This window comes from Robertmurraya mangrovi (assembly GCF_034427655.1).
GTDB classification, from domain to species: domain Bacteria; phylum Bacillota; class Bacilli; order Bacillales; family Cytobacillaceae; genus Robertmurraya_A; species Robertmurraya_A mangrovi.
The window spans coordinates 57,672-115,342 of record NZ_JAXOFX010000005.1; the positions used below are offsets into that span (position 1 = coordinate 57,672).

Consider the following 57,671-nt stretch of genomic DNA (forward strand, 5'->3'; position numbering starts at 1 on the left):
AAATGAAAAAGTCAAAATTATATCTTATGAAAAGTATTCCTTAGTAAATCACTCTATTTTTCATTTCCCAATCGTTATAAGTGATGCACTTTATCAAAAACTAAGTACACAATTAGAATCAAAAGAGTTACAGCTATACAACATAACAAATGAAAAACAGGCTAAAGAACTGACAAGTAAAATTCAATTAACTCTTTATGACTCTGTAAGAGATCCTGATTTTATCCAGGACAACATATTTTCAAGTTATTATGATCAATATCAAAAAGGTCTAGAAACATACGGAATTCTAATCTTTATAAGTGGCTTCTTAGGTTGCATATTTTTATTGGCGACAGGCAGTATGCTTTACTATAAACAATTGACCGAGGCTGTTCAAGATCAACAACGTTATCAAATCCTTCAAAAAATAGGGATGAATCAAAAGCAAATACGGCTTTCAATCGCCAAGCAATTAGTTTTAGTATTTTTACTTCCTCTGTTAGTGGCTATCTCACATAGTACCGTTATTATTCAAGCCATTTCTAACTTTATTCAAATAAACATGGCTTTACCTTTTGCAATTACAATCGGATTGTATATCGTTATGTATTTTGTCTATTACTTATTAACTTTGAGTAAGTATCACTCACTGGTTAATAAATAAAAATACGGCTTTTCGGCCGTATTTTTATTTTACATAGTAATCATCATTTAATTCAGGAAAATAAACAACCGCTTCAGTATAGTCTCCTTCTTTAGATGATATCATGATTTGATGTCCTAACTTTTCACTTGTTCTTTTAGCTAAGTAGAGACCCATACCGGTTGATGCATGGTTTTGGCGACCATTTTTACCCGTAAAACCCCTTTCAAAAACACGAGGCAAGTCTTCCTCTGCAATACCAATACCGTTATCTAGAATAAATAATTTTCTGTCTTGGAGTAGAATTTGAATTTCTCCGTTCGAAGGAGTGTATTTTAAGGAATTTAATAATAGCTGATTAATAATAAATAATAATCCTTTTTTATCCGATAGAACTTCTAAAGGCTCAAGGGATAACTTCAAACTGATTTTTTTAGCAATAAACTGCTTGGAATTTACTTTAATTACCTCTTTCACTAACCTTTCAACATTCACTTCCTGTATTAAATAATCCTTACTAAAATCATTTAGACGAGAATAATATAGAGCCTGTTCAATGAAGTGTTCTATTTTATCCATTTCCTCTTTTAAACTTTCTACATTCCCATCCGTTTCAAAGATCATTTTACTCACTGAGATGGGGGTTTTGATTTCATGGACCCAAGAAGTCATAAATTCAATCCATTCTTTTTTCTCGTGAGTCAACTTATCCAGACGACTTTCATATCTAGCTTGTTGGGATTTAATGATTTCTAGGATTATTTTTTGTTCGAACGTTTTCACCTTTGGTAGAATTAAGTTTTCCCCACTTGAAGATATTTTTTTATAAAAAGACACCTTTTGTAAATACTGCAAAAACAAATAGATCAGAAATATAATGAATGTAATTAGCCAAATATACTGGAAGCTACTTACATGAACATTAAAATGTGGATCTAAATAAATGACAGATGAAATAAAAAACATAATCATAAAATAGGTAATGATAAGCCAACGTTGATCAGTCAAATAATTAATAAATTTCATCCAGAATGTATCCTTGTCTCTTTTTTGTTACAATCGTTTCCTGTAATCCAATTGACTCAAGCTTTTTTCTTAGTCTATTTACATTCACGGTTAGGGTATTATCATCAATAAATTCCTCGTCTTCCCACAATGCTCTCATGATTTCATCTCTAGATACAATCCAACCTACATTTTTAATTAATAGATACATGATTTGATATTCATTTTTAGTCAAAGTTAATTCATGGGTTTTATATGTAATGGTTGCTCTTCCAACATGGAGTACTAATTCGCCAGCTCTCAGCGTCTCTATTTCTTCTATTTGACGATTACTTCTACGTAATACTGCCTGAATTTTTGCCACTAATACCTCAAGAGCAAATGGTTTTTGGATAAAATCATCCCCACCTAAATTCATTGCCATTATAATGTCCATTGTTTCCGTTCTAGATGAAATGAAGATAATCGGAGTATCAGCTTTTTGTCTAATTTTATTGCACCAATAATACCCATCGAAACTAGGGAGATTGATGTCTAACAGAACTAAATCAGGTTTCTCATTTGTAAATTGATCGTCAATACTTTCAAAATGTTCAACCATAACCGTTTGGAATCCCCACTTTTTAAGATAATCATTCACTAGTGTACGGATCTTTGGATCATCTTCAATTATCATTACTTTTTTCATATTCATTCTCCGGACTTGTTTTCCTTTATTATACAAAAGAATTTGAAAACCCGGGCGAAAATTGCTTTTAATAAACACATTTTTCCTTAAATGTTCATCGTTATTTGAAACATACTAATAAGGCAAGAGACCACCCGAAAGGATTGCTTGCTAATGTTATCGAAACAACAATTAAATGAGTTTAAATTACAATTGCAAAGCTTAAAAGGCGATTTAAAAGAGAGATATGAAACGAATGATCATTTTGATTTAATGACAGGTCACTTCCATGAGTCAATGGGTGAGCTTTCTAGTTATGATAATCACCCTGGCGACGAAGGAACGGAACTGTATGAGAGAGAAAAAGATATTGCCTTAAACGAACATTATCGAAATGAGTATAAAAATATAAACAAAGCTCTAGAAGCAATCGACAATGGGACTTACGGCAAGTGCGAAGTTTGCGGGAAAGAGATTCCCCTTGAACGTTTAGAGGCACTTCCTACGACTACTTATTGTATTGACCATACTCCTGACCAGGTAACTTCACACGAGCGTCCACTAGAGGAAGGGGTTTTAATGCCTCCATTCGGTAAGTTTGACATGGACGAGACAGATGAAAATGTTGCCTTTGATGCTGAAGATTCTTGGCAAGTTGTTCAGAGCTGGGGTACATCTGAAACTCCATCAGACTTCGCCATTCCAGAATATGATCATTACAACGATGTCGGAAATGAAAGCAATGAAAATGACGGCTACGTGGAAGACTATGAAAATTTTGTTGGTGTTGATATGGAAGGGAATATCACCGTCTATCCAAGCAAACAGCATGAACGATATGAGGCTTCCTTAGATGAAGAAGACATCATGACTCCTTTTGGAGACTTACCTGCCTTTGAACATGATCCTTATGTGGATGACGATAGGGATGGAAAATAATAGAGGCAACCTTACAATAGGTTAGCCTCCCTAGACATCTTATGGTTAGTCTAGGGAGGCTATTTTTTATCCTATAAAGAGGCTAAAATAGTTGCTCAAATACTTCATTTAAATTATGAGCCCTTGTTTCATCATTTTCTTCTTTAGCATGGTTAATTTCATCTGGCAGAATCTTATCTAAAAAGTTAATTTCTTCTTCAGATAAGTCTCTAACAAAAAGTTCTTCTGAATCATATTCTTTATTCTCAATTCTCGCATAAATATTTTTTGCTGTAGAAGACCGGTCTGTATAGTTTGAAATAATTTCTCTTAAATATCCTAAAGGCTTGTTCAAAACACTTCACTCCCAAAAATTAATCTACACATACACATTTAGATTGTGCTTTTCCGTATTTAAAATATGTACGAAGATTAACAACTCTTTTTCATGTTATTCCCATCACTAATTAAATGAATTCGATACAACCTAATAAATAAATAGTAGAACATACTAGAGGTGTTTAATATGAGAACAAGAAACTCATTTGTCGTATTAATTATTGCTTTTGTGCTTATATTAGGCATTGGCTTATATCGTATCGTGCCTAATCGAGATGATGACCAGCCCCAACAATACAGGATGACAAAGACAGATACTGAAAATGAGCCACAAAAATATTTAGATTTAAATCACTTATACACCAATGAATCCAGAACAAGAAAGCTTAACGAAGATAAGGAAGTTCACATTATCCATCATAATAAAAAAGATAAAAGTCACTACTATGAGCATGACGTTGCAGTAAAATTTAAAGAGGTACCCGATGAAAAACATCTTAATGAAATTTCTAAAATTAATGATGGGGAGTTTATCAAAAAATTAGGTCCAATCTATGTATTTCGTTCAAAAAGTCTAGAAACACCAGACTTATTAAATTACTTCCGAAAAAACGAATCCATTGAATATGCTGAACCTAATTTTATTCTCTTACAAAATAACGTCGACCCTCCAAACGATACTTTTTATAAAGAAAGATATCAATGGAATTTCCGTGCCATACGCGCGGAAGATGGCTGGAACACATCAAAGGGTCATCGAAATATTACGATAGCAGTAGTTGATACAGGAGTAGATTTAGATCATCCTGACTTAAAAAAGAAACTAATTAGAGGATATAACGCAATAAAAGATAATGGTGATGCAAATGATGAAAACGGACATGGAACGCATGTAGCCGGTGTAATCGCTTCTCAAACGAACAATCGTGAGGGAGTGGCCGGTCTAAACTGGTATGGTAAAATAATGCCCATTAAAGTGTTGGGTACGGATGGATTTGGTTACACTTTTGACATTGCAAAAGGGATCATTTGGGCAACTGATCACGGTGCCGATGTCATCAACCTTAGCTTAGGGAATTATCAACCTTCTGTCCTTTTAGAAGAAGCGGTACGCTATGCATATGATAAAGGGGTCGTACTAATCGCAGCAGCAGGTAACGATAGTACAGATCAACCTAGCTTCCCTGCAGCTTATAAAGAGGTATTAAGCGTATCTGCCTTAAGCTATACAGGAGACTTAGCCTTCTTTTCAAACTACGGAAATTATATTGATGTAACCGCACCAGGCTTAGATATTCCAAGCACCTATTTTCAAGAACAATACGCATCATTATCCGGGACTTCAATGGCCTCTCCACACGTGGCAGGTTTAGCAGGATTAATTAGAGCCACCAATCCAGAGTTGAGTAATAAAGAAGTCATGGAAGTGATTAAACGCTCAGCCTATGATATCGGAAAACGCGGTAAAGACAGCTATTACGGTTACGGCTTAATCGACGTAGACGAAGCACTAAAAATGGCAAATAACTTATAACTTATAGAGTAGCTTAACCGCTGCTCTTTTTTGTGTATAAAACCCTATTCAAAAATCCCCTCATATAGGAAATAAAAGAAAAAATAACAATTTTAGCTAAATTCTATTTCCTTTCGACACATTTCTGTTTAAACTAGAATTACAGAATGATATAGACAGAGGGGAATTAAATGAATAAGATTACTAGGATTCTTTTATCGTTGACTGTACTTCTCGGTCTCTTTTTCCTACCGACTTTAGGAGTGGCAAAAGACGATCAGACAGTTAAAGATGAGGAAACAGCAACAGAGGGAGAAACAAGTAAAGAAGAAGAAACTTCTAAAGAAGAGGAAAAGCCTGAGGACAAGGACACTCAAGAAGAGGAAAAGCCAAAGGAAGACGAAAAACCTAAGGAAGACAATCCTCAAGGAGAAAAACCTGAAGAGGACAAACCGAAAGAAGAAAAACCTAAAGAGGAAAAGCCAAAGGAAGTAAAAAAACCTAAGAAAAAAGTAAAAAAGAAAAACCCACAAAAAATGGTCTATTTGACGTTTGATGATGGACCTAATCAATATACTCCAAAAATTTTAGATACCCTTAAAAAGAAGAAAGTAAAAGCTACTTTTTTTATGATAGAAGGTAACATAAAGAGAAATCCTAAAACTGTTAACAGAATGGTGAAAGAAGGGCACTACCCAGCATTACATAGTGTAACTCATGATAAATATAAATTATATATGGGTAGTCCACTCAATGTAATGAGAGAAATGGAGAAAACTAGAAAGACCTTAAAATCAGTTTCAAAGTTTGATAGTAAACTGACACGAGTACCTTATGGCAGTAAACCATATATGAATAAATCATTCCGAGATCCATTAGCACAAAAAGGGTACAAAATGTGGGATTGGAATATAGATACATTAGATTGGAAATATGAAAGAAGCAATCCAAATCAAATTCTCACTAACGTAAAAGCAGGACTTAAAGGTAAAAAGGGGCCATTTATCATTTTATTTCATGATCGAAAAGGTACTGCCGAGAAATTACCTGAAATCATTGATTATCTTAAAAAAAATGGATACACCATTGAAGCCTACAATCCAAAAGAACATGTTATGATGAATTTTTGGAAAGACAAGAGATTATGATAAAAACGTGATTCCTACTCGGAATCACGTTTTTTGTCTTGCTATTTTTTTGATTATATTAAGTTCTATATGTCCATAATGTAAACAACTGAGCTGTACCGAGGTGAAACATTTGCCACACCATTTCTATAGAAATTTCATTAGACTTCCTTTGATAACCCGAATACTTCTTATGGCTTTAATTTTTGTGTTCTCTTTTGGCATAATCATCTTTTGGATTGAGCCACAAACATTCCCTACTGTTTTTGAAGGTGTCTGGTGGGCAATCATAACGACTTCAACTGTAGGCTATGGAGATTATGCACCAGTCACTATTTTAGGAAGAATAGTGGGAATCACGTTGATTTTATTAGGTGCAGGTTTTGTATCTACTTACTTTATTACTTTAGCAACAGCAACTGTAACAAAACAAAACAATTTTATAGAAGGAAAAGTTATGTATAAAGGAAAAAATCATTTTATTATCATTGGCTGGAATGAACGATCGAGGGAAATCATTAATAGGGTTCAAAATGAAGATAAATATCGTTCTATTATTCTAATTGATGAGACTTTAGAAAAGAATCCCCTCCTGAATCACTCTGTTCATTTTATTAGGGGAAGATCTAACCGGGATGATGTCTTAATAAAAGCCAATATCCTTAGCGCTGACAAAGTGCTTATAACAGCTGATCAGAATAAGGATGAACTTCAAGCTGATATGTTTACCATATTAACTCTACTCGCCATAAAAGGGTTAAATTCAAAGGTTCATTGCATTGCCGAAATTCTTACAACTGAACAAATTTCCAATGCTAAAAGGGCCGGTGCAGATGAAGTCATTCAATCCAATATTTTAACAAGTTTTGTCATGGTAAATAGTCTAACGGATGAAGGCATTGCTGAATCCATATTTCCCTTGTTAGATCATTTGAATGGAAATAAATTATCTTTTTCAGAAGCTGACCCTTTTGTAGGGAAAAGTTTTCTTGATGCTAACTCTGTACTATTACACCAAGGAACACTGTTACTAGGTATAAAAAGAGGAGAAAACACGATCGTGAATCCTCCTAATGACTATACAATTGAAACTAATGATCAACTATTGCTTATAGAGAAATATTTAATTGAATAAGTTATTCAACTTGCAAGGTTGTTTCTAGCTCAGAAACTAACGACTTTCCTAGGTCTACATATTTATCAGGAAAGCTTGCATCTTTATCAACTGGTTCAGAGAATTGATTAAAAGTAGCAGAAGTGTTATCTGTATGCGCGTGGTCATCTAAGCCTCGTTGGTATTTATGTGATAGTAAGAACGGTCTATCTAATGCAACTGTACAACCATTTGAGTCTAACTGACCATCAATTGCATGAAATGGTAACCTTAAAAATTGATAGCCCACCTCATCATCTATTTTATAATCAAAATAGCCGTGGTCATAATCCCAGTTACCGCCAATGGTATATCCAAGTGGTTTCAGTAACTGCTCAAGCTTATATAAATCAAAGTGTGCTCCTTCTACACGTGAAGGTATCTCAATCATTACAAGTTCCCCCTTCAAAGCTTTTTTTTAGTTTCTCCAAAAAAAAGAGTGTTAATCAACATTTGACTAACACTCAAGGGGAATTGTGTATTATTTCAGTCTCTTTTCTAACTCTGCTTTGATTTCTTCAAAACCAGGCTTCCCTAATAAAGCAAACATATTTACTTTATAAGCTTCTACTCCCGGTTGGTCAAATGGATTCACTCCTAATAAGTATCCACTCATTGCACAAGCTTTTTCAAAGAAATAAACTAGATAACCAAATGTGTACTCATCCATTTGTGGAATCGAAACGATTAAGTTTGGAACTCCACCATCTGTATGTGCTAGCATCGTACCCTCAAATGCCTTGTTATTTACAAAGTCAATGGTTTGACCGGCTAAATAGTTTAAGCCATCTAAATCGTTATCTGCTTCTTCAATAGTCAGCTCATGACGAGGTTTTTCAACTTTGATAATGGTTTCAAACAAGTCACGACGACCTTCTTGAACATACTGACCTAGTGAATGTAAATCTGTAGAGAAATTTGCTGAGGAAGGGAAAATTCCTTTTTGGTCTTTACCTTCACTTTCACCGAATAATTGCTTCCACCACTCAGAAAAGTATTGTAAACCTGGCTCGTAGTTAATTAACATCTCAATCGTTTTACCTTTGTTATAAAGAACATTTCGAACAGCTGCATATTGATATGCTAAGTTATCATCTAATTCAGAATGACTAAAATCTTCACGAGCCTGAGCTGCTCCATTCATCATCTCTTCAATGTTCGCTCCGCTCACAGCAATTGGTAAAAGTCCAACGGCAGTTAAAACAGAATAACGGCCTCCAACATCATCAGGAATAATAAATGACTCGTAGCCTTCTTCTGTAGCTAGAGTTTTTAACGCACCTTTTGCTTGATCCGTTGTAGCATAAATACGTTTACGCGCTTCTTCTACACCGTATTTTTCTTCTAACAGCTTACGGAATAAACGGAAAGCGATAGCTGGTTCAGTTGTTGTACCAGATTTAGAAATAACGTTAATAGAGAAATCTTTTCCTTCTAATAAGTCCATTACGTCTTTCATATAGGTTGAACTAATGTTGTTCCCTACAAATAAAATTTGTGGAGTTGTACGTTTTTCTTTTGGTAATGCATTGTAAAAGCTATGTTGTAACATATCGATAGCAGCACGAGCTCCTAAGTATGAACCACCAATACCGATTACTAGTAAAACATCCGAATCGCTTTTAATTTTTTCGGCTGATTTTTGAATGCGACTAAACTCTTCTTTATCGTACTCAACAGGAAGGTCAATCCATCCTAAAAAGTCACTTCCAGCTCCTGTTTTTTCATGTAAAGAATGATGAGCAACTTTTACAAAGTCACGTAAATATGTAATTTCATGTTCTCCAAAAAATTGAAGTGCTTTTGAGTAATCAAAGCTAACGTGAGTCATGTTTGGTCCTCCATTAATATGTATTCTGGGCTAATACCTTGTTGTGTTTATCAAAGAACTATGTAAAACAGCCTCCCTTATCACTTTACCCGAAAGCTGTGATAGTTATCAAGAATAGTTCTATTATGTAAGCGTGTCCAATTATGAAATATTTTTAGACATTGTTCAAACAGTCTTAATATATTACGATTTGCTGGTTTTTAGTCTGTTTTTATAAAAAAGCTTCTTGAATGTTGCCCGTTGATTTCCGCTCCAGGCACTTGCTTTCCGCAGGGAGATTAAAGAATCATGAAAAAATCCAAAAGCCGATTTTTTCAAAGAGCAGATTCTTTCTGGATGTGAGCCTCCTCGGCGTGCCGCCTGTGGGGTCTCCCATTCCCTCTATCCCTGCAGGAGTCAAGTGCCTTCCGCTCCAATCAACTAAGACTTTTAAAAATGAAAACACATATAACCTAAAAAAAGATGCGTAAACATAACAGTCTACACATCTCTCTAATCTTATAGTGATGCTTTGTAAATAGCTAGAACGTCGTCATGGTTTAATTTTTTGAAGTTACCGAATTCTCCGTTTGCCATTGCTTTGTCAGCCATTACGTCTAGTTTGCTGTCGTCGATGTCGTAATCAGCTAAGCGAGCAGGAGCACCAATGCTATTCCAGAACTCACGCAGTTTATCGATACCTTCTAGGGCAATTTCTTCGTCTGACTTCGCTTGTGGATCTACTCCAAATACACGAATAGCTAACTGTTTGAAGCGTTCAACGTTAACTTGTAAATTATGTTTCATCCAGTTAGGGAATAGGATTGCTAACCCTCCGCCGTGCGGGATATCATAAACAGCTGAGACAGCGTGCTCGATATTATGTGTTGCCCAATCTCCGCGGTAGCCCATTGAAAGCATTCCATTAAGAGCCATTGTGCCGTTATATAAAATGGTTGCACGATGCTCATAATTTTCTAGGTCTTCTAATAATTTTGGTGCTGTTTCCATAACAGTGATTAGAAGAGACTCACACATACGATCTTGTAATATTGTATTTCCTTCTGGATGGAAATAATGTTCGAATACGTGAGACATCATATCCACGATACCGTAAACCGTTTGGTCTCTAGGTACTGTGAATGTATTTACAGGATCAAGAATAGAGAACTTTGGAAAAACAGCCGGACTACCCCATCCGTATTTCTCGTTCGTTTCCCAGTTTGTGATAACAGAACCAGAATTCATTTCTGAACCAGTAGCAGCCAGTGTTAAAACTGTTCCAAATGGTAGAGCTTCATGGGCAAAGGCTTTTTTCGTTACTAAATCCCATGCATCTCCATCATACTTAGCACCTGCAGCAATTAGTTTTGTACAGTCAATAACACTTCCCCCACCAACCGCTAAAAGGAAGTCTACTTGATTTGTTTTACAAATTTCAACACCTTTATGTACAGTAGATAAACGCGGATTGGGTTCTACACCAGGTAGTTCATATACTTCAGCGTGCATTTCATCTAATAGGTCAATGACCTTATCATACAATCCGTTACGCTTGATACTTCCCCCACCATAAACAACTAAAACTTTATTACCGTATTTAGGTATTTCATTCTTTAATTCAATAAGCTGATCTTTACCAAAAATTAATTTTGTGGGATTCCAAAAAGTAAAATTTTGCAATGAAATCTCCTCCTTTTCAATACATATTATCAATCAAAAATATTTCGAATGCAAAAATAAAGATTGGGGAATGGCCATAAAAGTGACTAGACCTAACTTGCATTTTAGCTTTCCAAATTATCTCTCATTTTAAACTGTATTCCTATTTCATTGCCTGAACGTAATAAGTTTTTTCTGACTAAATATTTTTTAGTAAACCGGGTTAAAATCATGCATAAATTTATGGGTTCCGTATCACTATACTAAATGAATCCATTTTAAAGGAGGAAATAACAGATGAGTACTATACAACGTATTGCACTAGTTCTTACCATTATTGGAGCAATCAACTGGGGATTAGTTGGATTTTTCCAATTTGATCTTGTAGCAGCTATTTTCGGCGGCCAAGATTCTGCTTTAGCTAGAATCGTTTATGGCTTAGTTGGTATCGCTGGTCTAATCAACATAGGTTTATTATTTGTAACAAATGATGCAAGAGAAACGGAACCAGAGGCTAGGCCTACTCGATAATTTAAAGTTGGCTTCATGCCAAAAAAGGCATTTATCCTTTATTAAGGATAGATGCCTTTTCTTTGTATGGTTATACCCAACCTCTAAATCTTGAAGCCTCAGACATTTTTCTTGCTCCAACCATGTAAGCTGCTAGTCGCATATTTACTCTGCGTTGTTGTGCTGTTTCATAAACATTATTGAATGCCTGAACAAGGACTTTATGAAGCTTTTCATTTACTTCTTCTTCGCTCCAATAATATCCTTGATTGTTTTGAACCCACTCAAAGTATGAAACCGTTACACCACCGGAACTAGCTAGTACATCAGGAACTAATAAAATTCCACGGTCCGTTAATATTTTCGTACCTTCAATCGTTGTTGGACCATTTGCTGCTTCAACAACAATGGAAGCTTTGATATTCGCAGCATTTTTAGCTGTAATTTGGTTTGATATTGCTGCTGGAACAAGAATATCGCAATCTAGTTCTAGTAGCTCTTCATTTGAAATTTTATTTTCAAAAAGAGTAGTAACGGTACCAAAGCTATCACGACGGTCTAATAAATAATCAATATCTAATCCATTAGGATCGTAAAGAGCACCATATGCATCGGAAATGCCAATTACTTTTGCACCTGCATCATATAAAAACTTAGCTAAGAAGCTACCAGCGTTCCCAAAACCTTGGATGACCACACGAGCCCCTGCAATAGAAATTCCACGTTTCTTTGCTGCTTCCTCAATACAGATGGTTACCCCTTGTGCTGTCGCTTTTTCACGGCCTTGTGAACCACCAAGCACAAGTGGCTTACCTGTGATGAAGCCAGGTGAATCGTATTCACGAAGACGGCTATATTCATCCATCATCCAAGCCATAATTTGTGAATTCGTATAAACATCAGGTGCTGGAATATCTTTTGTTGGGCCAACAATCTGACTAATAGCACGGACGTAACCGCGACTTAAGCGCTCAAGCTCACCCATTGACATGGTTCTTGGATCACAGATAATTCCACCTTTTCCTCCGCCGTAAGGTAAATCAACAATTCCACACTTTAAACTCATCCACATTGATAATGCTTTTACCTCGTCTTCGTTCACTTCAGGGTGGAAGCGTACTCCACCTTTTGTTGGTCCTACTGCATCATTGTGCTGTGAACGATAACCAGTAAAAATCTTAACTGACCCATCATCCATTCGAACTGGAATACGCACGGTTAACATTCTTAAAGGTTCTTTTAAAAGCTCATACATATCTTCGTTATAACCAAGTTTCATTAAAGCTTCTTTGATTACAACCTGTGTTGAAGTAAAAAGATTTAGTGATTCTTCCATCTGTTGATTCTTCTCTTCTACTACCTTTGTAGCTCCCATCGTGGCACCTCTTCAATTTGAAAAATAAAATTTATGAACATTAACTTAGGCTCCTTTTACAAGGCAAAAAGAGCCTAAACATGTTTTAGCTTAATACTTTTTTAATACGCTCGATTGCCCAGTCTAAATCTTCTTCACTGATTACTAAAGGAGGAGCAAAGCGAATAACCGTATCATGAGTTTCTTTACATAATAGACCTTCTTCTTTTAACTCTTCACAATACTTACGAGCTGGTTCGGTTAATTCAACACCAATAAATAAACCGCGTCCGCGTACTTCTTTAATAATTGGGTTGTTAATTTCTTTAAGCTTGCTGATAAAATATTCTCCTAGCTTAAGTGAGCGCTCAGCAAGGTTTTCTTCTACTAATACATTCATAGATGCTACTGATACTGCACAAGCCATCGGATTCCCACCAAATGTTGACCCGTGTGAACCAGGATTGAAAACGCCTAATACATCTTTATTCGCAACTACACATGAAATTGGGAATACTCCCCCTCCCAGTGCTTTACCTAAAATGTACATATCAGGATTCACATCTTCCCACTCACAAGCAAACATTTTTCCAGAGCGAGCTAAACCAGCTTGAATTTCGTCTGCAATGAATAGGACGTTATTTTCTTTACATACTTCAAAAGCTTGCTTCATGAAGCCTTGTGGCGGAATCACAATACCAGCTTCCCCTTGGATTGGCTCAATTAAGAATGCAGCCGTGTTTGGAGTAATAGCTGCTTTAAGAGCTTCTAAATCTCCATAAGGGATTAGCTTGATTCCTGGAAGCATTGGACCAAATCCACGCTTATATTCTTCTTCAGATGATAAAGATACAGCAGTCATTGTACGACCGTGGAAGTTACCGATACATGCAATGATTTCAGCTTGGTTATCTTCCACACCTTTTACATCATAAGCCCAACGACGAGCTGCTTTAACTGCAGTTTCTACCGCTTCTGCACCCGTGTTCATTGGTAGGGCCATTTCTTTACCAGTTAGCTTACTAATTAATTCATACCATGGTCCAAGTTGATCATTATGGAACGCACGAGAAGTTAATGTAACACGGTCCGCTTGATCTTTTAACGCTTGGATAATCTTTGGATGTCTGTGCCCTTGGTTAACCGCTGAATAAGCACTTAACATATCCATGTACTTGTTGCCTTCCGGATCCTCAACCCAAACTCCTTCTGCTTTTGAAATTACGATTGGTAGTGGATGGTAGTTATTCGCACCATACTTTTCTGTTTGTTCAATAATCGAGCTTGATTTAGTTGCTTCTGTCATAAACAATGTCACTCCTTTTAATTGATTACATGAATGTGGATGCTTCCTCATGTAGTGTCCCTTGTTCTAGGTGAATTTACCGCTAATTTTAACACGACCAGAATAAGGGTGTTAACAATTTGCGGTAAACTGCTGTAATTGAATGAAGAGGGAGCTAATTTTAGTTTGTTTAGCTCCCTCTATACTGCGTTAATTTTAATAGTAACGTGGGGAATTTTCATTTATCCGCGAACTTTTCAATATATCCGCGTTTTTTTTGATTTATCCGCGAAAATTTGAATATATCCGCGCTTATTTTGATTTATCCGCGAAAAATTTAATATATCCGCGTTTATTGATTTATCCGCGAAAATTTGAGTATATCCGCGCTTATTTTGATTTATCCGCGAAAAATTTAATATATCCGCGCTCATCCTGATTTATCAGCGAAACCAAGATCCACCCGCACTTCCTAAATTAGTACATCTCAGAAGTAGTCTTCGCTTGCATGTGCAGTAATAAGTAGTCAGGGCCACCTGCTTTAGAATCTGTACCTGACATGTTAAATCCACCAAATGGTTGGTAACCAACAATCGCACCTGTACAGCTGCGGTTGAAGTATAGGTTTCCAACGTGGAAATCTTCACGAGCTTGCTCGATGTGTGCACGGTTTCTTGTAATAACCGCACCTGTTAAGCCGTACTCTGTGTTGTTTGCGATTTCGATTGCTTCTGTGAAATCTTTTGCTTTCGTGAAACCAACCACTGGCCCGAAAATTTCTTCTTGCATTAAGCGGTCGTTTGGCTGAAGGTCTGCAATAACTGTTGGTTTAATGAAGAAACCTTTAGAGCTGTCTCCTTCTCCACCTGTCATTAGCTTGCCTTCTTGTTTCCCAATTTCCACATAGCTCATAATTTTATCAAATGCGCTTTGATCGATAACAGGACCCATGAATGTGCTTTGCTCTTCAGGGTTTCCTAACGTTAATTCGTTAGTTAATTCAACGACACGATTTAACACTTGATCATACACATCTTCAACGATTACCGCACGTGAGCAAGCAGAACATTTTTGTCCAGAGAATCCGAACGCACCCGCAACGATCGATTGTGCTGCTAGTTCTAAATCTGCCTCGCTATCCACTACGATTGTATCTTTACCGCCCATTTCAGCGATCACACGTTTTAACCAAATTTGGCCTTCGTTTAATTTAGAAGAACGTTCGAAAATACGTAATCCCACATCACGAGAACCTGTGAATGAGATGAAACGTGTATCTTTATGGTCTACTAAGTAGTCTCCCACTTCTGCACCGCTACCTGGTACGAAGTTTAGAACACCTGCAGGAAGACCCGCTTCTTCCATTACTTCAACAAACTTAGCCGCTACAATTGGAGTAGTAGAAGCTGGTTTTAAAAGAACTGTGTTACCTGTAACAATCGCCGCTACAGTTGTACCTGCCATGATTGCTAAAGGGAAGTTCCAAGGAGAAATGATGACACCTACTCCTAGAGGAATATATCCATAACGGTTAAATTCATTCGGACGGCTGTTTACTGGAACACCATCTTTAATTGCTAGCATTTGACGAGCATAGTATTCTAAGAAGTCGATTGCTTCTGCTGTATCTGCATCCGCTTCTTTCCAAGGCTTTCCTGCTTCTTTTGTTAAAAGAGCAGAAAACTCATGTTTACGACGACGGATAATCGCTGCTGCTTTGAAAAGCACATCCGCACGAGTTTCCGACTTCACTTTTTTCCAAGTTTTAAATGCTTCCACAGCTGATTGCATCGCTTTTTCAGCAAGCTCACGGTTCGCTTTTGATACGCGACCGATCACTTCTTCTTTATTAGACGGATTATTAGAAACAATTTTATCTTCAGTAGAAATGCGCTTTCCGCCGATTAATAGATCATAATCTTGGCCAAGATAGCTCTCTACTGTTTTTAACCCTTGTAAATAACCTTCACGTTCTGTTTCATTTGTAAAATCAGTAAACGGTTCATGTTTGTAAGGCTGTACCATTCTATCCATCCCCTTAAAAATATTTTAATTTTACAGATCATCTTTAAATCATCTCTGCAAAAGATTTAGTATGTCTTACACGCGTTACACGCATTAAAGCTCATCTAATCTTAATGCAAGTTCCGTGCCAACTATACCAACCATTGTTATAGTACTATTCTTATTAAAGAAAGCAAAAATAGTTTGCACTATGTAACCGGTTTATGCAGAATTAATGCAAAAAAATATTGCACCCATGTGCACACACCTATACAATAATATCAACCACACACAAAGGAGTACAACCAGCATGTCAAAAAGATTGATGGAAGAAGTTCAACAGAAGAATCGAATCTATCAAAAGATATTAGATGAAATAGACGTTGGCGTTCACGTCGTTAATTCCGATGGTAAGACTATTATTTATAATAAAAAAATGCGTGAAATTGAAGGAATGAACATTGAGGATGTTCTTGATAAAAACTTATTAGATGTATTTTCTTTTAACAAGAACGAAGACAGTACCCTCCTAGAAGCTCTACACAAAGGAACTGTCATTAAAAATGCCAAACAAACTTATTTCAATAATAAAAGACAAGAAATCACAACCATTAATCATACCTCTCCTATAATAGAAAACCATACTCGGATTGGCGCAATGGAAATTGCCCGTGATGTTACTAAGCTTGAGAAAATTATTCGTGAAAATATCCTTAACAAAGGAGATACTAGATACACCTTTGATAGCATTATCGGGAACAGTTCACAAATTAAAGAGGTTATTACATTAAGTAAAAGAGCGACTCGTACCCATTCCTCTGTTCTTATTGTTGGAGAGACTGGAACTGGTAAAGAATTATTTGCTCAAAGTATACACAACGGGAGCAATCGATCGTCAAAACCGTTCATTTCTCAGAACTGTGCAGCCTTACCTGATAGTTTGATAGAGGGACTTCTTTTTGGAACAAAAAAAGGGGCATTTACAGGCTCGGTAGAACGCCCTGGGTTATTTGAACAAGCAGAAGGGGGAACCTTGCTCTTAGATGAAATTAACTCTTTAAACCCAGCATTACAAGCTAAGCTTTTACGGGTGATTCAAGAAAAAACGGTTAGAAGAGTAGGAGATACGAAGGACAGACAAGTGGATGTCCGTATTATCGCAACCATCAACGAAGATCCCATTGAAGCGATATCTAATGATCGACTTCGAAAAGATTTATATTATAGACTTAGCGTGGTATCTCTATTTATCCCCCCACTTAGGGAAAGGAAAAATGATATTAGTGACTTATTACAATTTTTCATAGATAAATATAACCAATTGTTCAGTATGAATGTAAAAGAAATAGACGAAGAGGTTCTTGAAAGATTTTTACAGTACGACTGGCCAGGAAATGTCCGTGAATTAGAACATATAGTTGAAGGGACCATGAATTTGATGGATCAAGAAGAAACCATCACCTATTCACATTTGCCGATTCAATTTAGAAGGAAGCCACAATTCCAAACAGGCGTAAACCAAACAACTGAACTAGATGATCTTCTTTTACAAAAAGGAAAGCAAATTAAACCGCTTGATCAATATATGGAAGAAGTAGAAACCTATTATTTGAATAAAGCCCTTCAACAACATGAATACAACATAACAAAAACGGCAAAAGCCCTAGGAATCAGCAGGCAAAATCTTCAATACCGAATTAAGAAACACAATCTAGAAATAGTTAGATAATATAGATGAGGCTAGTCCCAGAAAAATTTTGGCTAGCCCTTTTTGTCTCCAGTTTACATATTTTATTATCTTTGAATGAAGCTAATTTACTAGCTGTTATAACCAAACAACAAATAATTAAAAACGCAAATAGTTTTTGCACTAAAATAAATTACGAAAAAAGACCGAGCTAGGCTCGATCTTTTTCCAATTTATCATTTGATTATTAACGTTGAGATTGCTCAATCCACTCTTGTAATTTATCTTTAAGAGTATTGAAGCCTTGTGGTGTTTCAGTATCTTGTTTGATTGCTGCCGCTGCTTGGCGTTTACGAGGTTGCTTTTTTGCCTTCGGTGCTGCAGCAGGAACCTCTGGAGCTTCTTCAGTTGCACGAATGGATAGACCAATTTTTCCAGCCGCTTCATCAACTGAAAGAACTTTAACGTTTACTTCATCGCCCACTTTTAAATGCTCGTTGATGTCTTTAACGAATCCGTGAGTAACTTCTGAGATATGAACTAATCCTTGAGTATTTTCATCTAGTGCAACGAATGCACCGTATGGTTGAATTCCTGTAACTTTACCTTTAATAACACTGCCTACTTCGATTTTCTCTGACATATAAACACTCCTAAGTTTTTATTTAAATTCCTATACACATGAAGCCAAAACGAAATCACGTTTTGGTTCAACAGCTCTCGGTAAATGTATTCAAAAAAGTGGCTTTAATCCACTATATCTACACCCGTTCAATGTTTAAAACCAACCGAGAAAGTTTCACTTTATACGCAATTAAAGATTATATCATAAAGACAGCTATTTATCAAAAAGGACCCTTTACCCACTTTTGTAATAAGCATACTTTACTATTCAGACAATAATATTTTGTCCATCACTAAATTTAACAATCCTTATAATTAATCATACCTTTTATATGCGCTTTTTATGGAAATAATAATTTTGTCCTTAATTTTATCATGTAAACGCTTCATACATAAAACTACCCTATTCTTTTCTAAGGAAACATAGTAAGATTGAAAAATATATTTTTTAACGAAGGAGTATTGGGGCATGAAAAAGCATGAACAGTGGACATCGAAACTTGGTTTTATTCTAGCTGCAGCTGGTTCTGCGATTGGGCTAGGTGCCATTTGGAAATTCCCTTATATGGCCGGAACGAACGGTGGAGGGTTATTCTTTATTATCTTTCTTTTACTGACTATTTTCATAGGTGCTCCCATTTTAATCGCTGAATTTATCATTGGACGTTCTACACAAAAGGACGCAGTTTCAGCCTATCGGACAATTGCACCAGGTTCCGCATGGCCACTTTTAGGGTATTTAGGAGTCATTGTCTCGTTTATCATCCTTTCTTTTTATAGTGTTGTTGGTGGATGGATTCTCTCTTACTTATGGAGAAGTTTGACTGGGGCCTTATCTGGTTTATCACAAGAACAGTACGGGGAATTATTTGGCAACACCATTGGTAATCCTATTGAATCCGTTTTGGCTCAGTTTTTATTTATGATATTAACGATTATAGTTGTACAAGGTGGGATTCAACAGGGGATTGAAAAAGCTAGTAAATATATGATGCCAGCTTTATTTATCCTTTTTATCGTATTAGTTTTACGCTCTTTAACTTTAGAAGGGGCTTCACAAGGGGTAGAGTTTTTCCTTAAACCAAATCTTAATGAAATTAGTGCTGAAACGATTCTTCTGGCACTTGGACAATCTTTCTTTGCCCTTAGTGTTGGTATTTCAGTCATGGTCACCTATTCATCCTATTTATCTAAAGAAGAAAGTATTGTAAAATCTGCTTTTTCTGTAGTTGGATTAAACATTTTTATCTCCCTTCTGGCAGGATTAGTCATATTTCCAGCCGTATTTGCTTTAGGATTTGAACCAGGAGAAGGACCTGGATTAGTGTTTGTTGTCCTACCAGCTGTTTTTAACGAAATCGCATTTGGGGGCGTATTTCTAACAATCTTCTTAATTTTATTATTATTTGCAACACTAACTTCAGCGTTTTCTATTTTAGAAATCATTGTAGCTGTTATGGCTAAAGATGAGACGAATAGACGAAAGAAAACTGCTTGGGTAGCAGGCCTATTGATTTTTGTATTTGGTATCCCTAGTGCTTTATCGTTTGGCATTATGTCCGATTTTCTTATTTTCAATAAAACATTCTTTGACGCTGCAGACTATCTAACCAGTAATATTAGTCTTCCGTTAGGAGCTTTATTAATCTCCTTGTTTGTTGGCTATAGAATGCCTAGAACATTGGTGAAAAAGGAATTAGAACTAGGTACTTCAGGATTAGGTGTGTTATTTGATATTTGGTATGTAAGTATCCGTTTTATTGTACCGGTAGCCATTATACTCGTCTTCTTGAATTCAATAGGGTTAATGTAGATATGTAACGAAATGTTCAAGAAGGGGAGTCAAGAAACAACTTTTGTGATGTTAAAATAATAGTAAATTAACAGCTAATTGTTTACGAAAGGATGACGGTCCATGAGTACTATCGGAAACAATATAAAATTTTATCGTGAACGACGAGGGATGTCTCTACAAGAGTTAGCACTCAAAACGAGGGTTGGTACAGGGACAATTGAAAAGTATGAATCTGGCGAACAAATTCCTGAAACTCAAACGATATTAAAAATTTCGACCGTTCTTGATGTTCCTGCATCTGACATCCTTGAGCAGGAGGTTCAAACGAATCAAGTAGGAATTGATTTAGAATTAGAACAGCTCATTCAAGAAATAGGGACAAAAAAAGCGAAGTTAATATTACGCAAAGCAAAAGAGATTAGTGAAGAAGACTTTTTAAGAGTGATGCAATTACTTTATGAAATTAAATATCAATGAATGTATAAAATTTGGGGATAGTGGTAATCATATTTGTATAAAGCTTTCTAGTATTCCCCCCCTTTTTTGAAGTGACAGCCTTCTGGTTGTCCTTCTTTTTTTTGATTTCAAAAAATAAGAGGCAAGCCTATTAGCCTGCCTCATGCCTATACATTCTCTAAAAACTTTTTTAATCGATTTATGGATTCTTGGAGTTGCTCCATAGACGAAGCATAAGAACAACGAATATGTCCTTCCCCACTTTCACCGAACACATTTCCAGGGACAACGGCTAATCTTTCTTTTAATAGTAATTTTTCTGCAAATTGCTCAGATGATAAACCGGTTCTTCTTATAGAAGGAAAGGCATAAAACGCTCCGCCCGGTTGATGGCAGTCCAATCCTAGATCATTTAGTGATTGTACAAAGTAGTTTCTTCTACGTCTGTAGCTTTTTCTCATTTCATTTACATCTTCTCTACCATTTCTTAATGCTTCAAGAGCTGCAAATTGAGCCATCGTAGGTGCACACATCATGGTATACTGATGAATTTTTAACATTGCTTGAGATATTTCTTCCGGGGCACATACAAAACCTAAACGCCAGCCGGTCATAGCAAACCCTTTTGAAAATCCTGAAATCAAAATGGTTCTTTCCCTCATCCCTTTTAACTCAGCAAAACTTACATACTCTTCGTCATAAACTAACTCAGCATATATTTCGTCCGATAATACAAGCAAATCATGCTTCTCTGCTATTGAGGCTATTCCAATAAGCTCTTCTCTATTAAGCATGGCACCCGTTGGATTATTTGGAGAGCATAGCATAATGGCCTTCGTTTTTTTCGTTATAACCTGTTCCAGCTCAGAAGGTAAAATTTTAAAGTCATTTTCCTTTTTTGTTTGTACAGTTACAGCCGTTCCGCCAGCTAAATTCACAATTGGAACATAAGAAACGAAACTAGGTTCAATCACAATAACCTCATCCCCAGGATTAACAATCGCCCTTAAAGCTATATCAATCGCCTGGCTAGCACCAACTGTTACAATAATCTCCGTGTTGGGTGAATAAGACACATTGAAGCTTCTGTTCATATAAGACGATATTTCTTGTCTTAATTCTAGTAATCCTGCATTCGCCGTATAGGAGGTGTAGCCTTCCTCTAGTGATAAAATGGCGGCTTCTCGAACAGACCATGAGGTAACAAAATCAGGCTCCCCTACCCCTAATGAAATAACTCCTTCCATACTAGCGGCTAAATCAAAGAATCGTCTAATTCCAGAAGGTTTTAAATCTTCAACTGTTTTAGATAAGTAACTTTTTGTCGTTTTCATTAAGGAGACACCAACATTCGTTTATCATCATCTGTTTGTTCAAAAATGGTCCCGTCATGTTTATATTTTTTCAATATAAAATGGGTGGTTGTTGATATAACGGAGTCAAGGGTAGATAATTTCTCAGAGACAAATCTTGCTACTTCATTCATTGACTTTCCTTCAACAATAACCGATAAATCAAAAGCCCCTGACATTAAATATACAGACTTCACTTCTTTAAATCGGTATATTCTTTGGGCCACTTCGTCAAAACCTACTCCTCTTTTCGGAGTAACTTTAACGTCAATCATGGCTGTAACGCCTTCATGTCCTTCAACCTTCGACCAATCAATAACAGAAGTATGACGGACAATGATTTTTGAATTCTCTAGTTTTTTTATCATTTCTTCTGTTTCTTGTATACTTAAATTAATCATTTTGCCTAAATGATCCATAGGGATTCGAGAATCTGTTTCCAAAATCTCAAGTAGCTCAATCTCTTGATTAGACAACTTCATTTGTTACCCCTCCATTTAAAATAGTTCAATTATAGCAAAAAATAACGCAGTTACAATATACATTTTTTATACTTATTGGCTACTAGTCCAAATGACTTTGCTTTGTACATAACCCGTTGATTTCCGCTCCGGGCACTTGCTTTCCGCAGGGAGGAATGGGAGCCTCCTCGGCGTTCCGCCTGTGGGGTCTCCCATTTCCTCTATTCCTGCAGGAGTCAAGTACCCTCCGCTCCAATCAACTCAGGCTTTTAAAGTAAATTAACCTCTAAGTAAAAACTTTAAAACAACCTAATTTAAATCGGAGAATGTGTTATAAATAAAAAGGAAAGAATAAGCAAAATCAATTGATAAGGAGTATAGGTGAGATGAAGCAAACCTTGATTACGGGTACGAAATTGATAAATGGAAATGACTTATACTATGAGTATTATAAGCATTCTTCTCAAAAGGAAACACTTTTATTAATACATGGGTTTCTTTCTTCTACCTTTAGTTTTCGACGCCTAATTCCGTTTTTAAAAGAGGAATACAATGTCATTTCTGTTGACTTCCCTCCTTTTGGAAAAAGTGGGAAATCGACTAAATTCATCTATTCCTATGATAATATCGCAAAGTCCATTGTTCAGTTAATTCAAGTCTTAAATATTAATAAAATAACGGTTATTGGGCATTCAATGGGTGGGCAAATCTCCTTGAAAATTAGTCATTTGAGGCCTGATATAGTTGAAAATGCGGTGTTACTTTGTAGCTCAGGTTATTTAAAGCGCTCTAAGCTTCCATTAGTCTTTTCGAGTTACATCCCTTACTTCCATTTATATGTAAAGTTTTGGTTATCCCGTTCGGGTGTTAAGCAAAATTTAAAAAATGTGGTTCATGATCACTCTTTAATTGATGACGAGATGCTCTATGGGTACACCCTTCCCTTTTTAGAGAACGATATTTTTAAAGGATTAACAAGAATGATTCGCCACCGTGAGGAAGAGCTATCAGAAAATGAGCTTGGTGAAATCAAAACCCCTTGCTTATTAATTTGGGGAGAACATGACAGGGTTGTTCCCTTATCTGTTGGGAAACGACTAAATCAAGATTTAAAAAATTCTGACCTAATTGTTTTAAAGGATACCGGCCATCTTGTACCTGAAGAGAGACCAAACGATGTATTTAACCATATCCATACGTTTTTAAAAAGAAAAGTTCCTTCATATCAATAGGACTACTATAAAAGGGTCGTTTTTACAACGATTGATGTTATAGGTGTAATAGCTAGTGCCACATAAATATAAAAGGTTCAAATCACCTAGGATTTGAACCTTTTTGCTTTAAAAAATCATAATGAACATGATTCTTCATTTTTTATTACCAATAATTTACCGGCAATTTCTCTACATTCATCTAGAGGGATGATTTCTTCAAAAGAAAACTCATAGATACTTTGAATTTTTCGTGCAAGTTTGTCTTGATCATTCATGATATGAACAGCCTGGATTGTATCTGCTATTTCTGTATCATAACTCCCTATCCCATATCCTAGTGGGTCCCAATTCGAAAGAAGCTCTAATAGACTTAGATTCATTTTAAGCATTTCCATAAAATCACCTAATTCTTCTCTATTTGTTTTCATATCTTAACATTATTAGATTGCTTTCGGAAAGGCTTTTGCAAGGTTTATAATTTTTTTCTCAAATTCCTTTGAAAAAAATGAACGATTTCCTAACTATCAACGTCATATGTATGAAAAAGGCCAATGAGGTAATTTCAGAATAAGAAATAGATATATAGGGAGATGAAGAAATATGGTAAAAAATAATTTAAAACTTTCATTACTATTTGCATTCTTAGGTGCAATTGCAACACTTACACTTATATGGGTACAGGGAGCAGCCCTGGCTGAGTTATTAGAAGGACAAGAGAATGCTCCTTCTGTACTTGTCTTAAATATCATCTCAATTGTCCAACAGGTAGTATTAACTTTTATCACGAGTTTTATTGGGTTGTCGTTAATACGTAAGGTGAATTTAGAAGTTCCGTTTTTTCGTTCATTAGTAGATCGTGACTATTCGTTTAAATGGGCAAAGAATTGGATTGTATATGCTGCCATTGGTGGTTCACTAGGTTCTTTAATTATGATTATTTTAGATAAGTTTGTTTTTATACCTCTACTACCAACTCTTGAGGAAACGATAGCACCAACGTCTTGGGGAAAATCATTTTTAATGAGTGTGATTTACGGGGGAATATGGGAAGAAATCCTAATGAGATTGTTCCTTATGACTCTTATTATTTGGATTGTAACTAAATTATTTAGAAAACAAACAAATAACATTCCAAGCTGGATTTACTGGACAGGAATTATTGGAGCAACTCTTTTATTCGGTGCTGGCCACTTACCAGCAACAGCACAAGTTTTTGGCGAACTTACTACCGCCCTCGTTGCTAGAGCTTTAATATTAAATGGAATCGTAGGAATTTTCTTTGGATATTTGTTCTGGAAGAAAGGGCTTATCTATGCCATGATTGCTCATATGTTCTTCCATATTGCTAACTTCACTGTCTGGATGCATATTTTTAATTAATTTATGTATATAATGAGTAAGCATTATAATTGTAAGGGGGTACGATTTCATCTGATCGTGCCCCCTATTCTTTTTTCAGCTTAGATTCCTTCCAGGTCTATTTTTATAGATTTATAGAAATGTTACATATATAAGTTTAAGATATTCTTAATCTGGGAATACTATTGATACAATGATAATAGAGTTGGAGGAAATAAAAATGAATAGTAACAAGATTCAATTAGAAAACTTTTTCCAAGGAAACCGTTTTGAATTAAGCTCTTACATTAAAAATTTATTGAATCAGTATAAAATAAAAAATATAAAAAATAACAAATAGGACTCGTTAATTCTGTCGAATTGACTGGGTCTTTTTTTTTTTGACTGAACATAACTTAAACCATATTATCGAATTTTAAAAGTATAGTCTCATTTGTACTACTAGCGGAACTAGTATATGAAACAGAAAAAAGAGGTGCTTACTAATGAAATCAATTAATTTTCAACAAGTGGTGGATCGAGCAAAGACGGCTTCTGTTAAGTGGGATCTGACAAAAGTGGTTTTCGGAACTGAGGATGTACTTCCTATGTGGGTGGCTGATATGGATTTTAAACCTCCGTTTGAAGTTCATGAAGCATTACAAGAACGTATTTCTCATGGTATCTATGGATATACGTATGTTCCTTCATCAGTAGCAGCAATCATACAAAAATGGTTAGAGAATAGACATAAGTGGACCATCGACCCTTCCTGGTTGCTTTATAGTACTGGTGTTGTTCCTTCCATTAGCGTGGCTATTAAGGCTTTTACCAAGCCAGGTGATAAAATATTAATTCAGTCCCCTGTTTATACACCTTTTTACGATATGATTAAAAAGAATGATCGGACTATTTTACATTCACCATTAACGTTAAGCCAAAGCAAAAAACAATATGAAATCGATTTGAAGGACTTTGAAGAAAAACTAATAAAAGGTGCTAAACTATTTCTATTATGTAATCCACATAATCCTGGTGGAAGGGTTTGGTCAGAGAATGAACTAAGATCAATAGCTGATTTATGTCTTAAATATAACTGTCTCATTTTATCTGATGAGATTCATTCTGATCTAGTTTTCCCACCTAATGTTCATATACCTATTGCTTCCTTAGATGAAAAATATAAAAATCAAATCATTACCTTTATAGCACCTAGCAAGACGTTTAATTTGGCTGGACTTCAATCCTCAGCTGTCATTATTTCTGATGAAGACAAACGAGAGAAATTTAAGAATGAACAAGAAAGACAAGGTTTTTTTACGCTGAATACATTTGGAATAATCGCCATGGAAGCTTCTTATCGACACGGAGAGAAGTGGTTAAATGAGTTACTTGCTTATCTTAAAGAAAATATAGAAATTACAAAAGAATTTCTGAGAGTAAATCTACCTGACATTAACCTAATAGAGCCTGAAGGAACATATTTACTCTGGTTAGACTGTCGCCAACTTAAACTAACTGATGAAGAAATTAAACACGCACTTCTATACAAAGGTAAATTAGCATTAGAGCCAGGGAATAAATATGGACCGGGTGGAGAAGGTTTTGTTCGAATGAATATAGCTTGCGCTAGAGAAACTTTAATGGATGGTTTAAACCGTTTGAAAAAAGCTTTGAATTAAATAAAAAAAGACGGGCAATCGTTTGCTCGTCTTTACAGTACATATTCAGCTAAAACGCTTTGAAGTTCATAAATATTTAAGCTCTTATTAAATTGCTTTTGGATAGGCGTATCTAATCCTGAAATATAAATTTTTAGTTCAGCATCTAAATCAAGACTTCCAGCTGTTTCAATACTGAAATGAGTAATGTTTTTGTATGGAATCGAATGTATTTCGACTTTTTTTCCAGTTAAGCCTTGCTTATCAATTAAGATTAGACGCTTATTGCTAAAAATGAACATATCACGAATTAATTTATATGCTTTCTCTATTCGCTCGTTTGGAGCCAGGATGTGAGAAAATTCCTTTTGTACATCGTCAATGTTCACCTCAGAGGCATTTCCCATTAAACCATCAAAAATTCCCAAAACAGGTCCCCCTTTTATTAACCTTAATTTTAGAAACACGTTAAAATACCTACTATAAGCCTATGACACATCTCAGCATTTTAAGAGTTGTTTTGATCTTTCTTTTCCCCTAAAATCTCTTCTTCTAACTGTTTTGCCTTTTCGGCTTCCCTTTTAGAAACACGAATAATCCATCTCATGGTTAAAACAGCAATGAAAAAGAAAATAACAAAAGAGATTGCTGCCGGAATATATTCTGTTTTATCCTCTGGAAAATATAAAAATAATGATAATACGTACCATTCAAACATTGTCTTCTTCCTTTCGTCAAGGCACTTTACTATATCGACATCCGTAGATTCATTACCTATAAAGTTTAGCTTTATATATGCTCATCTGGCTACCATATATATTGTCTATCGCCATAAAACATTATATCAACATTAAGGCCTTTGTCCAAATAAGAAAATTATCCTTTCTATACACTCCCAAATAAAAGAGGTGTAGATAAGTTATAATACCTCTCTACACCTCATACCTGAATTATTTTATAACATTAATTTTTTTAATAATTACATCTTCTACTGGTTTGTCACCTTCACCGACTTCAGTATTTGCAATCTTATCTACAATTTCCATCCCTTCAATCACTTGCCCAAAAACAGTGTGCTTATTATCCAACCAAGGAGTTCCTCCATTGTTTTCGTAAGCTTCAATTGCTTCTTTTCGAAAACCAGCCTGTTCCATTTGATCGACTAAAGATTCTTCGATATCCGTTTTTTGAACAATAAAGAATTGACTTCCGTTTGTATTTGGTCCAGAGTTAGCCATGGACAGAGCACCACGGAAATTATATAGCTTGTCAGAAAACTCATCTTCAAAAGGCTGTCCAAAAATACTTTCTCCACCCATACCTGTTCCTTGTGGGTCCCCACCTTGGATCATAAAATCATTAATAACACGATGGAAAATAACACCCTCATAATATCCATTTTCACTATGACCGATAAAGTTCTCTACTGCTTGAGGTGCATATTCAGGGAAAAGCTTGATTTTAATGTTACCCATTGTTGTTTCCATTTCGACTAATCTTTCGTTGTCGGCCACTTCAGTAGATAATTGTGGAAGTGCTACTGCTTCCTCTTTCTTCTCTTTAGATTCCTTTTTCTCTGTTTCAGCCCCGTTAGTCTTATCTTCAGTCGTGCTTGTCCCACAACCTACTAACATTAGGATAGCAGCCAGCATAGTGGCAAATAATTTTTTTGTCATTTTAGTCCCTCCAGCTTTGTTTTTAATTGTTATTAAGTCATAATTATCATAATCATACCATTTATGTTTGGGAAGGAGAAATATATATGAATGAATTAAAAGTTGGAGAAAAAGTTACTGCTATTTATAAAACGGGAAAATATATCGGAGAGGTTACGGATATTAGACCACAACATTATTTAGTGAAAGTGTTAGCTGTTGCAAAACACCCCATGCAAGGTGACCTACATAACCCTAAAGATGCAGATGTTGCTTTTTTTCATGAGAGAAGAGCTTTGGCTTACCGTGAGCAAACAAATGTACCAAAGCAAATGGTTAAGCCGTTTACTGAAGATATACCTGAATACATTGATTCTTTAAAGGCTGCAGTTGATAAATTAAAGTCTGAATTAGAAACAGATTCTTCTGCTTGGGCCTCTAAAAGTCTTGAGTGCATGAAGATACTTGAAAAGGATTACTTTAAACAACTATAAAAAATAATAAGCCAAATCACTTTTGGTAGATTTGGCTTATTACGCAAACTTATTTAGGAGTTTAGAAAAATCTACTCTGTCTCCTATTGTAGTAGGTTCTGGTTTTTTTAAATATTTTTTATCTTCTTCAACTAAACGGAAAATGCTGTATGTGGTAAGAGCATCATCTAATGCACGGTGGTGTTTGCCCGTTCCTTCCTTCCCATATTCACGAACCGCTTTCCATAATCCAGTTTGATTCTGGTCTCCGAAGAATTTTTTGTATTCCATGGATAAATCAATCTCTCTCCCACTGATAGGAAAAGGCAGTCCATTTTGTTCACAATTGTTTCTTAATACTCTCATGTCCATATTTCCCCATGTAACAATGGTATTCCGGTATTGCGAACCCATTAATTCTAGCTTTCTAACAAGATCTTGAAAGGTTATACCAGAATCCACTTGCTCCTGAGAGATATTTAAAAATGATTTACATCTGTTTGATAGAGTAGGAAAATGCACTGGGGTAACGTAAGAAGAGAAGCTTTCAATAACTCGGTCATTCACTACCGCAACGATACCTGCTTCAATGATTTCAGGGAAAAACCCTCTAAATTTTTCACTCTTTTCTGGCATTGTAAATTCGAAGTCAATAAATAAAAATTGTTGTTCCCTTTCCATAGAATCACCAGCTTTCTTTTTAAAGGTTAGATTTATTACATTGCCCGTTGATTTCCGCTCCAGGCACTTGCTTTCCGCGGGGAGGGATGGGAGCCTCCTCGGCGTCCCGCCTGTGGGGTCTCCCATTCCCTCTGCTCCCGCAGGAGTCAAGTGCCTTCCGCTCCAATCAACTCAGGTTTCTAATATAGAAAAACACATTCTAGAAATAGTGAAAAATACTAATTTAGCAAAAAAGTAATTTTGATATTTGGTTACACTTCGCACACATATTTTCTTCTATTATAACATGATAAACTTAAGTTTTTTCATTTTTCTGTAATTAAAATACATTTAATCTTGATTGTTGGGATTTTGTAGGACTAGCATATTAGCTCTTCATATCTTGTTCAGAAAATTTCATAATCTTTGGACAAAAGAGTTTTTATACGCTAATATTTAGATAGACGAAATAAATAAAAAGCTCTTTCTCCTCCGAAAGAGAGAGTTTTTACAGAGAAGGTGTTCATCATTCAAACTAAAAAGAAAAACCTCATTATTATGTGGGTTGCAAATTTTTTAGTTGCAGCCAGTGCCACTATGATTCTTCCGTTTTTATCCTTGTATATTGAATCATTTGGCGAGTTTAGCAATGACTATGTCCAAAGGTGGGCTGGGTTTGTTTTCGGAATCACTTTTCTAGTGGCCTTTTTTGTGTCTCCATTTTGGGGGCGTTTTGGTGATAAGTATGGATATAAACCAATATTATTGCTAACGGGATTCGGTATTGCCACAAGCATTTTTTTCATGGGATTTACTAGCTCTGTAAAAGAATTATTTCTTTTACGAATGTTAATGGGGATTGTAACTGGCTTTATTCCAACTTCAATGGCGTTAATATCTGCTCAAACCCCAAAAGAAGTTGCAGGTAAAACTCTAGGTACTTTGCAGATGGGTACGGTTTCTGGGGGCTTATTAGGTCCTTTAATTGGTGGAATGATGGCTGACTTATTTGGCTTTCAGTACACTTTTTTTATTACTTCTTTCGCTATAATGTTAGCTACTATTGTGGTTGCTGTAGGAATTAAGGAAAATAAAAAGACTGAGGCTTCTAAAAAAGAGAAATCATACACAAGAGCTGAAGTTCTTAAGCACATCTTTAAAAACCCTACTTTACTAACCATCATGTTTGTTTCTCTCTTCATTCAAACAGCAAATTTCAGTATCCAGCCACTTTTAGCTCTCTATGTAACAGAATTAAATTCCTCTACTAATATAGCTTTCCTAGCTGGCCTCGCCTTTTCAGCAACGGGATTTGGTAACTTATTATCAACGAGGTCATGGGGAAAGTTAGGGGACTCTTTAGGGCATGAACGAGTTTTATTAATATTACTCATCTTGTGTTCAATCATGTTTATTCCTCAAGCACTAGCAGGTTCCTTATGGCAATTGGTGCTATTCCGTTTCCTGTATGGAATAGCCGTTGGAGGAATTATCCCAAGCGTAACCGCATATATCCGTCAGGTTGCTCCCTTGTCCATGCAAGGTGAAGTTCTTGGCTATAACCTTAGCTTCCGGTTCTTAGGGAATGTAATCGGTCCTATTATGGGTGGTCTAATCTCAGGTTTCATGGGAATTTCTTTTGTATTCTATTTAACTAGCTGTCTTTTTCTATTTGCTTTCTTTATCTTATTCTGGAGTGTTAAGAAAACCAGTCCTGAGTCGATATTTAAAAGTAAAGAGCAAAATTATATAGAATCATAGAAAAGGATGGCCTTCATCTTGCGAACGTTCACTGGATATATGTTTATTTTTATTTTTTTACCAATATTCATCATATTAATATCACTTTCTTTATCGGAAGCATCAAATGTTCAAAGCTTTCATGAGATATTAGATGAACGGATAGAACTAGAAGATTCTAAACTATCCCAAACCAGCTATATTAAAGACCGAAATGACCAAATCATTTCAGAAATTCATAAGCCAATGAACCGGACCTATTTGCCTTCGGATAAAATTCCTCCTTTCCTAAAAGAGTTATTTGTTTTGGCAGAGGATCAACATTTTTATGATCATTTGGGCTTTGATTTAACAGCAATGGGTAGAGCATTAGCCATAAACATTCAATCCAGCGATATTGAACAAGGTGCAAGTACCATTACACAGCAACTAGCAAGGAATTTGTATTTAAACCACGAACGTTCATACAATAGAAAATTAAGTGAATTACTTTATGCATATGAAATAGAAAGAACGTACTCAAAGGAAGAAATCCTAGATTTATATATTAATACGATATACTTTCAAAATGGAGCTTATGGCATTGAAGCAGCAGCAAATCTATATTTTCAAAAAAGTGCCTCTAAGTTATCGAAGGCTCAGTTAGCATTTTTAGCTGCTATACCGAACAATCCATCCTATTATGACCCAGTTAAAAATTTTGATCGAACTAAAAAGAGACAAGAAAGATTACTGAAGTTATTAAGTGATAAAGGTTTTTTAAACCAAGAAGAACGAGAGAAACTAGTTAAAGAGCCTGTTACTGTTTCTTTAAAAACTCGTATTGATAAGTATGCTGACTATACTACTTACGTTGAGGTCGAATTAAAGGAACTTATTCGAGAAAGTGAAGGATTTAGTAAACGACTTTCTAATTCTAATGATAAAAATAAAGAACACATTGAAAAAGAGCTTCAAACTAGATTCGACGAAGTACTGGGTTCAGGAATTATTATCCACACCTCTCTAGATCCACTTCTTCAAGAACGAGCAAAACAAGCAGTTAAAAGACATCTCCCTTATACAGATGTGGAAGGATCCGCAACGGTTATCAACCATTCGAAAAACGAGATACTAGCTATGGTTGGGGGGAAAAATTATAAAAAATATGATTTTCATCGAGCTTTTCAAGGCTATCGACAACCAGGTTCGTCTATAAAACCTTTGTTAGTTTATGCTCCATATATCGAGCGAACACAAGCTCTTTTATCAGAGAGAATTAGTGCAGATTCCTTTTGTATTAATGGCTACTGTCCTAAAAATTATGGTGGTGGCACATATGGCATGGTCTCTCTAGAATCAGCCTTTATTCATTCCTTCAACACCCCAGCGGTTCGATTATTAAATACAATCGGTGTGGAAGAAGGATTTAAGGATCTAAAACACTTTGACTTTAATAAGGTTTCTAAAACGGATAAAGTTCTTCCTGCAGCAGTTGGTGGTTTTACGTATGGCATGACTTCATTAGAAATGGCCAGTGCTTATACTACTTTTTCAAATGATGGTTCATTCAGGCAACCTAGAGCAATACAAAAAGTAACGGACCTAAATGGGAAAACATTATTTGAATGGAAAGATAAATCTGTTCAAGTTTGGAGCAAATCTACAACCGATAAAATGAGAACCTTACTAAATCGAGTAGTCACTTCGGGAACAGGTCGAAAATCTTACTATCCTACTTCATACATTGGTGGGAAAACCGGAACGACCAACGATTATCATGATTATTGGTTCATCGGACTTAACGAGGAACTCACAACAGGAGTATGGGTGGGAAAAGATCGACCATCAAACATAAAGGCAATTGAAACAACTGGACCTCAATTACTAATCTGGCGTGAAATTATGTCTGGGTATTAATTAGAAAAGCGAAAGCGCCTTGGTCAGCCCCGACAACTCTTTTCAGCACACAAAACCCGCCAAATGGCGGGTTTTGTTATAGCCTTTTTATATAGGCAAGCTAGCCATAATACTGTTATACACCCTAATACTTAAATAAAACACACCTAATAATAATGAGGACCAGACAAGCACTTGAAAAAAGATGAGACCCGACACTCCAATGATGGATAAAGTCGGACTGACTTTATATACAAAATACACAAAATAAATGACAGTTGTTAAAGCTAGAATCAAGGCAATTCCAATAAAGCTATACATACTCAAAAGAGATATTGCCCCACCAAAAAAGTAAATGGTTGATCCTGAACGGATTAGCTTTAAACTGTCCCCTTCTGAATCTCTCGAAAAGAATAATAAAGAAAGTTCATTAATCGTATCTGCAATCAGTTTTAATGCTGCAAATACCATAAAAAAAGCGATTAGAAGTAAAAACAGAAGTGCCAGTTTAATGCCACCATCTGTGAAAAATTCCTTCATACCCTCGTAAATGCCAGTTTTTCTTAGGAAGTCCAACAAAACCATTTCCACGTTGATTGCAAGTGTTAGACTAAACAAAATAATCGATAGAAGTGGAAAGTAACTAGTTAAATATGTATTTTTCATTATATTCTCCGTCTTTTAAACTCTACAACTTAAGCTCTCTTTAGAACTCTGTTATTTAACATTCCAGTATAAAAATGCTTAACCCCATTCATTATGTAAGAATTAAAGGTTTAATACAAGTTAATTCCATGGAACATATCCCACTTTTTTCTATTTATGATACAGTTTATTCCATAGGATTTAAAAATCAATTATAAAATTTTTCTTAAATTTACCATTACCTTCATAAGGAGTAGATAAAATATTGCTTGAGGAGAGGGAAAAAGGCTGTATGAAATATTCGATATTATTAGTGGAAGATGACCGCGAGATTGCAATAAATATAAGGAATTTTCTAGTGAATAAAAATTTTGAAGTTACTTGGGCTACAACTGGAAAAGAAGGCTGGAATGATTTTACTCAAGGAACTTATCATTTGGCTATTATTGACTTAATGCTTCCTGAAATGGATGGCTTTACTCTATGTCAAAATATTCGTTGGAAAAGCGACATACCCCTACTCATATTAAGTGCTCGTCACGAGGAGGATGATAAGGTAAAAGGCTTAAAACTCGGTGCTGATGATTATTTAACAAAACCTTTTAGTTTCAGAGAGCTAGAAGCTAGATTACAGTCCCATTTAAGAAGATTTGACCGCTATAGAGGGGAACAAAACCAGGAGGACTTGTATCATTACCAAGGTGGATTGTCTATTTACCCGGATAAAAAAATGGCTTATATACAAAATTTAGAATTACCTTTAACGGTAAAAGAATTCTCACTTTTATTATTACTGGCAGAAAATAGTCATAAAACCTTTTCAAAAAAGGAGCTTTATGAACATATTTGGGATCAGGAGGAAGTAGACGGAAATAACACTATTACCGTTCATATTAAAAGTTTACGTTCAAAACTTAATGATTCTACTAAAAACCCCCATTTTATTCAAACAATCTGGGGTGCCGGATATCGTTTTATTGGAGTTCCTATCCATGAAAATTAGATCTTGGTTACTAAGTTCCTATTTAGTGGCAATGATCCTACCTATTGTATTGTTGTACCTTCTGATTCATCTAGTACAATCATACGATCAGGAAAAGGAAATGTTAGATTACCTAGACGTGCAGGCAAAACTGGACCATTATCAAGATTTTCTAGCAAATTCCAGACTCTATAAAGAGATTGATAATAAAAGGGAGTATAGTAGATTAGATGATTACTCCCAAAAGAAAGTGATATTCACCTTATACGACAAGGAAGGATTTATTTTATATTCGACGGGTTCAGAGACTAATACTCTCTTTAAAGAAAAACAGGAATATCTCTATCAAAACCTTTATGAAATCAATCCTACCTATACAACCTTTGAATATAAAAGTCCTGTATTTGAAAACGGGAAACTAATCGGTTTTTATAAAATCTCTTTCTTAAGATTGGAATGGGTTGATGGGGTCGATAAGAGAAAGAATCTGTCCATTTTTCTATATATAACCTCTTTCTTACTCATTTACTTCCTAATCATTTTTCTACTTCAAAGAAAACTATTTCAGCCTTTAATAGCATTGATGTATCAAATGACACAGTTTGCAAAGGACGGGAAAGTAAACATCCTTCCTAAGAAAAAGGATGAAATTGGAGAGCTGATTACTCATTTTGAAATGATGCAATCTGAACTAGAAGATAAATCAAGGTCCCTTCTTCTCTCACAGGAACAAAAGCAATATATGATTGCTTCTATTTCACATGACCTAAAAACACCTCTAACTGCTATTCGAACAAGTGTTGAAGGTTTAATAGAAGAAAAACAATTAAATGCTCAACAAAGAGACCGTCTTAACATGATTGTTGAAAAATCAGACTACATTCGTCACCTAATAGATGATTTAACCATGTATTCCATACTTCAATCCAATCAATATGAGATAGAAACAGTTCTAGTGGATGGTCAAGAATTTTTTGAAATGCTCTTATCCGATTATGATCAACTGGCTTACTCTTTTCAAGTCTGTTTGTTAACCCATGTCGATGTACATGGAACTTATTCAATTAACCAAAAGCAATTGCTTCGTTTATGTGACAATTTAGTCATGAATGCCTTGCACCATACAGAGGTGGGAAAAAAAATATGGCTTAGTGCGTTTTCAACGAATAATCAAATACCTGACTTTGTATTCTCGGAGGCCAAGCAATACCTTCAAAAGCAAGGTGTAATCCATTCTGGTACATGGCTCATATTCCAAAACGAAGGTCAAACGATTTCAAGTAAGGATCAGGAAAAACTATTCGAGCCGTTATTCCAAGGAGATCCTTCTAGAAACAAAGAGACTAAACTAGGAAACCGAGGAAGTGGTCTAGGGCTCTCAATTGCTCAGATGATTATTGAAAAGCTAGGAGGATTCATACTCGTTCGATCCACACAAGGTTGTGGAACCACCTTTATCTGTTTTCTTCCGGAAATGAGTGAGGACTAATATGAATCAATTCATAATCAAGCTTATTATCATTTTATTGATAGTCATTATTCCTGGTTGCTCTTCTCTATCACCAAACCTCATGTTCGAGAACGTCCTAAAGGCAAATGAAAAGGCACAAAAAAGCTTTTATCAAGAAGTGGAAACTCAAACTTACTATAATGGAGAACTCATCAACCTCAAGTTGTTGAAATCTTGGGAAGAGCCCTATAAGGGTAAAGCAAAATACAAGCTAATTGATTCGGAAGAAGGTACTTTTTATACCATTTTTAGTAATAACTTAATCACGTCCTATAAGGATGGTGCGAATTCAGCAACCGTAAAGGAGCTTGCGTACTCACAATTCCAACACCTCCTAACAACCAAGAATGATGTTATAAAAGATTTAGAATCACTCAGAAAAACCCATAAATTAACCCTTGTAAAAGAAGTAGAACTAGCCAATAAAAAAACTTATGAGTTATTAGCCACCCCCCGTGATGACTCACAAATTATGGGCGAGCAACGTTTATGGATCAGTAAAAGCAATTGGATGGTATTAAAAAGACAATACACGATCGGAAAAAAACAAGTCATCGTTAGGATTAAAAACTTTTCATCCAATCCTAATATCAACTATCAGTTACCAAACTCTAAAAATATTAAATTTATTTTTGAAGATAAAACAATAAAAAAGAAAATGATTACGGAAAATATTAAGCTACCGGTTTATCTAATTCAACCAGACAACAACTTTGAAGTGATACGGGTAAACGAATTGGTTCAACCTCAATTAGGTTATCAATTTTTTTATACAAAAAATGGTGTAGATTCCTTCCAACTCGTTATCAAAAAAGAAAATGAGGAACAAAAACACGACTCAAACACTTCTAGCGATTTAAGTTTATTCAATATACCTGTGGTGATTGAACCTATCCCTAATTTAGGAATTTCCCTTTATTGGAACTTGGAAGGTCTAGACTATGAGCTGCTTTACTTTGATTCATTTGCAACCAAACAAGAACTTCAACAACTGTTGGACCATATTACTAAATATGAAAGAGTGGAAAGAAAATGAAAAAAATAATTATGGGTTTATCCATGATATTAGTTTTATTATCAACCTTATTAAGTTTTCCGGAAAATTCAGAGGCTAGTATGTCATCTGAGGCTAGAAGTAAATTTTCAAGAGCACTTGAAAAAGACCTTCGAAATAATGCTCATTACTATCATTTAAATTCTGCCGTTATTCTAGACTCATTTGATATGGAAGGTAATGTTTTTAAAATGATCAAGACGGACGATGCCGATACACCAGAGAATGAAGAAATAACAGAAGAGTATACTTCCCATTTGGCTGTTGCTTTAGTGGAATATAAACAAAAAAGAGATTCCTTTTTCTACTTTACGAAAAAAGAAATTTACTATTATGACGTAGAAAAAGAAGAGTTTTTAACCTCTAGCAATGTATTTATGAATGATAAAATTAGTGCTTTCTTTAAGCATCATCTAGATGATTTAAAGAAAGAAATGACTCCTTTATCGAACTTAATCATTATGGCTATGATTTCCCTTTTATTAATTGTCCCCTACCTAATTATGATTTTTCATAATCAAGGTAGCCAGACGAATGCAAATGTATATAATAATCAACGAAATGTAAGAGGATGATCCATATCATCCTCTTTTTTTCGGAGAAGGCTATTTTCATTTACAATGCTTCAATTCGAACATACTCTCTAGATTTAAAAGCTTTATAACGCTTTTTTTGACTACCTTTTATTTCGTACGTAGCAGGCATTATCTCTACAACCTCATCTTCTGCAGTTGGTACGTAGAATTCCCGCTCTTCCTTACTATTAAAAAGCCATGCTACAGAAAACAAAAGGAGAAATATGGACATGGATGCAATCACTTTTATCTTCATCCCACACACCTCCGCCTTTATAAGGCATTACAAATATAAAAATTGGGTCATTCTTTGACATCCCCAAATCGTTTCCCCTTATACGTACTTCCACCATTTATAGTTTGTATATATAGACCTTTTTTTATACGAGGGTATTAATCTGATTTCCATTTCTTAATAAGCAAAAAATATTAAATGCAAAAAATTTCACCAGATTTTACGTGTTTCTACCTATTTAATACTTTAGGCAAAAAGCTTATTGCATCAATGTTTTTAAAATGCATGGTCTTTCGTTTTGGGTTATAATTTGATTTGAGGATGAGCGAACGGTAATAGTTTCTTATTTACTTCAAGCATTTGGACTTTGAAGCTGAAGGATTTAACAGAGGCAAATTGGAGATATTTATATAGAGAGTATTCTTGAAAAATATATCCAATCTCATAAATCTATAGGCTTACTCTATTCGTGTTTCCAAATCTTATTTTGAAAACAAAATACATAAATAAGGGCCTCAGGTTAAGTACCTGGTTTCATGAAGTTTTATTTTCACAAGGGGGTTTTGTTTTGTCACTATTGCATTTGGCTATTTTTTCGCCTCTATTACTTGCTGTTTTAATTCCTTTGTTCTATAAAGGGTTTCGGCAAGTACATACAGGTTGGTTTGTCTTACCTCTTCCTATCGTCTTATTTAGCTACTTTATTTCCTTTCTCACGAACACATCGAGAAACGAGACGATTACGGAAACGTTTAATTGGATTCCTTCTTTAGGAATTAATTTAACTTTTAAGATTGATGGGCTTGGCTTACTGTTTGCCCTACTTATCTCAGGTATTGGTGGATTAGTTGTTCTATACTCCATTTTTTATTTAGATAAGGACAGAGAAAAGTTAAATACTTTTTATGTGTACCTGTTGCTCTTTATGGGAGCCATGTTCGGAGTGGTTTTATCAGATAACTTAATTGTTATGTATGCATTTTGGGAGTTAACAAGTATTTCCTCCTTTTTATTAATTGGTTACTGGTATCACCGTGAAAAGTCACGCTATGGGGCGCAAAAATCCATGCTGATTACTGTTTTTGGTGGTCTAGCCATGCTCGGAGGAATCGTCCTTCTTTATTTAATGACTGGTACTTTTAGCGTTACTGAAATCATCGCTCAATCTGGTGGAATTATAAACGATCCATTGTTCATTCCTGCACTTCTTTGTGTCTTACTGGGTGCATTTACGAAGTCTGCCCAATTTCCTTTTCACATTTGGTTACCTGATGCAATGGAGGCACCAACACCTGTTAGTGCGTATCTACACTCAGCAACCATGGTTAAAGCGGGAATTTATCTCGTTGCAAGATTAAGTCCTGTATTTGCTGAATCACCTGTTTGGTTATGGCTTGTTGCGGGATTCGGAATCATTACGCTATTCTGGGGTTCCTTCTCCGCTGTAAAACAAACGGACTTAAAAAGTATCCTTGCCTTTTCAACCGTCAGTCAACTTGGTTTAATCATGTCCTTACTTGGAGTAGGTGCTGCGGCTTTACATTTCAAAACAATGGATGATGGCTTATATACAGTCGCAACAACAGCTGCTATCTTTCATTTAATTAACCACGCTACCTTCAAAGGAAGTCTCTTCATGGTTGTAGGTATCGTCGATCATGAAACAGGGACGAGAGATATTCGCAAGCTTGGTGGATTAATGAGCTTTATGCCTATCACCTTTACCCTTGCTATTATTGGTGCCTTTTCTATGGCTGGATTACCACCTTTTAATGGGTTCCTAAGTAAAGAGATGTTTTTCACTGGCATGATTCGAGTTCTGGAATTAGATATTTTTAACCTAGATACTTGGGGTATTCTTTTCCCTGTGTTAGCTTGGATTGCTAGTATCTTTACTTTCATTTACAGTATGATTCTTGTGTTTAAAACTTTTACAGGTCCATACAAGCCTGAGGAATTAGACAAAAAGCCACATGAAGCACCTATTGGAATGCTAATTTCGCCTATTATCCTTGCTTCACTTGTTGTGATCTTTGGCTTTTTCCCGAATCTCTTATCTCATAGTTTAATTTCACCTGCAATGGCTTCCATCTTGCCAGGTTTACTAGTTAATGGTGGAGAATTCGTTGTCCATATTTCCTTCTGGCATGGTCCTAATATTGAGCTTTTTATGACTTTAGGGGTTATTACACTTGGAATTCTACTCTATATTACTTATCCAAAGTGGCGAAATATTTATAACGTGTTTCCTGAAAAACTCGCTCTAAATCGCTTTTACGATGGGCTCTTAGAGGTTGCTCAAACAAGTTCTATGAAAATGACTAGATTTTATATGAACGGGTTTATCCGTACCTATCTAGTTTATATTTTTACATTCTTTATTTTTATTTTAGGTGGCACTCTTATTTACAAACAGGCATTTAAATTGGATACAAGACATGTTGCATCCATTGGTGTTTATGAAATGATTATTGCCTTTTTAATTGTTTTATCTACTGTGACCATCCTTTTTGCAAAGTCACGCTTATCTTCAATTATCTTATTAGGAGCAGTAGGCTATATCGTTTCCTTATTCTTTGTTTTATTCAGGGCACCGGATTTAGCATTAACACAATTGGTTATTGAAACCGTATCTGTAGCCTTATTCTTACTTTGCTTTTATCACTTACCAAAACTTAAAAAAGAAGAGTCCCGTATTCAATTTAAACTAACAAATGCTCTGATTTCTATTGGTGTAGGTGGAATTGTAACAGCCATCGCACTTTCGGCACACAGTAATAAATTGTTTGACTCTATTGCTCATTATTATGTTGAAAACACATATGAAAAAGCAGCTGGTAAGAATATGGTAAACGTAATATTGGTGGATTTCCGTGGTTTTGATACACTATTTGAAATCTGTGTACTAGCTATCGCTGCTCTAGGAATTTTTGCGATGATAAAACTAAGACTGACAAGGAGGAAAGAAGGATGAGAACGAATGACCTTATTCTACAAACCGTCACAAAAGTAGTTCTCTTTATTATCCTCCTCTTCTCTATTCACTTGTTCTTTGCAGGACATTATTATCCTGGGGGAGGCTTTATCGGAGGATTGATGACCGCTGGTGCATTAGTACTATTGTTATTAGCATTTGATATGAAAACCGTATCAAAGATTTTGCCAATTGATTATAAAATTCTTACGGGAATCGGACTTCTTTTTTCCGTTGGTACTGGTTTAGGGGGATTACTTTTTAATGTTCCTTTTCTCACACATGCTTTTAGTGATGTCTATTTGCCAGTGTTAGGAAAAACGTCCCTTCACACAGCTGTATTGTTTGATATCGGAGTTTACTTAGTTGTTATCGGTGTAACGATGACCATTATTCAAACGATTGGGGAGAGTGAATAATGGAAATATTAATGTCTTTTGTTGTTGGAATTATATTCATGGCAGCAACTTACTTAATGCTTTCAAAGAGCTTATTACGTATCATCATCGGGACAGGGCTACTTAGTCATGGTACCCATCTATTGTTATTAACCATGGGCGGATTAAAAACAGGGGCGGCACCTTTATTAGGGGAAAAAGCACCTTCATATACGGATCCAATTCCTCAAGCACTCATCTTAACGGCTATTGTTATTGCTTTTGGGGTCACATCATTTTTCCTAGTTCTAGCTTATCGAGCTTATCAAGAACTAGGAACTGATAATATGGATCGTTTGAGAGGAACAGAGGGAAATGATTAATTTACCGTTATTACCAATTATCATACCGTTAGTATCAGCGGTTATATTAATATTTTTAAATAAATCAATTATGGCATCTAGATGGTTTTCCGCCCTATCATCTTTAGCTACCATTATCGCTTCTGTCATCTTATTGCAAAAAGTAAGAGTCAATGGTATACAGACTGTTGACTTAGGAAATTGGCAAGCACCTTTTGGAATAAGCTTAGTTTCCGACATGCTATCGGCTCTACTCGTTTTAACGACAAGTATCATTTCGTTTCTTTGCGTCATATACTCGTTTCGTTCTATCGGAAAAGAAAGAGAGAGCTTTTATTACTATCCGATTTTTCAATTCTTAATTGTAGGGGTTAACGGAGCTTTTACAACGGGAGATATATTTAACCTGTTTGTATTCTTCGAAGTTATGTTAATGTCTTCATACGTTTTACTTGTACTTGGAGGAACAAGAATCCAATTACGTGAGTCTATCAAATATATTTTGGTGAATATTATTTCATCTTCTTTATTCGTTATTACTGTAGCTTATCTATACTCTGTTGTTGGGTCACTAAACATGGCTCACATATCCGTTCGTATTAGCGAGATTGGCCAACCAGGTATTGTAACCGTGATTGCGATTCTCTTCTTAATCGTTTTTGGCCTAAAAGGTGGAATATTTCCATTATACTTCTGGTTACCAGGTTCCTATAACGCACCACCAGCACCAGTCCTGGCAATTTTCGGAGCTTTGTTAACGAAGGTCGGAATCTATTCAATTATGAGAACCTATACCTTGTTCTTTTACCATGATATAGGCTTTACTCACCAAATTCTTGGGGTCCTTTCCATTATCACCATTATTGTTGGGGTTATTGGAGCGATTGGTTACTGGGATATCAAGAAGATTATTATTTATAACATCATTATTGCTGTTGGTGTCATTCTATACGGTGTTTCCGTTATGAATACAGATGCTTTAGCAGGATCAGTTTTCTATTTAATACACGATATGATCATTAAAGCAGCCTTATTTTTATTAGCAGGTATCGTGATTGCTATAACAGGAACAAGTAATTTAAGAAATATAAGTGGATTAATTAAGAGATATCCACTCCTAGGTTGGACATTTTTCATTTCCGCTCTTGCACTAGCTGGGATTCCACCTCTAAGTGGCTTTATAGGGAAACTCTTACTTGTAAAAGGTGGCTTTGATGGAGGCAGTTATTGGGGTGCAGGGATCGTTTTAATGTCTAGCTTACTCGTACTGTTTTCTGTTGTAAAAATCTTCATTAATGGTTTCTGGGGAATTCATCGTAATTATGAAGGGGAAGAAAAAGCTCCAGTCAAATGGCTGCTTATATCTCCAATTATACTTGTAGTTTTATCTGCTTTGTACGGACTTGGATCGGAAGCAATTTATCCGTATATCATGCAGGCTGTAGAAACATTAATGACTCCAGACATATATGTTGATGCAGTCTTGAAGGAGCGATAAATATGGCTTTTCAAATATTATTAAACTTATTTCTAGCCTTTGTTTGGATGTTCTTAAAGGTATCCTACGATCCGGTTACCTTTTTAGTAGGGTTTTTCTTTGGCTTATTGACCATCTTTATGTTTAGACGCTTTTTCCACTCGAGATTTTATTTATTACGAGTGGTTGCCGTCCTAAATTTATTCTTTCTTTTTATAAAAGAGTTAATTTTAGCCAATATCTCTGTATTAAAAGTTATCTTACGACCGAAGTTAAATGTTACACCTGGAATATTTGCTTTGCCTACAGAGCTGACTGAAGAATGGGAAATTACCGTTTTAGCTAACTTAATTACCCTTACACCAGGTACACTAGTGGTCGATGTATCAATGGATAATAAAATTTTATATATTCATGCAATGGAGCTAGAGGATGCTGAACAAGCCATTTTAAGTATTAAGAATACATTTGAGAAAGCGATTATGGAGGTGAGCCGATAATGCTTAGTACAGTTATTACAGTCTCTCTTTTAGCTGTAACGATTTCAATGCTTGGGATGATTTATCGTGTGATAAAAGGTCCTTCGGTTGCAGACCGGGTTGTTGCTTTAGATGCTATCGGTATCAGCTTAGTTGCCGTAATTGCTCTCGTATCCATAAAACTTAAAACGAGTGCTTTTTTAGAAGTTATCCTCTTAATTGGAATTCTAGCTTTCATCGGTACGGTAGCCTTCTCAAAATATCTTGAAAAGGGGGTTATCGTTGAACATGACCGAGATCGTTAGAGTTATCATTGGCATGTTAATTGCTCTAGGGGCATTTTTAAGCATTGTAACTGCAATCGGGTTAATTAGGTTACCCGATGTCTATACAAGAACACACGCGGCTTCTAAAGCCGCTACACTTGGGGTTATGTTAATCTTGCTAGGAACATTCTTCTACTTCTTCTTAGAAGATAGACATTTCAACTCTAGATTAATTCTGGGGATTGCATTTATTTTCATTACCTCCCCTGTTGCTGGTCATTTAATAGCTAGAGCCGCATATAACTCAGGAGTCAAGTTGTGGGACAAAAGTGTTCAAGATGACTTGAAGTTAGCAAAAGAAAAAGCATCTACTTTAGAAAAAAGTTAATATGAATGACCATGAATAACTTACATTCATGGTCATTTTTTTATCCTCATCAACTTCATTAGCATTCGTTCATAATTTATCCATACCTTTCCATTAACGAATGACTTATAGTTAATTACAGAATGTCTTCTTTTGGTAAACCTCATTACAGCCATATTTATAAACTGGATATAAGGAGAGTATAACTGTGAACAAAAGGATTGCTGTTATTGGAGGAGGCATTGGTGGCTTATGTACAGGGTTAGCTCTTCAAAAGCAAGGGATAGAAGTATCTATTTACGAAAAACAAGGGCAATTTCATGGAGCCGGAGCAGGGATTGTTTTAGGGGGAAATGCACTAAGAGCCCTTGATTATTTAGGAGTTGGAGAGCAAATTAGAGAAGCTAGTTTCTCAACCAATCAATGTACGATTTACTCAGAACTAGGAAAAAAACTGACTGTACTAGATTATAAATCTGATTCCCTTCCAAATTACACCTTTATTCATCGTCATGACTTAGTAAAAATTTTGGCCGAGGCTATAGAACCTAGTTCAGTGATTTATAATAAGAAACTAGTACAACTTGTTCAGAGGGAAAATTACACAATCCAGCTATGCTTTGAAGATGGTTCAGAAGAACAGACTAACTTTTTAATAGCAAGCGACGGGATCCATTCTTTTGTTAGAAAACAATTACTTCCTCACAAGCAATTACGCTTTGCAGGATACACTTGCTGGCGCGGAATCATAGAGAACTGTCCAGATTCCATACCAAAGGCTTTTACAGAAACATGGGGCCCAAAAGGAAGGTTTGGCATTGTACCATTATCTAATAATCGAATCTATTGGTATGCACTGAAAAATGGGCAAGCAAATGACTCAGAACTAACTAAATGGAAAGTTAAAGATTTACTATATAATTTCATGGCATATCATGATCCAATCCCAAGAGTTTTGGAGAGAACAGACGATAAGAATGTAATTCGTCACGACATTTATGATCTTGATCCGCTATTTCGATATAATTTCGGAAACATTATACTATTAGGGGACGCCGCCCATGCAACTACCCCAAATATGGGGCAAGGTGCTTGTCAAGCCATTGAAGATGCCTTATCTCTTGCTCTTTGCTTTGAGAAAGAGAAAGAGATAAATAACGTGTTTATAAAATATGAAGAACAAAGATTAGACCGTTCTAGAAAAATTATTCAAGAATCAAGATTAGCTGGTAAGATTGCACAAATTGATATTCCTTTTCTATGTTCTATTCGAAACCAAATGTTAAAGCTAACGCCTTCAACGGTTTATCATAGTAGGCTCAAAAATTTATTTGAAATTCAAACAAAATAAAACAGCTCTAATCTGAGCTGTTTTATTTTCTCTTAATAACCGCCATCGTACATCTGGAAACACATACTAATTTATCTTCTTCGTCCGTAATTTTAATATCCCAAACCATTGTAGTTCGTCCCTGGTGTAATACTGTAGCAGTTGCAGTCACAAATCCATCCTTTTTACTTCTAATATGGTTTGCGTTAATTTCTAAACCTACTACTACTTCACTTTGCTTATCTACAAGTTCATATGCACCAATTGAAGCTACCGTTTCAGCTAAAGCAACAGAAGCTCCCCCATGTAATAATCCAAAAGGTTGTTTTGTCCTCTCATCAACTGGCATCGTTGCCGTAACAAGCCCCTTCTCTAACTTCGTAATTTCTATTCCTAGTGCATGTATAAGTGTTTTATTAATATCCACTGTATTTTCCTCCTTAATTTGTTATATAACTTAAACTTATTATTGGACAAACTATATATGTCCAGCTAGGACAATAACTAGAAGAGGTGAATAACGAATGAATCGAGTTCGCGAAGGACTAATCCCAACAGTACTTGGAACAGCTGTAACAGCCACTGGATTTGCACTAAAACAAAACCGAAATGTTGACTCAATGATTTCTAATACTGTCGTTGGTTTTGGATTAGCTCATATTGTACTCGGAGCTATTGATTTATTCGAACACCGCGATCAATATTAAATTAGGAGCCATAGTGTTCCATTGCTTATAAACCTAACGGGCACTCAAGTGCCCGTTTCTTACAAGGCCCTAACTCTTTCCTTTTTCTTTTTTCTAATTACTTTTTGCACGATATAAATAAATAGTGCTATGACAATAAAAAAGAAGACTTCCTTTTCATGCTGAACAATTTTCTCTTTATGATCCCCGAACCAATATCCTAAGCTAAAGAAAATCATCAGCCATATTAACGCCCCACTATAGGCAAATAGGGCAAATGTTTTAAATGGGATTTTAGCTGTGCCATATAAAAATGGCACTAAGATTCTCATCCCTGGAAGAAAACAACTTAACAACAATGAATAGGAGTGATATTTATCCATCGTGTTTTTAGACTTTTCGAGTTTTTTTGAAAACCTTTCTCTTTTTTCAATCGTTGATAAAAGAGGTCTTCCCACATATTTTCCTAGCAAATAACTAACGGTTAAAGTTGTAATAATTCCTGAATAAGTTACAAAAAAGGCGATTACTGGATTTAATACTTGCAACGATGCTGCAAGTCCTATTGTCATGACGATTAACTCATTGGGAACGGGAACAATAAATACTCCAACTAACAACCAAAGAAATAGCCCTATGTATCCGCCCTCTTCTATTAACTTTAATATAAAATCAAGTTCCATAAAGGCTTGCTCCCTTCAAACTTAACTAAGCCTCTCTTTTAATAATTCCACTTTTCTTTCTATTTCCCTTCAATTATCTTTTATTCTGTATTATGTAACGTAATGTAAAAGAATACATACTTAATATAAAAAGGAATCTAAGGGTTTAAAGCCAGAATAAGATAAGCCTGTAAATTCATATGTTAATAAAGGAGAATTTTAGAGAACTTAGAAAGGGGATGAATAAATGTATAATTTTTATCCATCCAATCGAATGCGTTACACGCCTTCTCAAAGTCATCACTACATACACTCAAACAATCAAATCTACTACTCTCCCTATTACTATCCATATCATTACGTTCGTCAATTCCCTTCAGTCAATCCAACTCAGTTTATTTCCTCTGCAAAGCAAATGGAATTAATCATGAAAGATGCTAGTTTGTTGTTACAAAGAATGTCTAGTTCAAGGGAGTTTTCTTCCGAGTTAATGAGTGCTGCACAAGAGTCAAAAATGGAGAAAGTCACTAGTATGATTAAGTCAACTGGGGTTCAAACCATGCCTGAAATATCCTATACACCTGATGGATTAAAGCTAATTTTCACTTCAAAAACGAATAATATTGACTGTTGTCATTTAACCCTTAGCTTGAGATGGATGTAAAACAGTGAAAGCCCTCTACAAAGTAGAGAGCTTTTTCGGATTTTAGGCCATTTTGTTACGAGTTTGTTCGTTCTACCCTAAACCATTCTTTATCTATATTTACCTAAATATAAGGTGCACCGAAGCCATAGCCATATCCATATCCAGGGAATCCACCATAAGCATATGGCGGGAAACCACCGTAGAATACCGGACGAGGGGCCAATAACGCTCCACCTATTAATCCACCTGCAACTCCTCCTAATAAACCTCCCAAAAATGGAGCTCCAAAGAAAAAGCGGCTATTTTGATGATATTGTGGACCTCTAACATGATACATTGGGTTACCTCCTTATTTCATTCTAAACATTACCCTACACTACTTCATATGCAGCAAGTACCCATTTGGAGTGGGCTAAGAGGTGATTATATAAAGGGGTCCTTAGAAGAAAGCCTTTTCATATTTGACCATATAAAAAAGCTAACCTCGGAAAGTTACCCTTTGGTTAGCTTTTAAGATCTTTAATTTTTATACTTGCTTTAACATATCAACCGTTTGATCACATTGCTGAAGTGCTTGATTAACGGCTTCCATTGATTGTTCAATACGGTCACGGTTAGAACCTTTTTCAACTGTATTTAATGCCTGCTGTAAACTGCTTTTAGCTTCATTTAATGAAGAGACAGTGTCCTGTACATAACCTCTTGCGTTTTTATCCATATGTATCCCTCCTTTTGTCCATTCAACTATATTGTTCTCTAATTGAAGCTTTTTATGTATTCAATGGGGCAAGTTAAAACAAGGCAAATCATTGTATTTGTAAGTATATAAAAATGTTCGTAAGTGAAATAAAAAATGATTACATGATAGTGTCCCTTCATCCTCCATGTCATATAAATCAATAAATAGCTCTAGAACATCAGGGTCGATATCTTCTACTAAATTGTGTAGTGACAATTTATAAGGTAGACCAGCAGCTAGACTCCAAAATCCCATATATTCTAGAACCTCCCTTATACTTTGCTCATCCAAATGTTTATCCTCACTTTCTTCTCCACTATAGTTATTTTTTCATCATTAGCGAAATTTATCCTATTATATCCAACTTAATAAAAAGGCAAAGGCCAAGCCCCATTTTTGGCACGTATTTAAACATGCTTGTCTATAATATAGTGAGGCTTAAAAGGAGACAGGGTTCATCATGTTCTTAAGCATATAGTAGCTTAAACGGTACTTAGAAGTATCTTTTCTCCTTGAAAAAAGAATGTTAAAAAGGGTGATTACATGGCAGATAAAGATGAATTTTATAAATTATTGAAGATGTTAGGAGCAAAAGCTGAATATCAAATAAATGAGTGGATAAAAGAATGCTTAAACAAAGAGGAAATTATTCAATTATTTAGTAATCAGAGCAGTCACTATTCAAAGGCTATTAAAAACATCCAAGAGAAAGTGGAAACCTTATCTATCCCCTTTAACTTTCCAACAAAGGGTGACGTTGCTTCCCTTGCAAAGTTAACTATTCAAAACGAAGAGAAATTAGAAGCAATAGAAGAGCAGATCAATCAATTAAATGAATTAGTAAGAAAATTAAAAAAGGGTTCGAACATTACCGATAAACTGGATGAAAACGAAACTCAACATTTAACAACCATTGAAAACTTCGATAATAGTAATGAAAATATTTCAACAAACCAACAAAAATCCCTTAAAAGAATTAAAAAACTGAACTTAATCTTGCAAAATCATTCTTCTAGTAATCTTGATTCTCTGTTGACTGCTCTTAAAAAGGAGAATACTAGTGGAAGGAAATAAAGAGATACTACGTTGGAAAGGCTTTTGGAGTGTGTTCGGAGGTCACGAACCTCCCTCTGCTACTACTCCTAGAAAGTCCATTTGGAAAAAGAATAAGACAACCCTATGGTATTATCCTGCAAAAAAGAAAAAGTTCCAAACACCACTTTTTCTAGTTTACTCGTTAGTGAACCAACCTTTTATCCTCGACTTAAGCCCAAATATAAGCTTGATAGAAGCATTTGTGGATGAAGGATATGATGTGTATTTAATCGATTTCGGAATTCCTAGATACGAGGACAAAGATATTACTTTAGATAATTATATTGTGGGATTTATAAAAAAAGGTGTCCAAAAAGCCTTAACACATTCCAAGGCGAAGGATATTACGGTAATGGGTTTTTGCCTGGGTGGTACTTTAGCAGCTATCTACACTGCCATTGCCACTGAACCCATTAAAAATTTGATTCTTACTGTTACTCCAATTGATTTTTCTACTGTTCCTGCTTATGACAAATGGGCTTTGGCACTTAGAAACGAAAAAATCGACTTCGATGAATTCATTGATACTATCGGCCTCATCCCCGCCAACTTTATTGAAGCAGGAGTTAGATTAGTTACCGCACCTGTTTATTTTAGTCATTACTTATCTTTGTTAAATAGAGGGTATGAGAAGCATTATGTTGATAAATGGATATTGTTTAATAAATGGACAAGCGGCCATATTCCTTTCCCAGGAGCAACATTAAAGCAACTTGTAAATGATTTAGGCAAACATAACAAGTTAGTCACAGGAGAGTTAAAAATTAATAATCAGACAGTTGATTTAAGAAATATCAAATCTAATTTACTAGTAGTAGCTTCTGACTTTGATCAACTAGTACCAAAAGAGCAAACCTATCCAATTGTAGAGCTAGCCTCAAGTGAGGATAAAAAATATGAGTTACTACCAAGTGGACATACAGGTCTTACGGCTAAGAAGGGGTTACCTATCTACTTAAAGGAATGGCTTCCGTCTAGATCAAATCCTATATAACGTAAGGAGTGACTAACTACAGATGGTTTATGAAGAGAGTAGTAGTTCAGGTTACCTCGGTTTTACCACTATTGTTTTTAGGAATTCTCTTACCGATTCTAAGCAGGCATGGTTCTGTTCTCTTATACAAGAATATGGCTTAAATTTACTTCTAAACATAAGCACATATGATTTAGTAACATTACTTGAAGATTAAATCGTTTAATATTTCCTTATAAAAAAAGCAACACTCCAGGAGTATTGCTTTAATGTCTTTATTAAACAGCTAATCTAGAATCGGTTAATTTTTTATAGGCAATCGTTAAATTTTGTAAACATTGTGATCGTAATTGTTCGTCGCAAATAAAATCAAACCTTATTTCTTTTTCTAAATTTAAATAGATTTGGGAAGGGACTTCATTTCCCGTTTGTTTGCCACTCGTTAATTCACTTTCAAAATACTCAACTGTACCAAATAATAAACCCACTGCAAGCCTCCACCTTCCAATTTTAAGATAAAAAAAGTTCAAAAAAAAGATTGGTGGATACTTAGTTACAACGGAAGATACAACCATTAACCTATGTGCAACAAGGATCCAATCCTTTTTGGCAACCCGACCGTCATAGTTCCGTGACCTTAGACTCGTGGCTTTGCGTCCTTATTTTTCAATAAGTTTGCCCTTTTACACTTGTATAATTAAAATATAAAACTTTAGCATCATAATTACAACAATTTTCAACAAATTTACACATAAATAGTCATTTCCTCCCAGGCCACAATAAAAATTTCTTAAAGACTGATAAATGGTAAGAATTAGTCGATATAAGGATGGGAGGTGATTTTTTGAATATACCTGCATTATCAATAGGTATGAACCAAGCGGCTCTTGCTGAAAAAGTGAGTATATCGCTACTAAAGAAGGTAATGGATACTGCCCAACAGGACCAAAATCAACTTGTCCAGATGCTTCAAGCACCCCATCCTACCTCGGGGCAAACGATAGATTTAAAGGTATAGAATTTAGCAGAAGGTTTTAGAACTTTAACAGTCCAATGATAAGCTTATGCTAAAAAAAGCTGTCTGTTACTATCAATATAGATAGTACAGACAGCTTTCTCCTTACTTCTTATTCTCTGGAATTGTTTTCAAATAATCTACAGCTTCTTTTAGAGAGGCTACGGGTATAACTTTTAAGGTATAGTTATTTTCTTTCACTTCTTCTAAAGCATCTTTTTCATTTGCATCTACCTCATTGATGTCTTTGGGGACAAAAAAGATATCTATCCCTTCTCTGGATGCTGATGTGACCTTATGCTTAATCCCACCTATTTGACCTACATTACCCATATGGTCTATTGTACCCGTTCCTGCAACTTTATAGCCTTTTGTGTAGTCAATGGATGTGAGCTGATTAAATATTTCTAAAGAAAACATGAGACCAGCAGAAGGACCTCCGATATCTTCACTATCCAGCTCCACTTTCTTATCATTTGTTGTAACGGTAAAATCCTCTTCTGGAATGATTCCTAGACCGACTTTTTCATTCTGTAGACCTATAACCTCGACTTCTTTTGTCACGGTTTTACCATTTCTTTGAACAGCTAAATTCACTAAATCTCCTACTTTTTTATTTTCATCCAAATATCTAGTAAACTCTTGTACTTCTATTATGTTTTTCCCATCAACCATCGTAATGATGTCTCCGACTTGAAGTACCCCTTTAGCCTTGGAATCCTCTCTAATACCTTTTACAAAAATCCCTTGATAATTAATATTTGTTTTAACATTAGCTTGATTAAAACTTGCTACTATGGCATTTTGTTTAGAATCTCTCATCATAAATGACAGTAAATTTGAATATTCTTCGTCCGATAGATCTGCTTGAACCTCGCTAGTTTTTTTAATTTCTGTATAAGGGGTAAGTAATGCATAAGCCAAGTGATAGATATTACTAGCTTCTATTGAAAATATAGTTGTGAGGTAAAAATGACCTTTAGCGTTCTTATTCCCATCTTCAACATTAACTTTTGCAGATAGTTCTTCTACTGAACCAGGCTCATAAATGTAATAAGGAGTTGGAACAAATGCTGCTATTATTAGGAGTAATAATACGAAAATAACAATCTTACGTTTACGTTTCATAAACAATATCCACCTACCATGAAATATTTACTACTATAACTATGTAGTTTTCGACAATTACTGCCAAAAGCCCTTTATCAATGAGATCTATTGTAAATAAAAAATAGAGGCAAAAAGAATCAGTGAGCCTCTATATGTTTTTCTATTTTGTTAATCCCATTCAAAACGCTGTGAACGCCAAGGATCTCCGTACATATGATAGCCATTCTTTTCCCAAAATCCTGGCTTATCAACTGCCGAGAATTCAATTCCTCTTACCCATTTAGCACTTTTCCAGAAATACAGATGGGGAATGACCGCTCTAAGCGGAAATCCATGTTCCGGCGTTAAGATTTCACCATTATGACTATGGGCAAGTAAACTGGTCTCTTTCATGAAATCCTCTAATGGTAGGTTTGTTGTCCAGCCTTCTTCAGCATGTAAAATAACATATTTAGCTTCTTCTAAAATGGATATATGTTTCAACAACTCTTTTACAGAGATCCCTTTCCAAACATTATCTAATTTAGACCAACCCGTCACACAATGAATATCATTCGTATACTCATATTGAGGTAAGTTCATAAATTCTTCATAACTGAATATAATTGATTCTTCAACTGCCCCAAATATTTTTAAACTCCATTTAGACATATCAGAGTAATAAGGGACATTTCCGTGATGAAGGACAGGAAATCCAGTGGTAACATTCTGATCCGGTGGAACCCGACTGTCTAAATTCTTACGTTCCTTTCCAAAGTACATTTTTTTCACCATCCATATGTTAACAACCTTTATTTACCTATAATACAAAAACAGCTCCCAAAAGAGAAGCTGTCTAAATTATAATACCATTGCCGCAATCCAACCAAATACAATAAGCGGAATATTGTAATGGATAAAGGTTGGTACACAAGTATCCCAAATATGATTGTGTTGTCCATCTACATTAAGCCCAGATGTTGGCCCTAATGTACTATCTGATGCTGGAGAACCCGCATCTCCAAGTGCAGCAGCTGTACCAACTAAAGCTATAGTTGCCATCGGACTAAACCCGAGCTCAAGTGATAAAGGTACAAAAATAGTAGCTATGATAGGAATCGTTGAAAATGAAGAGCCAATTCCCATAGTAACTAACAAACCTACTAATAGCATTAAAATCGCAGCAAGTGACTGGTTTCCTCCAATCATAGCAGCCGCTTGTTTGACTAGTTCATCTACATGCCCTGTTTCTTTTAATACAGCGGCAAATCCAAAAGCTGATAACATGACAAAACCAATGAATGCCATCATTTTCATACCCTCTGTCAATAGGTCATCTGCTTCTCTCCATTTAATGGAGCCACTTAAGTAAATAACCACAATTCCTGCCAGTGCTCCAAAAACCATCGAATCTAAAACAATTTGAACAACTAGAGCAGCTACAATCGCTAGAATTGAAAAGATAATTCCTACCTTTGAATATTTAGTACTTTCAAGTTGGACTGCTTCATATTGCTCATACTCTCTACTTTTTCGATAAGAGATGAAAACAGCAATTACTAATCCTACTAAGAGACCCGCTGTTGGTATAAGCATAGCTTTTGGAATATCAGATACGTTAATAGCTAGTCCACTTTCAGCCATATTTGTTGCTAGAATGTCATGAAATATTTTTCCGAAGCCCGCTGGTAATAAAATATAAGGAGCCGTTAAGCCAAATGTTAGTACAGATGCAATCAAACGTCTATCAATCTTTAATTCATTCATTACCTTTAATAAAGGTGGAATTAGGATTGGTATAAAAGCAATATGGATTGGAATTAAGTTTTGAGAGAAACAAGCCATTAATAGAATAAATAAGATGATAAGAGCTTTTGAGTACGTTTTAGCTTTTGATTCTTCGTTTTTACCAACCATTTTTAGTACTGATTCTACAATGAGGTTAGGCAAGCCTGTTTTTGAGATGGAGATAGCGAATCCACCTAGTAAAGCATAGCTTAATGCAACAGATGCACTTCCTCCTAATCCTCCCGTAAATACTTCGATGGTTTTATCTATAGATAATCCGCCTGTAAGTCCACCTACTAATGCCCCTGCAATTAGTGCAAATACAACGTTCACTCGTAGTAGACTTAAAATTAGCATGATTAAGACAGCAATAACTACCGCATTCATAATGTTGTGTTTCTCCTCTCGTTACTTTAGTTTGCTAAATTGGTAGAGTGTTAAAATACAAGTATTAAATTATCATACTATAACTTTTGTTGTCAATAGGATTTTTATTTATTGACTGTTTCATGTTGTTTCTGCATATAATTTTGTCCGTTCCTTTCCGCTCCACTCAGTAATATAAACGTTGACATAAACAACCATTTTTCAAAAAGACCCTATTTAAAAAAGAGAGTTTCCTCAAAGCATAACTTTAAGAAAACCCTCCAAAACATTTATTTTCGGTAAAAGAAGTAGATTGCAATAAAGAAGATTACAACCGCAAATAGCTTATTGCCATCGAAGGGGATTTGCTTTCCACCGAATAGACCGAAATGGTCAATAATGGCTCCCATTAGTAATTGACCTACAATGACCGCCATTAAACTAGAGGCAACTCCTAGTTTAGGTACGACTAGCACCATAATGAATACATAAAATGCTCCTAGCAATCCGCCAGTTAGCTGCCACTTAGGCACGGAGGCAATAGCTGTGATATTTCCTTTTCCAAAAAAGAGCACAATAAATAACAAAGCTAGTGTTCCTATTGAAAAAGAGAGAAAGGATGCCTCAATTGTTCCTGTTTTTTTCCCCAGTCCTCCGTTGATGATGGCTTGTATCCCGACGGCTAATCCACCTAATAAGGCTAAAATTGGATAGATAAAATTCAACCATTTCCCCTACCTTCTAAACGTATAAATGAGCCCTGGGAATGAATCCCAGAGCTCACTTCTATAATCATAGCAATTAGTTCTTTTCTGTTTCAAATCTTTCTACTAATAGGGCAAGTGTACGTACCATAACACCAGTAGCACCTGTTGGTCCTAAGTCATGGTTTTTTCTAGTTGTTGCAGTACCAGCGATATCTAAGTGAACCCAAGGAGTATCCTCTGCAAATTCTCCTACGAACGCACCACCCATAATGGCATGACCATCACGGCCAGGTGAGTTGTTTAGGTCCGCTATTTTGCTGCTGCGAACTCTCTCTTTATCTTTTTCAAATATCGGTAAACGCCAAATTGGTTCAGCCGCTTCATAAGAAGCCTCTAAAACTTGCTCAAATAATTCTTCGTTGTTTGTCATTGCACCAGTCGTATCATTTCCTAATGCGATGATTACTCCACCAGTTAGTGTGGCAACGTCAACGATAAAGTTTGCACCATGATGTTTTGCGTAAGTTACTGCATCAGCTAGTGCCAAACGACCTTCCGCATCTGTATTTAATACCTCAATTGTTTTACCGCTCATTGAAGTAATAACATCATCTGGTTTAAAGGCATTCCCACTAACCATATTATCTGTTGACGGAATTACAGCCACGACATTTTGCTCAGGCTTTAGTTCCCCGATTACTTCCATAGCCCCTAATACTGCTGCAGCTCCACCCATATCGGTTTTCATGCCAACAATACCGTCTTTAGGCTTGATGGAATATCCACCTGTATCAAAGGTAATCCCTTTACCAACTAGTCCGATTACATCTTTCCATTCATCTTTGCCTTGATATTTAAGAACAATCATTTTCGGTGGTTCTGTAGATCCTTGGTTAACAGCAAGTAAAGCTCCCATGCCAAGCTTTAACATATCTTCTTTTTCTAGAATTTCTACTTCAAATCCGTACTTTTCTCCAAGTTGACTTGCATAATTAGCCATATCTGTAGCTGTTAACATGTTCCCTGGTAGGTTAACTAATGTACGAGCAGAGTTAACCCCTTTTCCGTACACATAACCAACCGTTAACGCTGCCTGAACCTCTTCTACCTCTTTAGTGTCCGTATATACTTGAAGACTTTCAATATTTTTTACTGGCTCATTTGATTTTTGTTTGTACCCTTCAAATTCGTATGTAGATAAGGCTAGCGCTTCACTTGCTGCGTGAGCAACATCTTGAGCTTCAATACTTTCAGTAGTAAAAGTATCCACATAAATAGCCGCTTCTCCAAATTTTGAAGCTTTTACTGTTTTAAACACTTTACCAAATGCTTCACGAATCATTTCAAATGAAGCTTCTTTTTCTTTGCCTAAACCTACGAAAATTAATCTTTTTGCTCCTATTTTTCCAAATGTATGTATTTTAGAAATCGCCTTTTTCTTTGCAGAGATATCTCCACTTTTCACTAATTCAGTCAGGTAGCCATCAAATAGACCATCTAACTTTTCAAGGTTACCATCAAACTTTGTTGGTTTATCAAATAAACCAATCACTAAACAATCATGTTCTGCATGAAAATTCATCTCTTTATTAACAGTAAACATTTTTACACCCCCAATTGATTTCTTTCATTATATCTGAAAAAAAGAAATATTTCGAGATTCTAATCATCTATAATTATATTACTCGTCTTCTAAATATAAATAGATTTTCGGTAATAACGGAAGGGTTCCAACTTCCTCGTAAGGCACTCGATCAATATGTTGTGGTATAATGGTGAAACATTGTTCAATAAATACATATATAGGTTCTAAGTTTAGTCCCCAATGTGTTGGACGATAACTTTGTAAGTATTCATGGGCAGCTTTCATCATTAAACGTGCCCCCTTTACATTCCCATATTCGTAATGGTAGATGGCAACACTCATTTGTAATAACCCTTTAAAAAACAAATTACCTTTGTCGGTCATCCACATTTCTTCAAGTAAATCATGACAAGTGTAATAATCACCTTCGTTAAAATGGACAAAGAACTCATAATATTCGATTGGATAATCCAAGGAAACTCACCCACTTAACTTGAAATTATGTGCTAATAATTTTTTATAAATTGGATCTTGAATCCATCTTTAATGCCTACCTTATTGTACTTTACAAAAAAATACGTAGTAGGACTTTTATATAGACTTATAATATACTCAAATTAGGTACACTAACTGGATAAAGTTACTTTAAAAGGGTTAATGTGCTTTAACTCTGCACTTAAGACTACCATATGTCTTATCAACTATAAATTCAACTAAAGGT

At 35.5% G+C, this 57,671-nt stretch carries 63 protein-coding genes and 1 riboswitch (1 of these 64 only partly in view); of the genes, 32 read left to right on the forward strand and 31 right to left on the reverse strand.

Features of this window, described 5'->3' with window-relative positions; all coding sequences use genetic code 11:
• Positions 1-646, forward strand: partial view of an FtsX-like permease family protein gene (locus tag SM124_RS09800; protein ID WP_322446345.1) — the 3' end only. 1,271 nt of this gene lie to the left of the window's left edge; the window shows 646 of its 1,917 coding nt (coding positions 1,272-1,917); the start codon falls outside the window, past its left edge; it ends in the stop codon at positions 644-646.
• 24 nt (positions 647-670) lie between these two features.
• Here the strand turns inward: SM124_RS09800 and SM124_RS09805 are convergent, their stop codons facing one another.
• Positions 671-1,651 (reverse strand): sensor histidine kinase, encoded by a 981-nt coding sequence (locus SM124_RS09805; RefSeq protein ID WP_322446346.1) that lies wholly within the window; start codon positions 1,649-1,651, stop codon positions 671-673.
• Positions 1,638-2,318, reverse strand: a complete 681-nt coding sequence (locus SM124_RS09810; RefSeq protein WP_322446347.1) for a response regulator transcription factor — start codon at positions 2,316-2,318, stop codon at positions 1,638-1,640. Before SM124_RS09810 ends, SM124_RS09805 begins: the two co-directional genes overlap by 14 nt.
• A gap of 153 nt (positions 2,319-2,471) precedes the next feature.
• Between SM124_RS09810 and SM124_RS09815 the strand changes: the two genes are divergently transcribed.
• Positions 2,472-3,236 (forward strand): TraR/DksA C4-type zinc finger protein, encoded by a 765-nt coding sequence (locus tag SM124_RS09815; protein WP_322446348.1) that lies wholly within the window; start codon positions 2,472-2,474, stop codon positions 3,234-3,236.
• 82 nt (positions 3,237-3,318) lie between these two features.
• Here the strand turns inward: SM124_RS09815 and SM124_RS09820 are convergent, their stop codons facing one another.
• Positions 3,319-3,570, reverse strand: a complete 252-nt coding sequence (locus tag SM124_RS09820; protein WP_322446349.1) for a sigma-G-dependent sporulation-specific acid-soluble spore protein CsgA — start codon at positions 3,568-3,570, stop codon at positions 3,319-3,321.
• A gap of 171 nt (positions 3,571-3,741) precedes the next feature.
• Here SM124_RS09820 and SM124_RS09825 point away from each other — a divergent pair, with 171 nt between their 5' ends.
• The 3 genes from SM124_RS09825 to SM124_RS09835 all read left to right on the forward strand — a co-directional run bounded on the left by SM124_RS09825 (position 3,742) and on the right by SM124_RS09835 (position 7,329).
• On the forward strand, positions 3,742-5,088 hold the full coding sequence (locus SM124_RS09825) for a S8 family peptidase (RefSeq protein ID WP_322446350.1): 1,347 nt from the start codon (positions 3,742-3,744) through the stop codon (positions 5,086-5,088).
• Between the two features lie 170 nt (positions 5,089-5,258).
• A complete protein-coding gene (locus tag SM124_RS09830) occupies positions 5,259-6,215 on the forward strand; it encodes a polysaccharide deacetylase family protein (protein ID WP_322446351.1) in 957 nt (318 codons plus the stop codon).
• A gap of 172 nt (positions 6,216-6,387) precedes the next feature.
• Complete coding sequence (locus tag SM124_RS09835) at positions 6,388-7,329, forward strand: potassium channel family protein (protein ID WP_322446352.1); 942 nt, start codon at positions 6,388-6,390, stop codon at positions 7,327-7,329.
• 1 nt (position 7,330) lies between these two features.
• Here SM124_RS09835 and SM124_RS09840 read toward each other — a convergent pair whose 3' ends face one another.
• From SM124_RS09840 to SM124_RS09850, 3 genes are all read right to left on the reverse strand, one after another.
• On the reverse strand, positions 7,331-7,738 hold the full coding sequence (locus SM124_RS09840; RefSeq protein ID WP_322446353.1) for a YugN-like family protein: 408 nt from the start codon (positions 7,736-7,738) through the stop codon (positions 7,331-7,333).
• Between the two features lie 90 nt (positions 7,739-7,828).
• On the reverse strand, positions 7,829-9,178 hold the full coding sequence (locus tag SM124_RS09845; protein ID WP_322446354.1) for a glucose-6-phosphate isomerase: 1,350 nt from the start codon (positions 9,176-9,178) through the stop codon (positions 7,829-7,831).
• A 498-nt stretch (positions 9,179-9,676) separates the two neighbouring features.
• Positions 9,677-10,840, reverse strand: a complete 1,164-nt coding sequence (locus SM124_RS09850; RefSeq protein WP_322446355.1) for an iron-containing alcohol dehydrogenase — start codon at positions 10,838-10,840, stop codon at positions 9,677-9,679.
• Between the two features lie 276 nt (positions 10,841-11,116).
• Between SM124_RS09850 and SM124_RS09855 the strand changes: the two genes are divergently transcribed.
• On the forward strand, positions 11,117-11,350 hold the full coding sequence (locus SM124_RS09855) for a DUF378 domain-containing protein (RefSeq protein WP_322446356.1): 234 nt from the start codon (positions 11,117-11,119) through the stop codon (positions 11,348-11,350).
• 70 nt (positions 11,351-11,420) lie between these two features.
• Here the strand turns inward: SM124_RS09855 and SM124_RS09860 are convergent, their stop codons facing one another.
• From SM124_RS09860 to pruA, 3 genes are all read right to left on the reverse strand, one after another.
• Complete coding sequence (locus tag SM124_RS09860; protein ID WP_322446357.1) at positions 11,421-12,704, reverse strand: Glu/Leu/Phe/Val family dehydrogenase; 1,284 nt, start codon at positions 12,702-12,704, stop codon at positions 11,421-11,423.
• Positions 12,705-12,789: 85 nt separating this feature from the next.
• Positions 12,790-13,989 (reverse strand): ornithine--oxo-acid transaminase, encoded by a 1,200-nt coding sequence (locus SM124_RS09865; protein ID WP_322446523.1) that lies wholly within the window; start codon positions 13,987-13,989, stop codon positions 12,790-12,792.
• A gap of 456 nt (positions 13,990-14,445) precedes the next feature.
• Positions 14,446-15,993, reverse strand: a complete 1,548-nt coding sequence (gene pruA, locus SM124_RS09870; RefSeq protein ID WP_322446358.1) for an L-glutamate gamma-semialdehyde dehydrogenase — start codon at positions 15,991-15,993, stop codon at positions 14,446-14,448.
• 289 nt (positions 15,994-16,282) lie between these two features.
• Between pruA and SM124_RS09875 the strand changes: the two genes are divergently transcribed.
• Positions 16,283-17,701: a sigma-54 interaction domain-containing protein gene (locus SM124_RS09875; protein WP_322446359.1), complete on the forward strand. Its 1,419-nt coding sequence runs from the start codon at positions 16,283-16,285 to the stop codon at positions 17,699-17,701.
• A gap of 205 nt (positions 17,702-17,906) precedes the next feature.
• Here the strand turns inward: SM124_RS09875 and yugI are convergent, their stop codons facing one another.
• Complete coding sequence (gene yugI, locus SM124_RS09880) at positions 17,907-18,302, reverse strand: S1 domain-containing post-transcriptional regulator GSP13 (RefSeq protein WP_322446360.1); 396 nt, start codon at positions 18,300-18,302, stop codon at positions 17,907-17,909.
• Between the two features lie 450 nt (positions 18,303-18,752).
• On the opposite strand from yugI, the gene SM124_RS09885 reads away from it, so the two are divergent.
• Both SM124_RS09885 and SM124_RS09890 read left to right on the forward strand, forming a co-directional pair.
• Complete coding sequence (locus tag SM124_RS09885) at positions 18,753-20,096, forward strand: sodium-dependent transporter (RefSeq protein ID WP_322446361.1); 1,344 nt, start codon at positions 18,753-18,755, stop codon at positions 20,094-20,096.
• A 102-nt stretch (positions 20,097-20,198) separates the two neighbouring features.
• Complete coding sequence (locus SM124_RS09890; protein WP_322446362.1) at positions 20,199-20,555, forward strand: helix-turn-helix domain-containing protein; 357 nt, start codon at positions 20,199-20,201, stop codon at positions 20,553-20,555.
• Positions 20,556-20,701: 146 nt separating this feature from the next.
• Here the strand turns inward: SM124_RS09890 and SM124_RS09895 are convergent, their stop codons facing one another.
• Together SM124_RS09895 and SM124_RS09900 are read right to left on the reverse strand one after the other, a co-directional pair.
• The gene (locus SM124_RS09895; protein WP_322446363.1) at positions 20,702-21,868 is read right to left on the reverse strand and encodes an aminotransferase; all 1,167 of its coding nucleotides are present in this window, start codon (positions 21,866-21,868) and stop codon (positions 20,702-20,704) included.
• Positions 21,868-22,368, reverse strand: a complete 501-nt coding sequence (locus tag SM124_RS09900) for an Lrp/AsnC family transcriptional regulator (RefSeq protein ID WP_322446364.1) — start codon at positions 22,366-22,368, stop codon at positions 21,868-21,870. The genes SM124_RS09895 and SM124_RS09900 overlap by 1 nt, the downstream gene beginning before the upstream one ends.
• Before the next feature lie 365 nt (positions 22,369-22,733).
• Here SM124_RS09900 and SM124_RS09905 point away from each other — a divergent pair, with 365 nt between their 5' ends.
• Positions 22,734-23,579 (forward strand): alpha/beta fold hydrolase, encoded by an 846-nt coding sequence (locus SM124_RS09905; protein WP_322446365.1) that lies wholly within the window; start codon positions 22,734-22,736, stop codon positions 23,577-23,579.
• Positions 23,580-23,695: 116 nt separating this feature from the next.
• On the opposite strand, the gene SM124_RS09910 is transcribed toward SM124_RS09905, so the two are convergent.
• A complete protein-coding gene (locus tag SM124_RS09910) occupies positions 23,696-23,989 on the reverse strand; it encodes a DUF1871 family protein (RefSeq protein ID WP_322446366.1) in 294 nt (97 codons plus the stop codon).
• Positions 23,990-24,161: 172 nt separating this feature from the next.
• On the opposite strand from SM124_RS09910, the gene SM124_RS09915 reads away from it, so the two are divergent.
• Together SM124_RS09915 and SM124_RS09920 are read left to right on the forward strand one after the other, a co-directional pair.
• Positions 24,162-24,941, forward strand: a complete 780-nt coding sequence (locus tag SM124_RS09915; protein WP_322446367.1) for a CPBP family glutamic-type intramembrane protease — start codon at positions 24,162-24,164, stop codon at positions 24,939-24,941.
• Positions 24,942-25,405: 464 nt separating this feature from the next.
• Positions 25,406-26,581, forward strand: coding sequence for a MalY/PatB family protein (locus SM124_RS09920; RefSeq protein WP_322446368.1), 1,176 nt, complete (start codon positions 25,406-25,408; stop codon positions 26,579-26,581).
• Between the two features lie 32 nt (positions 26,582-26,613).
• Here the strand turns inward: SM124_RS09920 and SM124_RS09925 are convergent, their stop codons facing one another.
• From SM124_RS09925 to SM124_RS09935, 3 genes are all read right to left on the reverse strand, one after another.
• Positions 26,614-26,988 carry a PH domain-containing protein gene (locus SM124_RS09925; RefSeq protein WP_322446369.1) on the reverse strand — a complete coding sequence of 125 codons (375 nt, stop codon included), beginning with the start codon at positions 26,986-26,988 and terminating at the stop codon, positions 26,614-26,616.
• A gap of 80 nt (positions 26,989-27,068) precedes the next feature.
• Positions 27,069-27,278, reverse strand: a complete 210-nt coding sequence (locus SM124_RS09930; RefSeq protein ID WP_322446370.1) for a hypothetical protein — start codon at positions 27,276-27,278, stop codon at positions 27,069-27,071.
• Between the two features lie 232 nt (positions 27,279-27,510).
• The gene (locus tag SM124_RS09935; RefSeq protein ID WP_322446371.1) at positions 27,511-28,236 is read right to left on the reverse strand and encodes a peptidylprolyl isomerase; all 726 of its coding nucleotides are present in this window, start codon (positions 28,234-28,236) and stop codon (positions 27,511-27,513) included.
• Positions 28,237-28,322: 86 nt separating this feature from the next.
• Between SM124_RS09935 and kapB the strand changes: the two genes are divergently transcribed.
• Positions 28,323-28,709 carry a kinase-associated lipoprotein KapB gene (kapB, locus tag SM124_RS09940; protein WP_322446372.1) on the forward strand — a complete coding sequence of 129 codons (387 nt, stop codon included), beginning with the start codon at positions 28,323-28,325 and terminating at the stop codon, positions 28,707-28,709.
• A 39-nt stretch (positions 28,710-28,748) separates the two neighbouring features.
• Here kapB and kapD read toward each other — a convergent pair whose 3' ends face one another.
• Positions 28,749-29,369: a 3'-5' exonuclease KapD gene (gene kapD, locus SM124_RS09945; RefSeq protein WP_322446373.1), complete on the reverse strand. Its 621-nt coding sequence runs from the start codon at positions 29,367-29,369 to the stop codon at positions 28,749-28,751.
• Positions 29,370-29,906: 537 nt separating this feature from the next.
• Between kapD and SM124_RS09950 the strand changes: the two genes are divergently transcribed.
• Positions 29,907-31,109: an MFS transporter gene (locus tag SM124_RS09950; protein WP_407691397.1), complete on the forward strand. Its 1,203-nt coding sequence runs from the start codon at positions 29,907-29,909 to the stop codon at positions 31,107-31,109.
• A gap of 18 nt (positions 31,110-31,127) precedes the next feature.
• Positions 31,128-32,987 (forward strand): transglycosylase domain-containing protein, encoded by a 1,860-nt coding sequence (locus SM124_RS09955; RefSeq protein ID WP_322446374.1) that lies wholly within the window; start codon positions 31,128-31,130, stop codon positions 32,985-32,987.
• A gap of 87 nt (positions 32,988-33,074) precedes the next feature.
• Here the strand turns inward: SM124_RS09955 and SM124_RS09960 are convergent, their stop codons facing one another.
• Positions 33,075-33,632, reverse strand: a complete 558-nt coding sequence (locus SM124_RS09960; RefSeq protein ID WP_322446375.1) for a DUF5366 family protein — start codon at positions 33,630-33,632, stop codon at positions 33,075-33,077.
• Between the two features lie 271 nt (positions 33,633-33,903).
• Between SM124_RS09960 and SM124_RS09965 the strand changes: the two genes are divergently transcribed.
• From SM124_RS09965 to SM124_RS09980, 4 genes are read left to right on the forward strand one after another with little or no spacing between them, the layout of a single operon-like run.
• The gene (locus SM124_RS09965; protein WP_322446376.1) at positions 33,904-34,614 is read left to right on the forward strand and encodes a response regulator transcription factor; all 711 of its coding nucleotides are present in this window, start codon (positions 33,904-33,906) and stop codon (positions 34,612-34,614) included.
• Positions 34,604-36,082, forward strand: coding sequence for a sensor histidine kinase (locus tag SM124_RS09970; RefSeq protein WP_322446377.1), 1,479 nt, complete (start codon positions 34,604-34,606; stop codon positions 36,080-36,082). Before SM124_RS09965 ends, SM124_RS09970 begins: the two co-directional genes overlap by 11 nt.
• Before the next feature lies 1 nt (position 36,083).
• The gene (locus SM124_RS09975; RefSeq protein ID WP_322446378.1) at positions 36,084-37,139 is read left to right on the forward strand and encodes a hypothetical protein; all 1,056 of its coding nucleotides are present in this window, start codon (positions 36,084-36,086) and stop codon (positions 37,137-37,139) included.
• Positions 37,136-37,732 carry a hypothetical protein gene (locus SM124_RS09980; RefSeq protein ID WP_322446379.1) on the forward strand — a complete coding sequence of 199 codons (597 nt, stop codon included), beginning with the start codon at positions 37,136-37,138 and terminating at the stop codon, positions 37,730-37,732. Before SM124_RS09975 ends, SM124_RS09980 begins: the two co-directional genes overlap by 4 nt.
• Positions 37,733-37,772: 40 nt before the next feature.
• Here the strand turns inward: SM124_RS09980 and SM124_RS09985 are convergent, their stop codons facing one another.
• Positions 37,773-37,988 carry a hypothetical protein gene (locus SM124_RS09985; RefSeq protein ID WP_322446380.1) on the reverse strand — a complete coding sequence of 72 codons (216 nt, stop codon included), beginning with the start codon at positions 37,986-37,988 and terminating at the stop codon, positions 37,773-37,775.
• A 547-nt stretch (positions 37,989-38,535) separates the two neighbouring features.
• On the opposite strand from SM124_RS09985, the gene SM124_RS09990 reads away from it, so the two are divergent.
• The 8 genes from SM124_RS09990 (at position 38,536) to SM124_RS10025 (ending at position 45,620) form a co-directional block, all read left to right on the forward strand.
• A complete protein-coding gene (locus tag SM124_RS09990; protein ID WP_322446381.1) occupies positions 38,536-40,941 on the forward strand; it encodes a Na+/H+ antiporter subunit A in 2,406 nt (801 codons plus the stop codon).
• Positions 40,938-41,360, forward strand: coding sequence for a Na(+)/H(+) antiporter subunit B (locus SM124_RS09995; RefSeq protein WP_322446382.1), 423 nt, complete (start codon positions 40,938-40,940; stop codon positions 41,358-41,360). The genes SM124_RS09990 and SM124_RS09995 overlap by 4 nt, the downstream gene beginning before the upstream one ends.
• Positions 41,360-41,701: a Na(+)/H(+) antiporter subunit C gene (locus SM124_RS10000; protein WP_322446383.1), complete on the forward strand. Its 342-nt coding sequence runs from the start codon at positions 41,360-41,362 to the stop codon at positions 41,699-41,701. The genes SM124_RS09995 and SM124_RS10000 overlap by 1 nt, the downstream gene beginning before the upstream one ends.
• Positions 41,694-43,178: a Na+/H+ antiporter subunit D gene (locus tag SM124_RS10005; protein WP_322446384.1), complete on the forward strand. Its 1,485-nt coding sequence runs from the start codon at positions 41,694-41,696 to the stop codon at positions 43,176-43,178. Before SM124_RS10000 ends, SM124_RS10005 begins: the two co-directional genes overlap by 8 nt.
• Before the next feature lie 2 nt (positions 43,179-43,180).
• The gene (locus SM124_RS10010) at positions 43,181-43,657 is read left to right on the forward strand and encodes a Na+/H+ antiporter subunit E (RefSeq protein WP_322446385.1); all 477 of its coding nucleotides are present in this window, start codon (positions 43,181-43,183) and stop codon (positions 43,655-43,657) included.
• Entirely contained in the window at positions 43,657-43,941 is a 285-nt protein-coding gene (locus SM124_RS10015) for a Na(+)/H(+) antiporter subunit F1 (RefSeq protein ID WP_322446386.1), read from the forward strand. Before SM124_RS10010 ends, SM124_RS10015 begins: the two co-directional genes overlap by 1 nt.
• On the forward strand, positions 43,925-44,290 hold the full coding sequence (mnhG, locus tag SM124_RS10020; RefSeq protein WP_322446525.1) for a monovalent cation/H(+) antiporter subunit G: 366 nt from the start codon (positions 43,925-43,927) through the stop codon (positions 44,288-44,290). The genes SM124_RS10015 and mnhG overlap by 17 nt, the downstream gene beginning before the upstream one ends.
• A gap of 187 nt (positions 44,291-44,477) precedes the next feature.
• Complete coding sequence (locus SM124_RS10025) at positions 44,478-45,620, forward strand: FAD-dependent monooxygenase (protein ID WP_322446387.1); 1,143 nt, start codon at positions 44,478-44,480, stop codon at positions 45,618-45,620.
• Between the two features lie 22 nt (positions 45,621-45,642).
• Here SM124_RS10025 and SM124_RS10030 read toward each other — a convergent pair whose 3' ends face one another.
• Complete coding sequence (locus tag SM124_RS10030) at positions 45,643-46,026, reverse strand: hotdog fold thioesterase (RefSeq protein ID WP_322446388.1); 384 nt, start codon at positions 46,024-46,026, stop codon at positions 45,643-45,645.
• Between the two features lie 97 nt (positions 46,027-46,123).
• On the opposite strand from SM124_RS10030, the gene SM124_RS10035 reads away from it, so the two are divergent.
• On the forward strand, positions 46,124-46,306 hold the full coding sequence (locus SM124_RS10035; protein WP_322446389.1) for an asparagine synthase: 183 nt from the start codon (positions 46,124-46,126) through the stop codon (positions 46,304-46,306).
• Between the two features lie 59 nt (positions 46,307-46,365).
• Here SM124_RS10035 and SM124_RS10040 read toward each other — a convergent pair whose 3' ends face one another.
• A complete protein-coding gene (locus tag SM124_RS10040; RefSeq protein ID WP_322446390.1) occupies positions 46,366-46,968 on the reverse strand; it encodes a DedA family protein in 603 nt (200 codons plus the stop codon).
• 226 nt (positions 46,969-47,194) lie between these two features.
• Here SM124_RS10040 and SM124_RS10045 point away from each other — a divergent pair, with 226 nt between their 5' ends.
• Entirely contained in the window at positions 47,195-47,611 is a 417-nt protein-coding gene (locus SM124_RS10045) for a YuzC family spore coat inner layer protein (protein ID WP_322446391.1), read from the forward strand.
• Between the two features lie 103 nt (positions 47,612-47,714).
• On the opposite strand, the gene SM124_RS10050 is transcribed toward SM124_RS10045, so the two are convergent.
• The 3 genes from SM124_RS10050 to SM124_RS10060 form a co-directional block, all read right to left on the reverse strand.
• Positions 47,715-47,930: a hypothetical protein gene (locus SM124_RS10050; protein ID WP_322446392.1), complete on the reverse strand. Its 216-nt coding sequence runs from the start codon at positions 47,928-47,930 to the stop codon at positions 47,715-47,717.
• 189 nt (positions 47,931-48,119) lie between these two features.
• Complete coding sequence (locus SM124_RS10055; protein ID WP_322446393.1) at positions 48,120-48,311, reverse strand: hypothetical protein; 192 nt, start codon at positions 48,309-48,311, stop codon at positions 48,120-48,122.
• Between the two features lie 60 nt (positions 48,312-48,371).
• Positions 48,372-48,587 (reverse strand): hypothetical protein, encoded by a 216-nt coding sequence (locus SM124_RS10060; protein WP_322446394.1) that lies wholly within the window; start codon positions 48,585-48,587, stop codon positions 48,372-48,374.
• 288 nt (positions 48,588-48,875) lie between these two features.
• On the opposite strand from SM124_RS10060, the gene SM124_RS10065 reads away from it, so the two are divergent.
• Positions 48,876-49,406, forward strand: coding sequence for a hypothetical protein (locus tag SM124_RS10065; protein WP_322446395.1), 531 nt, complete (start codon positions 48,876-48,878; stop codon positions 49,404-49,406).
• Positions 49,393-50,421 (forward strand): alpha/beta fold hydrolase, encoded by a 1,029-nt coding sequence (locus SM124_RS10070; RefSeq protein WP_322446396.1) that lies wholly within the window; start codon positions 49,393-49,395, stop codon positions 50,419-50,421. The genes SM124_RS10065 and SM124_RS10070 overlap by 14 nt, the downstream gene beginning before the upstream one ends.
• 257 nt (positions 50,422-50,678) lie before the next feature.
• Here the strand turns inward: SM124_RS10070 and SM124_RS10075 are convergent, their stop codons facing one another.
• Positions 50,679-50,888, reverse strand: a complete 210-nt coding sequence (locus tag SM124_RS10075) for a hypothetical protein (RefSeq protein WP_322446397.1) — start codon at positions 50,886-50,888, stop codon at positions 50,679-50,681.
• Positions 50,889-51,005: 117 nt separating this feature from the next.
• Positions 51,006-51,090: riboswitch (cyclic di-GMP riboswitch) on the reverse strand.
• Between the two features lie 154 nt (positions 51,091-51,244).
• Between SM124_RS10075 and SM124_RS10080 the strand changes: the two genes are divergently transcribed.
• The gene (locus SM124_RS10080) at positions 51,245-51,418 is read left to right on the forward strand and encodes a YjfB family protein (RefSeq protein WP_322446398.1); all 174 of its coding nucleotides are present in this window, start codon (positions 51,245-51,247) and stop codon (positions 51,416-51,418) included.
• Between the two features lie 102 nt (positions 51,419-51,520).
• On the opposite strand, the gene SM124_RS10085 is transcribed toward SM124_RS10080, so the two are convergent.
• The 6 genes from SM124_RS10085 to SM124_RS10110 all read right to left on the reverse strand — a co-directional run bounded on the left by SM124_RS10085 (position 51,521) and on the right by SM124_RS10110 (position 57,424).
• Complete coding sequence (locus tag SM124_RS10085) at positions 51,521-52,543, reverse strand: SepM family pheromone-processing serine protease (protein WP_322446399.1); 1,023 nt, start codon at positions 52,541-52,543, stop codon at positions 51,521-51,523.
• A 150-nt stretch (positions 52,544-52,693) separates the two neighbouring features.
• Positions 52,694-53,287, reverse strand: a complete 594-nt coding sequence (locus SM124_RS10090) for a sulfite oxidase-like oxidoreductase (RefSeq protein WP_322446400.1) — start codon at positions 53,285-53,287, stop codon at positions 52,694-52,696.
• 78 nt (positions 53,288-53,365) lie between these two features.
• The gene (locus SM124_RS10095) at positions 53,366-54,679 is read right to left on the reverse strand and encodes a Na+/H+ antiporter family protein (protein ID WP_322446401.1); all 1,314 of its coding nucleotides are present in this window, start codon (positions 54,677-54,679) and stop codon (positions 53,366-53,368) included.
• A gap of 269 nt (positions 54,680-54,948) precedes the next feature.
• A complete protein-coding gene (locus SM124_RS10100; RefSeq protein WP_322446402.1) occupies positions 54,949-55,383 on the reverse strand; it encodes a DMT family transporter in 435 nt (144 codons plus the stop codon).
• A 76-nt stretch (positions 55,384-55,459) separates the two neighbouring features.
• On the reverse strand, positions 55,460-56,968 hold the full coding sequence (locus SM124_RS10105) for a leucyl aminopeptidase (protein WP_322446403.1): 1,509 nt from the start codon (positions 56,966-56,968) through the stop codon (positions 55,460-55,462).
• A gap of 78 nt (positions 56,969-57,046) precedes the next feature.
• The gene (locus SM124_RS10110) at positions 57,047-57,424 is read right to left on the reverse strand and encodes a DUF309 domain-containing protein (protein ID WP_322446404.1); all 378 of its coding nucleotides are present in this window, start codon (positions 57,422-57,424) and stop codon (positions 57,047-57,049) included.
• Between the last annotated feature and the right edge of the window lie 247 nt (positions 57,425-57,671).

Bases quoted from the DNA above. Each gene is read 5' to 3' on its own strand.
- yugI (WP_322446360.1), bottom strand. From the start codon at position 18,302: ATGTCAGAGAAAATCGAAGTAGGCAGTGTTATTAAAGGTAAAGTTACA.
- SM124_RS09830 (WP_322446351.1), top strand. From the start codon at position 5,259: ATGAATAAGATTACTAGGATTCTTTTATCGTTGACTGTACTTCTCGGT.
- kapD (WP_322446373.1), bottom strand. From the start codon at position 29,369: ATGGAAAGGGAACAACAATTTTTATTTATTGACTTCGAATTTACAATG.
- SM124_RS10060 (WP_322446394.1), bottom strand. From the start codon at position 48,587: ATGGGATTTTGGAGTCTAGCTGCTGGTCTACCTTATAAATTGTCACTA.
- SM124_RS09845 (WP_322446354.1), bottom strand. From the start codon at position 9,178: ATGACTCACGTTAGCTTTGATTACTCAAAAGCACTTCAATTTTTTGGA.
- SM124_RS09980 (WP_322446379.1), top strand. From the start codon at position 37,136: ATGAAAAAAATAATTATGGGTTTATCCATGATATTAGTTTTATTATCA.
- SM124_RS10045 (WP_322446391.1), top strand. From the start codon at position 47,195: ATGTATAATTTTTATCCATCCAATCGAATGCGTTACACGCCTTCTCAA.
- SM124_RS09805 (WP_322446346.1), bottom strand. From the start codon at position 1,651: ATGAAATTTATTAATTATTTGACTGATCAACGTTGGCTTATCATTACC.
- SM124_RS09910 (WP_322446366.1), bottom strand. From the start codon at position 23,989: ATGAAAACAAATAGAGAAGAATTAGGTGATTTTATGGAAATGCTTAAA.
- SM124_RS09920 (WP_322446368.1), top strand. From the start codon at position 25,406: ATGAAATCAATTAATTTTCAACAAGTGGTGGATCGAGCAAAGACGGCT.
- SM124_RS09905 (WP_322446365.1), top strand. From the start codon at position 22,734: ATGAAGCAAACCTTGATTACGGGTACGAAATTGATAAATGGAAATGAC.
- SM124_RS09890 (WP_322446362.1), top strand. From the start codon at position 20,199: ATGAGTACTATCGGAAACAATATAAAATTTTATCGTGAACGACGAGGG.
- SM124_RS10035 (WP_322446389.1), top strand. From the start codon at position 46,124: ATGAATCGAGTTCGCGAAGGACTAATCCCAACAGTACTTGGAACAGCT.
- SM124_RS09875 (WP_322446359.1), top strand. From the start codon at position 16,283: ATGTCAAAAAGATTGATGGAAGAAGTTCAACAGAAGAATCGAATCTAT.
- SM124_RS10055 (WP_322446393.1), bottom strand. From the start codon at position 48,311: ATGGATAAAAACGCAAGAGGTTATGTACAGGACACTGTCTCTTCATTA.
- SM124_RS09815 (WP_322446348.1), top strand. From the start codon at position 2,472: ATGTTATCGAAACAACAATTAAATGAGTTTAAATTACAATTGCAAAGC.
- SM124_RS09810 (WP_322446347.1), bottom strand. From the start codon at position 2,318: ATGAAAAAAGTAATGATAATTGAAGATGATCCAAAGATCCGTACACTA.
- SM124_RS09930 (WP_322446370.1), bottom strand. From the start codon at position 27,278: ATGTTTGAATGGTACGTATTATCATTATTTTTATATTTTCCAGAGGAT.
- SM124_RS09885 (WP_322446361.1), top strand. From the start codon at position 18,753: ATGAAAAAGCATGAACAGTGGACATCGAAACTTGGTTTTATTCTAGCT.
- SM124_RS09865 (WP_322446523.1), bottom strand. From the start codon at position 13,989: ATGACAGAAGCAACTAAATCAAGCTCGATTATTGAACAAACAGAAAAG.
- kapB (WP_322446372.1), top strand. From the start codon at position 28,323: ATGAATGAATTAAAAGTTGGAGAAAAAGTTACTGCTATTTATAAAACG.
- SM124_RS09975 (WP_322446378.1), top strand. From the start codon at position 36,084: ATGAATCAATTCATAATCAAGCTTATTATCATTTTATTGATAGTCATT.
- SM124_RS09950 (WP_407691397.1), top strand. From the start codon at position 29,907: ATGTGGGTTGCAAATTTTTTAGTTGCAGCCAGTGCCACTATGATTCTT.
- SM124_RS09935 (WP_322446371.1), bottom strand. From the start codon at position 28,236: ATGACAAAAAAATTATTTGCCACTATGCTGGCTGCTATCCTAATGTTA.
- SM124_RS09995 (WP_322446382.1), top strand. From the start codon at position 40,938: ATGAGAACGAATGACCTTATTCTACAAACCGTCACAAAAGTAGTTCTC.
- SM124_RS10105 (WP_322446403.1), bottom strand. From the start codon at position 56,968: ATGTTTACTGTTAATAAAGAGATGAATTTTCATGCAGAACATGATTGT.
- SM124_RS09915 (WP_322446367.1), top strand. From the start codon at position 24,162: ATGGTAAAAAATAATTTAAAACTTTCATTACTATTTGCATTCTTAGGT.
- SM124_RS09855 (WP_322446356.1), top strand. From the start codon at position 11,117: ATGAGTACTATACAACGTATTGCACTAGTTCTTACCATTATTGGAGCA.
- SM124_RS09970 (WP_322446377.1), top strand. From the start codon at position 34,604: ATGAAAATTAGATCTTGGTTACTAAGTTCCTATTTAGTGGCAATGATC.
- SM124_RS10010 (WP_322446385.1), top strand. From the start codon at position 43,181: ATGGCTTTTCAAATATTATTAAACTTATTTCTAGCCTTTGTTTGGATG.
- SM124_RS10000 (WP_322446383.1), top strand. From the start codon at position 41,360: ATGGAAATATTAATGTCTTTTGTTGTTGGAATTATATTCATGGCAGCA.
- SM124_RS09985 (WP_322446380.1), bottom strand. From the start codon at position 37,988: ATGAAGATAAAAGTGATTGCATCCATGTCCATATTTCTCCTTTTGTTT.
- SM124_RS10005 (WP_322446384.1), top strand. From the start codon at position 41,694: ATGATTAATTTACCGTTATTACCAATTATCATACCGTTAGTATCAGCG.
- SM124_RS09960 (WP_322446375.1), bottom strand. From the start codon at position 33,632: ATGAAAAATACATATTTAACTAGTTACTTTCCACTTCTATCGATTATT.
- SM124_RS09835 (WP_322446352.1), top strand. From the start codon at position 6,388: ATGGCTTTAATTTTTGTGTTCTCTTTTGGCATAATCATCTTTTGGATT.
- mnhG (WP_322446525.1), top strand. From the start codon at position 43,925: ATGACCGAGATCGTTAGAGTTATCATTGGCATGTTAATTGCTCTAGGG.
- SM124_RS10095 (WP_322446401.1), bottom strand. From the start codon at position 54,679: ATGAATGCGGTAGTTATTGCTGTCTTAATCATGCTAATTTTAAGTCTA.
- SM124_RS10050 (WP_322446392.1), bottom strand. From the start codon at position 47,930: ATGTATCATGTTAGAGGTCCACAATATCATCAAAATAGCCGCTTTTTC.
- SM124_RS10040 (WP_322446390.1), bottom strand. From the start codon at position 46,968: ATGGAACTTGATTTTATATTAAAGTTAATAGAAGAGGGCGGATACATA.
- SM124_RS09825 (WP_322446350.1), top strand. From the start codon at position 3,742: ATGAGAACAAGAAACTCATTTGTCGTATTAATTATTGCTTTTGTGCTT.
- SM124_RS10085 (WP_322446399.1), bottom strand. From the start codon at position 52,543: ATGAAACGTAAACGTAAGATTGTTATTTTCGTATTATTACTCCTAATA.
- SM124_RS09860 (WP_322446357.1), bottom strand. From the start codon at position 12,704: ATGGGAGCTACAAAGGTAGTAGAAGAGAAGAATCAACAGATGGAAGAA.
- SM124_RS10065 (WP_322446395.1), top strand. From the start codon at position 48,876: ATGGCAGATAAAGATGAATTTTATAAATTATTGAAGATGTTAGGAGCA.
- SM124_RS10015 (WP_322446386.1), top strand. From the start codon at position 43,657: ATGCTTAGTACAGTTATTACAGTCTCTCTTTTAGCTGTAACGATTTCA.
- SM124_RS10090 (WP_322446400.1), bottom strand. From the start codon at position 53,287: ATGTACTTTGGAAAGGAACGTAAGAATTTAGACAGTCGGGTTCCACCG.
- SM124_RS09900 (WP_322446364.1), bottom strand. From the start codon at position 22,368: ATGAAGTTGTCTAATCAAGAGATTGAGCTACTTGAGATTTTGGAAACA.
- pruA (WP_322446358.1), bottom strand. From the start codon at position 15,993: ATGGTACAGCCTTACAAACATGAACCGTTTACTGATTTTACAAATGAA.
- SM124_RS09840 (WP_322446353.1), bottom strand. From the start codon at position 7,738: ATGATTGAGATACCTTCACGTGTAGAAGGAGCACACTTTGATTTATAT.
- SM124_RS09965 (WP_322446376.1), top strand. From the start codon at position 33,904: ATGAAATATTCGATATTATTAGTGGAAGATGACCGCGAGATTGCAATA.
- SM124_RS09895 (WP_322446363.1), bottom strand. From the start codon at position 21,868: ATGAAAACGACAAAAAGTTACTTATCTAAAACAGTTGAAGATTTAAAA.